The sequence below is a fragment of the Streptomyces bicolor genome, from assembly GCF_000719285.1.
Classification (GTDB): Bacteria; Actinomycetota; Actinomycetes; order Streptomycetales; family Streptomycetaceae; genus Streptomyces; species Streptomyces bicolor.
Genome location: NZ_JOFS01000035.1, coordinates 1 through 56,323 on the forward strand (window position 1 = coordinate 1; position 56,323 = coordinate 56,323).

The 56,323-nt window shown below is 69.3% G+C and carries 51 protein-coding genes and 11 pseudogenes (1 of these 62 cut by a window edge); 37 read left to right on the top strand and 25 right to left on the bottom strand.

Annotated features, from left to right (window positions below):
* Positions 1-327: 327 nt before the first annotated feature.
* Positions 328-477, bottom strand: a complete 150-nt coding sequence (locus IF78_RS46795) for a hypothetical protein (protein ID WP_234439927.1) — start codon at positions 475-477, stop codon at positions 328-330.
* 168 nt (positions 478-645) lie between these two features.
* Positions 646-1,064 (bottom strand): annotated as a pseudogene (locus IF78_RS44140) (transposase); the annotation flags it as partial.
* A gap of 460 nt (positions 1,065-1,524) precedes the next feature.
* On the opposite strand from IF78_RS44140, the gene IF78_RS0134885 reads away from it, so the two are divergent.
* The 4 genes and pseudogenes from IF78_RS0134885 to IF78_RS47975 form a co-directional block, all read left to right on the top strand.
* Positions 1,525-1,956: an effector-associated constant component EACC1 gene (locus IF78_RS0134885; RefSeq protein WP_051828389.1), complete on the top strand. Its 432-nt coding sequence runs from the start codon at positions 1,525-1,527 to the stop codon at positions 1,954-1,956.
* A complete protein-coding gene (locus IF78_RS0134890) occupies positions 1,953-6,635 on the top strand; it encodes a caspase, EACC1-associated type (protein ID WP_158751567.1) in 4,683 nt (1,560 codons plus the stop codon). The genes IF78_RS0134885 and IF78_RS0134890 overlap by 4 nt, the downstream gene beginning before the upstream one ends.
* 320 nt (positions 6,636-6,955) lie before the next feature.
* Positions 6,956-7,789, top strand: a complete 834-nt coding sequence (locus IF78_RS0134895) for a PIG-L family deacetylase (RefSeq protein ID WP_031486576.1) — start codon at positions 6,956-6,958, stop codon at positions 7,787-7,789.
* Between the two features lie 7 nt (positions 7,790-7,796).
* A pseudogene (locus IF78_RS47975) lies at positions 7,797-7,937 on the top strand (nickel-binding protein); the annotation flags it as partial.
* Here the strand turns inward: IF78_RS47975 and IF78_RS47980 are convergent.
* Positions 7,938-8,062: pseudogene (locus tag IF78_RS47980) on the bottom strand (IS5/IS1182 family transposase); the annotation flags it as partial.
* Positions 8,063-8,146: 84 nt separating this feature from the next.
* Here IF78_RS47980 and IF78_RS46810 point away from each other — a divergent pair.
* A pseudogene (locus tag IF78_RS46810) lies at positions 8,147-8,344 on the top strand (transposase); the annotation flags it as partial.
* A gap of 339 nt (positions 8,345-8,683) precedes the next feature.
* On the opposite strand, the gene IF78_RS0134905 reads toward IF78_RS46810, so the two are convergent.
* From IF78_RS0134905 to IF78_RS0134915, 3 genes are all read right to left on the bottom strand, one after another.
* Positions 8,684-10,297 (bottom strand): IS1182 family transposase, encoded by a 1,614-nt coding sequence (locus IF78_RS0134905; protein ID WP_031486578.1) that lies wholly within the window; start codon positions 10,295-10,297, stop codon positions 8,684-8,686.
* A gap of 456 nt (positions 10,298-10,753) precedes the next feature.
* Positions 10,754-11,224 carry a hypothetical protein gene (locus IF78_RS0134910; RefSeq protein ID WP_031486579.1) on the bottom strand — a complete coding sequence of 157 codons (471 nt, stop codon included), beginning with the start codon at positions 11,222-11,224 and terminating at the stop codon, positions 10,754-10,756.
* Positions 11,225-11,829: 605 nt separating this feature from the next.
* Positions 11,830-12,273 (bottom strand): class I SAM-dependent methyltransferase, encoded by a 444-nt coding sequence (locus IF78_RS0134915; RefSeq protein WP_158751569.1) that lies wholly within the window; start codon positions 12,271-12,273, stop codon positions 11,830-11,832.
* A gap of 218 nt (positions 12,274-12,491) precedes the next feature.
* Here IF78_RS0134915 and IF78_RS49930 point away from each other — a divergent pair, with 218 nt between their 5' ends.
* From IF78_RS49930 to IF78_RS49940, 3 genes are all read left to right on the top strand, one after another.
* A complete protein-coding gene (locus IF78_RS49930) occupies positions 12,492-12,638 on the top strand; it encodes a hypothetical protein (RefSeq protein ID WP_244889803.1) in 147 nt (48 codons plus the stop codon).
* Between the two features lie 83 nt (positions 12,639-12,721).
* The gene (locus IF78_RS49935) at positions 12,722-13,069 is read left to right on the top strand and encodes a hypothetical protein (RefSeq protein WP_234439928.1); all 348 of its coding nucleotides are present in this window, start codon (positions 12,722-12,724) and stop codon (positions 13,067-13,069) included.
* On the top strand, positions 13,047-14,018 hold the full coding sequence (locus IF78_RS49940; protein WP_037641941.1) for a transposase: 972 nt from the start codon (positions 13,047-13,049) through the stop codon (positions 14,016-14,018). Before IF78_RS49935 ends, IF78_RS49940 begins: the two co-directional genes overlap by 23 nt.
* 58 nt (positions 14,019-14,076) lie before the next feature.
* Here the strand turns inward: IF78_RS49940 and IF78_RS0134930 are convergent, their stop codons facing one another.
* Positions 14,077-15,075: a helix-turn-helix transcriptional regulator gene (locus IF78_RS0134930; protein WP_031486581.1), complete on the bottom strand. Its 999-nt coding sequence runs from the start codon at positions 15,073-15,075 to the stop codon at positions 14,077-14,079.
* A gap of 137 nt (positions 15,076-15,212) precedes the next feature.
* Here IF78_RS0134930 and IF78_RS0134935 point away from each other — a divergent pair, with 137 nt between their 5' ends.
* From IF78_RS0134935 to cyaB, 6 genes and pseudogenes are all read left to right on the top strand, one after another.
* Positions 15,213-15,608, top strand: coding sequence for a RidA family protein (locus IF78_RS0134935; RefSeq protein ID WP_031486582.1), 396 nt, complete (start codon positions 15,213-15,215; stop codon positions 15,606-15,608).
* 804 nt (positions 15,609-16,412) lie between these two features.
* On the top strand, positions 16,413-16,892 hold the full coding sequence (locus tag IF78_RS0134940; protein WP_031486583.1) for an SRPBCC family protein: 480 nt from the start codon (positions 16,413-16,415) through the stop codon (positions 16,890-16,892).
* A 514-nt stretch (positions 16,893-17,406) separates the two neighbouring features.
* Positions 17,407-18,177 (top strand): methyltransferase domain-containing protein, encoded by a 771-nt coding sequence (locus IF78_RS0134945; protein WP_031486584.1) that lies wholly within the window; start codon positions 17,407-17,409, stop codon positions 18,175-18,177.
* Positions 18,178-18,308: 131 nt separating this feature from the next.
* A pseudogene (locus IF78_RS49945) lies at positions 18,309-18,494 on the top strand (hypothetical protein); the annotation flags it as partial.
* Positions 18,495-18,676: 182 nt separating this feature from the next.
* Positions 18,677-19,372 carry a hypothetical protein gene (locus tag IF78_RS0134955; protein WP_037641944.1) on the top strand — a complete coding sequence of 232 codons (696 nt, stop codon included), beginning with the start codon at positions 18,677-18,679 and terminating at the stop codon, positions 19,370-19,372.
* Between the two features lie 17 nt (positions 19,373-19,389).
* A complete protein-coding gene (cyaB, locus tag IF78_RS0134960; RefSeq protein ID WP_031486587.1) occupies positions 19,390-19,944 on the top strand; it encodes a class IV adenylate cyclase in 555 nt (184 codons plus the stop codon).
* 548 nt (positions 19,945-20,492) lie between these two features.
* On the opposite strand, the gene IF78_RS48635 is transcribed toward cyaB, so the two are convergent.
* From IF78_RS48635 to IF78_RS0134975, 3 genes and pseudogenes are all read right to left on the bottom strand, one after another.
* Positions 20,493-20,669, bottom strand: coding sequence for a hypothetical protein (locus IF78_RS48635; RefSeq protein WP_158751571.1), 177 nt, complete (start codon positions 20,667-20,669; stop codon positions 20,493-20,495).
* Between the two features lie 309 nt (positions 20,670-20,978).
* A pseudogene (locus tag IF78_RS47985) lies at positions 20,979-21,116 on the bottom strand (IS110 family transposase); the annotation flags it as partial.
* Between the two features lie 386 nt (positions 21,117-21,502).
* On the bottom strand, positions 21,503-22,300 hold the full coding sequence (locus IF78_RS0134975) for a helix-turn-helix domain-containing protein (protein ID WP_031486588.1): 798 nt from the start codon (positions 22,298-22,300) through the stop codon (positions 21,503-21,505).
* Positions 22,301-22,387: 87 nt separating this feature from the next.
* Between IF78_RS0134975 and IF78_RS0134980 the strand changes: the two genes are divergently transcribed.
* Positions 22,388-23,245: an NAD(P)H-binding protein gene (locus IF78_RS0134980; protein WP_107050076.1), complete on the top strand. Its 858-nt coding sequence runs from the start codon at positions 22,388-22,390 to the stop codon at positions 23,243-23,245.
* Positions 23,246-23,345: 100 nt separating this feature from the next.
* Here the strand turns inward: IF78_RS0134980 and IF78_RS48640 are convergent, their stop codons facing one another.
* From IF78_RS48640 to IF78_RS0134995, 4 genes are all read right to left on the bottom strand, one after another.
* A complete protein-coding gene (locus IF78_RS48640; protein WP_051828391.1) occupies positions 23,346-23,591 on the bottom strand; it encodes a hypothetical protein in 246 nt (81 codons plus the stop codon).
* Positions 23,584-23,751, bottom strand: coding sequence for a DNA ligase-like domain-containing protein (locus IF78_RS48645; RefSeq protein WP_158751573.1), 168 nt, complete (start codon positions 23,749-23,751; stop codon positions 23,584-23,586). The genes IF78_RS48640 and IF78_RS48645 overlap by 8 nt, the downstream gene beginning before the upstream one ends.
* 371 nt (positions 23,752-24,122) lie before the next feature.
* The gene (locus IF78_RS0134990; RefSeq protein WP_031486590.1) at positions 24,123-25,241 is read right to left on the bottom strand and encodes a fatty acid desaturase family protein; all 1,119 of its coding nucleotides are present in this window, start codon (positions 25,239-25,241) and stop codon (positions 24,123-24,125) included.
* 7 nt (positions 25,242-25,248) lie between these two features.
* Positions 25,249-26,304, bottom strand: coding sequence for a ferredoxin reductase (locus IF78_RS0134995; RefSeq protein ID WP_031486591.1), 1,056 nt, complete (start codon positions 26,302-26,304; stop codon positions 25,249-25,251).
* 87 nt (positions 26,305-26,391) lie between these two features.
* Between IF78_RS0134995 and IF78_RS0135000 the strand changes: the two genes are divergently transcribed.
* The 3 genes from IF78_RS0135000 to IF78_RS0135010 all read left to right on the top strand — a co-directional run bounded on the left by IF78_RS0135000 (position 26,392) and on the right by IF78_RS0135010 (position 28,971).
* Positions 26,392-27,531: a PucR family transcriptional regulator gene (locus IF78_RS0135000; protein WP_031486592.1), complete on the top strand. Its 1,140-nt coding sequence runs from the start codon at positions 26,392-26,394 to the stop codon at positions 27,529-27,531.
* A gap of 558 nt (positions 27,532-28,089) precedes the next feature.
* On the top strand, positions 28,090-28,428 hold the full coding sequence (locus IF78_RS0135005; RefSeq protein WP_031486593.1) for a thioredoxin family protein: 339 nt from the start codon (positions 28,090-28,092) through the stop codon (positions 28,426-28,428).
* A 312-nt stretch (positions 28,429-28,740) separates the two neighbouring features.
* Positions 28,741-28,971 (top strand): Tn3 family transposase, encoded by a 231-nt coding sequence (locus IF78_RS0135010; RefSeq protein WP_031486594.1) that lies wholly within the window; start codon positions 28,741-28,743, stop codon positions 28,969-28,971.
* On the opposite strand, the gene IF78_RS0135015 is transcribed toward IF78_RS0135010, so the two are convergent.
* A complete protein-coding gene (locus IF78_RS0135015) occupies positions 28,959-29,636 on the bottom strand; it encodes a TetR/AcrR family transcriptional regulator (RefSeq protein WP_158751575.1) in 678 nt (225 codons plus the stop codon). The two genes, IF78_RS0135010 and IF78_RS0135015, sit on opposite strands and share 13 nt — an antisense overlap.
* Positions 29,629-30,033: a PaaI family thioesterase gene (locus IF78_RS0135020; protein ID WP_031486596.1), complete on the bottom strand. Its 405-nt coding sequence runs from the start codon at positions 30,031-30,033 to the stop codon at positions 29,629-29,631. The genes IF78_RS0135015 and IF78_RS0135020 overlap by 8 nt, the downstream gene beginning before the upstream one ends.
* Positions 30,034-30,550: 517 nt before the next feature.
* Here IF78_RS0135020 and IF78_RS0135025 point away from each other — a divergent pair.
* On the top strand, positions 30,551-31,393 hold the full coding sequence (locus IF78_RS0135025; RefSeq protein ID WP_158751577.1) for an ISL3 family transposase: 843 nt from the start codon (positions 30,551-30,553) through the stop codon (positions 31,391-31,393).
* On the opposite strand, the gene IF78_RS0135030 is transcribed toward IF78_RS0135025, so the two are convergent.
* The 3 genes from IF78_RS0135030 to IF78_RS0135040 are packed head-to-tail and all read right to left on the bottom strand — an operon-like array spanning position 31,328 to position 35,507.
* Positions 31,328-33,178 (bottom strand): peroxidase family protein, encoded by a 1,851-nt coding sequence (locus IF78_RS0135030; RefSeq protein ID WP_031486598.1) that lies wholly within the window; start codon positions 33,176-33,178, stop codon positions 31,328-31,330. The genes IF78_RS0135025 and IF78_RS0135030 overlap by 66 nt on opposite strands.
* Entirely contained in the window at positions 33,175-35,112 is a 1,938-nt protein-coding gene (locus tag IF78_RS0135035) for a GMC family oxidoreductase (protein ID WP_031486599.1), read from the bottom strand. Before IF78_RS0135035 ends, IF78_RS0135030 begins: the two co-directional genes overlap by 4 nt.
* Positions 35,109-35,507 (bottom strand): hypothetical protein, encoded by a 399-nt coding sequence (locus IF78_RS0135040; RefSeq protein ID WP_031486600.1) that lies wholly within the window; start codon positions 35,505-35,507, stop codon positions 35,109-35,111. Before IF78_RS0135040 ends, IF78_RS0135035 begins: the two co-directional genes overlap by 4 nt.
* 589 nt (positions 35,508-36,096) lie before the next feature.
* Here IF78_RS0135040 and IF78_RS0135045 point away from each other — a divergent pair.
* The 3 genes from IF78_RS0135045 (at position 36,097) to chrA (ending at position 38,343) form a co-directional block, all read left to right on the top strand.
* The gene (locus tag IF78_RS0135045; protein WP_031486601.1) at positions 36,097-36,762 is read left to right on the top strand and encodes a class I SAM-dependent methyltransferase; all 666 of its coding nucleotides are present in this window, start codon (positions 36,097-36,099) and stop codon (positions 36,760-36,762) included.
* Complete coding sequence (locus IF78_RS0135050; RefSeq protein WP_031486602.1) at positions 36,759-37,055, top strand: sulfurtransferase TusA family protein; 297 nt, start codon at positions 36,759-36,761, stop codon at positions 37,053-37,055. The genes IF78_RS0135045 and IF78_RS0135050 overlap by 4 nt, the downstream gene beginning before the upstream one ends.
* Positions 37,056-37,146: 91 nt before the next feature.
* On the top strand, positions 37,147-38,343 hold the full coding sequence (chrA, locus tag IF78_RS0135055) for a chromate efflux transporter (RefSeq protein WP_051828393.1): 1,197 nt from the start codon (positions 37,147-37,149) through the stop codon (positions 38,341-38,343).
* Between the two features lie 156 nt (positions 38,344-38,499).
* Here the strand turns inward: chrA and IF78_RS0135060 are convergent.
* Together IF78_RS0135060 and IF78_RS46845 are read right to left on the bottom strand one after the other, a co-directional pair.
* Positions 38,500-38,991, bottom strand: a pseudogene (locus IF78_RS0135060) (cation efflux transmembrane domain-containing protein); the annotation flags it as partial.
* Positions 38,936-39,646: pseudogene (locus IF78_RS46845) on the bottom strand (IS256 family transposase); the annotation flags it as partial. The pseudogenes IF78_RS0135060 and IF78_RS46845, both read right to left, overlap by 56 nt.
* Positions 39,647-39,917: 271 nt before the next feature.
* On the opposite strand from IF78_RS46845, the gene IF78_RS0135070 reads away from it, so the two are divergent.
* Positions 39,918-40,436 carry a hypothetical protein gene (locus IF78_RS0135070; RefSeq protein ID WP_031486606.1) on the top strand — a complete coding sequence of 173 codons (519 nt, stop codon included), beginning with the start codon at positions 39,918-39,920 and terminating at the stop codon, positions 40,434-40,436.
* 213 nt (positions 40,437-40,649) lie between these two features.
* Here IF78_RS0135070 and IF78_RS44165 read toward each other — a convergent pair whose 3' ends face one another.
* Positions 40,650-40,898, bottom strand: a complete 249-nt coding sequence (locus tag IF78_RS44165; RefSeq protein WP_063762217.1) for a DUF6207 family protein — start codon at positions 40,896-40,898, stop codon at positions 40,650-40,652.
* A gap of 233 nt (positions 40,899-41,131) precedes the next feature.
* On the opposite strand from IF78_RS44165, the pseudogene IF78_RS50690 reads away from it, so the two are divergent.
* Positions 41,132-41,200, top strand: a pseudogene (locus IF78_RS50690) (hypothetical protein); the annotation flags it as partial.
* A 203-nt stretch (positions 41,201-41,403) separates the two neighbouring features.
* The gene (locus tag IF78_RS45180) at positions 41,404-42,057 is read left to right on the top strand and encodes a tetratricopeptide repeat protein (protein ID WP_051828399.1); all 654 of its coding nucleotides are present in this window, start codon (positions 41,404-41,406) and stop codon (positions 42,055-42,057) included.
* Between the two features lie 93 nt (positions 42,058-42,150).
* On the opposite strand, the pseudogene IF78_RS49955 reads toward IF78_RS45180, so the two are convergent.
* Positions 42,151-42,354: pseudogene (locus tag IF78_RS49955) on the bottom strand (hypothetical protein); the annotation flags it as partial.
* Between IF78_RS49955 and IF78_RS0135085 the strand changes: the two are divergent.
* Both IF78_RS0135085 and IF78_RS47995 read left to right on the top strand, forming a co-directional pair.
* On the top strand, positions 42,328-42,606 hold the full coding sequence (locus IF78_RS0135085; protein WP_031486607.1) for a helix-turn-helix domain-containing protein: 279 nt from the start codon (positions 42,328-42,330) through the stop codon (positions 42,604-42,606). The pseudogene IF78_RS49955 and the gene IF78_RS0135085 overlap by 27 nt on opposite strands.
* Positions 42,607-42,618: 12 nt before the next feature.
* Positions 42,619-42,975: a hypothetical protein gene (locus IF78_RS47995; protein WP_107050077.1), complete on the top strand. Its 357-nt coding sequence runs from the start codon at positions 42,619-42,621 to the stop codon at positions 42,973-42,975.
* Positions 42,976-43,021: 46 nt separating this feature from the next.
* On the opposite strand, the gene IF78_RS48000 is transcribed toward IF78_RS47995, so the two are convergent.
* A complete protein-coding gene (locus tag IF78_RS48000) occupies positions 43,022-43,933 on the bottom strand; it encodes a 2'-5' RNA ligase family protein (RefSeq protein WP_234439929.1) in 912 nt (303 codons plus the stop codon).
* Between IF78_RS48000 and IF78_RS0135095 the strand changes: the two genes are divergently transcribed.
* The 10 genes and pseudogenes from IF78_RS0135095 to dapE all read left to right on the top strand — a co-directional run bounded on the left by IF78_RS0135095 (position 43,909) and on the right by dapE (position 55,835).
* On the top strand, positions 43,909-45,519 hold the full coding sequence (locus IF78_RS0135095) for a DUF3289 family protein (protein ID WP_031486609.1): 1,611 nt from the start codon (positions 43,909-43,911) through the stop codon (positions 45,517-45,519). The genes IF78_RS48000 and IF78_RS0135095 overlap by 25 nt on opposite strands.
* A gap of 13 nt (positions 45,520-45,532) precedes the next feature.
* Complete coding sequence (locus IF78_RS0135100) at positions 45,533-46,105, top strand: hypothetical protein (protein ID WP_199921447.1); 573 nt, start codon at positions 45,533-45,535, stop codon at positions 46,103-46,105.
* Between the two features lie 55 nt (positions 46,106-46,160).
* A pseudogene (locus IF78_RS49235) lies at positions 46,161-46,307 on the top strand (IS5/IS1182 family transposase); the annotation flags it as partial.
* Entirely contained in the window at positions 46,277-46,462 is a 186-nt protein-coding gene (locus tag IF78_RS48650; protein ID WP_031486611.1) for a hypothetical protein, read from the top strand. The pseudogene IF78_RS49235 and the gene IF78_RS48650, both read left to right, overlap by 31 nt.
* 249 nt (positions 46,463-46,711) lie before the next feature.
* On the top strand, positions 46,712-49,249 hold the full coding sequence (locus tag IF78_RS0135110; RefSeq protein ID WP_234439930.1) for a DnaB-like helicase C-terminal domain-containing protein: 2,538 nt from the start codon (positions 46,712-46,714) through the stop codon (positions 49,247-49,249).
* Positions 49,249-49,821 carry a hypothetical protein gene (locus tag IF78_RS0135115; protein WP_031486613.1) on the top strand — a complete coding sequence of 191 codons (573 nt, stop codon included), beginning with the start codon at positions 49,249-49,251 and terminating at the stop codon, positions 49,819-49,821. Before IF78_RS0135110 ends, IF78_RS0135115 begins: the two co-directional genes overlap by 1 nt.
* 423 nt (positions 49,822-50,244) lie before the next feature.
* Positions 50,245-50,676: a phosphotransferase gene (locus IF78_RS50695; protein WP_031498611.1), complete on the top strand. Its 432-nt coding sequence runs from the start codon at positions 50,245-50,247 to the stop codon at positions 50,674-50,676.
* Between the two features lie 1,388 nt (positions 50,677-52,064).
* A complete protein-coding gene (locus tag IF78_RS0135130) occupies positions 52,065-52,262 on the top strand; it encodes a hypothetical protein (RefSeq protein WP_234439931.1) in 198 nt (65 codons plus the stop codon).
* Between the two features lie 1,045 nt (positions 52,263-53,307).
* Positions 53,308-54,786 (top strand): amino acid permease, encoded by a 1,479-nt coding sequence (locus IF78_RS0135150; RefSeq protein ID WP_031486618.1) that lies wholly within the window; start codon positions 53,308-53,310, stop codon positions 54,784-54,786.
* Positions 54,774-55,835, top strand: coding sequence for a succinyl-diaminopimelate desuccinylase (gene dapE / locus IF78_RS0135155; RefSeq protein ID WP_031486619.1), 1,062 nt, complete (start codon positions 54,774-54,776; stop codon positions 55,833-55,835). Before IF78_RS0135150 ends, dapE begins: the two co-directional genes overlap by 13 nt.
* Before the next feature lie 45 nt (positions 55,836-55,880).
* Here the strand turns inward: dapE and IF78_RS0135160 are convergent, their stop codons facing one another.
* Positions 55,881-56,323, bottom strand: partial view of a PucR family transcriptional regulator gene (locus tag IF78_RS0135160; RefSeq protein ID WP_031486620.1) — the final stretch only. The gene runs 1,138 nt beyond the window's last position; only the last 443 of its 1,581 coding nucleotides appear in the window; its start codon lies off the right edge, out of view; it ends in the stop codon at positions 55,881-55,883.

A 56,323-nucleotide genomic window follows, 5' to 3' on the forward strand; every position in this document is an offset into this window, starting at 1 on the left:
GGCGCGACGAACGTCCTCAACAGGGCCGGGCTGGTCCTCTGCACGGCGGCTTAGCCACCGACGCAGGAAGCCCGCGCGTTTACGCGTGGGTGGAGTCACGACGACCGCTGCCGTACGCGCCGTAGCTCACCAGCCCTGCGCAACGCCCTTGACGAACAGATGCCGTCGATGGCCGTCAGGTGGGCCGGATCCGAGCGGGGCGTAGCCGCACCGGGGGACAGGCGGGGTGCGACGCGGTGCACCTGCGGACGCCGCCGCGGGGCTCTGGCCGTTCCTCCGGCGTCCACTGCTGCGGGGAGGCCAGACCCGCGGGGCACCCGCCGTCCTCTATCCGAGCGTGAGCATCGCCTCGGCGACCTCGCCGACCGCCGCCTCGGGGATCGCGGTGGCGGCCTCCTCGAGGACAAGCAGCCGTGCCCCGGGGAGCTCGCGCGCGATCTCCTCGCGATCGCGCCGACGTGGAGCGGATGGTCCCACCCCGCCCGCTGGAAGCGGTGGAAATCGGTGTGCTCGTCGACCGAGACCGTGAGGCCCTTGCCATGGAGGCGGTCACGCCAGGCGCTGAGTTCTGCGGCACGTGCGGCCGCCTCAGCCACCGGGAGATCCAGCCACCCGTGTGGCCCGTCGACGCCGTACTGCGCGGTGCCGCTTGCGTCCTTTGGTCTTCTTGCCGGCGTCGATGCCCTGGTTGGTCTCGGGGACGTTTGTCGAGGTCTTCACGCTCTGCGCGTCCACTACGGCCGCGGTTGGCTGCGTGCTGCGGCCGTGAGCTCGGCGCCTCTTGTCGCCTAACAGGTCGTGAATCCGCTGCGTGGTGCCGTCGGCTTCCCACTTGGCGTAGTAGTCATACACGGTCTTGTGGGGCGGGAAGTCGTGCGGCAGGTACTCCCATGGGATGCCGGTGCGGTTGACGCAGAGGATCGCGTTGACGATCTCACGCAGGTCGTGCACCCGGGCCGCCGTACCGGGCCCAGTTCGTTTCGCCGCCAGGCGGTAAGGACCGGCTCGATCAGAGCCCAGCGGGCATCGGAGACATCACTGCGGTACGGACGGCGAGCACTCACACACACCGTGCAACGACCGCCAACGCCACCAGCCACCAAAGCATCCCGAAAGTATCCAGGTCCTCGAGCTGCCCGGGGGGCCGGGACAGCGCCCGCGGTTCCGGATTCGGGATCGCTGCGGCCCACAGCATGACCGGCTCGGCAGACCAGTCATGACAGCACAGCAGCACCTGTGTTCAGACTCGCCCCTGGTAAGCCGTACGGAAGACCAGCAACGCCCAGAAAGCAGTGCCTTCGTAGGCCGAGGAAGAAGCCGGATACGCACGCGCGGTGTCGTTCGACGCGAAAACGGACCGTTTGGACGTCCTGGGCTGATCACTCTCTGGCCCTCCTGCGTGCCGGGTGCGATCACCCGCGACTCCGGTTCGTTCAACGGCCGTTCTGTTGTGGAACATTCTTCCCGCGCCTGGGCCTCGCTGGCTACGATGTGTATTCGGCCGGTCACAGGTGCGGGGGAAGTATGTGGATCACCATAACCGTGCGGGACGACAACGCGCGGCGCGGCGGAGCGGCCCCGTGCGAGCTGCTGCGGCAATGGCTGGACGAGCAGCCCGAGTTGCGCGGCCGGACCCGTCGGCAGACGACCGCGACGCCCCCTCCGGGTGAGATGGGAGTGGCCACCGACGCCCTTCTCGCGCTCCTCGAACCCGGTGGCGTGGCGGCGGCGTTCGCCGGGGCGGTGGTGGCCTGGGCTCAGACCCGCAGGGGGAGCCAGACGATCACCGTCCGGCAGGCCGATGGCCGGGAGGTTACCATCGTCTCTACCCACGTCAAGGGCATGGACGCCGACCAAACCGCAGATCTGGCACGGCGGTTGACCGCCGACCTGATGTCGCCGCCGCCGGAGGAGCCGACCAGCATTCCCGGCACTGGCCTCCACCCTCCTGAGTGACCGTGAATCGGCCCGCGGACAGGGAGCCGCCGGGGCTCGGGCTTGCTTCGCCGGGCGCGTACGCCGTACTGGTCGGCACCGGGCACCACGTCGAAGGCTCCCAGCTGTCCAGACTGCCCGGAGTCGACACCACGCTCGACGACCTCCAGTCGCTCCTGGAGGACGCCTGCCGGATGGCACCGGAGCGCATCCTCCGGCTGCCGGCCGACGCCTCACCGCCGGATGTCGTGACGGTGCTGGAGAACACTGTCGAACACGCCGACGGCCCCGTCCTGTTCTACTACGTCGGCCATGGTCTGCTCGGCCCGAAGGACGATCTCTACCTGGCCTCGCACGGCAGCCGCCACGCGGAGAGCATCTCCCACGCCGTGCCCTACCGAACTGTCCAGGACCTGCTCGGCAGGGCGGCCGGCGGCAGCGCCGTCATCCTCGACTGCTGCTTCTCCGGTCGCGCCGGCGCGCCGCGGGGCCGGCGCACCGCGGACCCCTTTGCCTCAGCCCGACCCGACGGCAGCTTCCTGTTGACCTCCTCCTCCCACTTCTCCGCGTCCTTCGCGCCCCTGGGCGCACGGCACACCCTCTTCAGCGGCCGGCTGTTGGAACTGCTGCGTGACGGCGATCCCGGCGGGCCACCCGTACTCACCCTCGACGACCTGCACGGCGCCCTCCTGCGGGCCTTCGCGGACGGGCCGGTGACCCCCCGCCAGTGGAGCGAGGGCACGCTCGGCCGCCTCGTCGTCGCCGCGAACCGTGCCTATCACGTAGCCGCCGAGCCCCAGCGGACGCCGCCCGCGGACGTGCCGTGTCCCTATCCCGGTATGAAGCCCTTCGCTGCCGAAGACCACATTCACTTCACCGGCCGCGACGACGCGGTCGCGGAGCTGGTGACACGGGTGTGCCGGGCCCGCTCCGCCGATCCCGTGGTTTTGGTCGGCCCGTCGGGTGTCGGGAAGTCCTCACTCCTGCGGGCCGGGCTGCTGGCCGAGTTGCAGCTGCGGCACGAAGCCGGATCCACCTCCGCACCCTGGCCAGTTCTTCTGCTCCCCGCGCCCGGTGCGAAGCCGCTGCAGGCGTTGGCACGGCTGTGGTCGGAGGCCGTCGACCGTCCCTTCGATGACGTGCTCGCCGACCTCACCGAGGGGTGTTTCCCTCCGCCTCGGGACGACCGGCCGCCGTGCGGGCTCCTCGTGGTCGACCAGTTCGAGGAGATCTTCGCCCGAGCCTCCGATCCCGAGGAACGCCGGCGGTTCATCCGTTTGCTCTGCGGCCCGGGCCAGGAATCCGAGACGACCGCACGACTCCGAAGCCCCCGTGTCGTCATCGGCGTCCGTGCCGATCACTACGGCAGCTGTCTCACCGAGGCTCCGCTCGCCCAGGCCCTCGCCCGCGGCCAGATCTCCCTCACCCCCATGTCCAACGAGTCCCTGCGCACGGCGATCGAAGAGCCCGCCCGCCGTGCCGGCCTCATCCTTGAGCCCGGCCTGGTCCAACGGCTCCTGCACGATCTTCGGGAGCGGGACACCGCGGGCAGGGGGCACGGCGCCGTGTCACCGGAGACCGCGCCCGACACGGCCCTTCCCTTTCTGGCCCACGCCCTGCGCGAGACCTGGCTCGCCCGGGACGGCGCCGTCCTCACCCTCGCCGGCTACCAGGCCACCGGCGGCATCTGGCAGTCCGTGGCCACGGCCACGGAACGGTTGTACGCCGACCTGGACGAACCGGAGAGGGCGGCGCTGCGCCACCTGCTCCTGCGGATGGTGGAGATCACCAGCGGCGGCGAGGTGGTACGGCGTCCGCTGCGCACCACCGAGGTGGGCGGCACAGTGCAGGAGGAGCCACCCGGGCGCACGCCAGGACAGCAGGACGGCGACGAGAGTGACGCCGTACCCGAAGCAGGATCCGGGGCGGACGTGCCACCGCGCCGACCCGCCCCCGATGCCCGAGTCCTGGACCGTCTGGCCCGTGCCCGCCTCGTCACCGTGGACCGCGACAGCGCCCAGATCTCCCACGAGGCCCTGCTGCACACCTGGCCGCGACTGAACACATGGATCCGGGACGCGCAACACGAACTCCCCGTTCACCAGCAGCTCACTGAGGACGCCGCCCTCTGGCTGCGCCATGGACGCGGCGCCGCCTATCTGTACACGGGAGACCGGCTGGCCGGCGTCCGGCCGTGGCTGACGTCCGACACTCCTCCAGCCATCCCCCTCGACACCACCGCCCGCGCGTTCCTCGAAGCAAGCGTGTCGGCCCGCCATCGGAGAACGCAACGAACGCGCGTGTACCTCAGCATCGTGCTGTGCGTACTGCTGGCCGCTTCGGCCACGTTCGCCACCCTCTGGAACAGCGCGACGCAGCAGCGTGAACGAGCCCAGGACCAGCAGCGCAGGTCGGTCGCCCGCAGTCTCGTCCTGCAGGCGGACGCCCTGCGCTACACACAGGCGGACGACGCCCTGCGGTTCGGCGCGGCCGCCCAGCGGCTCTTTCCCACCCCCGAGGGACGGACCGGGCTGGTCTCCACGCTGGTGGAGCGCCATCGCGTCACCTTCCTCACCGGCCACACGGGTCCGGTGAAATCGATCGCGTACCGGCCGGACGGACGCGTCCTCGCCACGGCGAGCACCGATCGCACGGTCATCCTGTGGAACGCGCCCAGAACGGTCGGAGCCAGGGCTGCGGCAGACCGAGCCCGCCCCCACCGGATCGCCGGACTCCCGCGGCAGCAGGCCGCGTTGACAGCCGTGGGATTCAGCCCCGACGGACGCATCCTCGCCGTCGGGAGCCAGGACCGCTCCGTCACACTGTGGAATGTGGCCGATGCCGGCCGTCCGCGCCGCGTCGCCGAACTCCGGGGATTCACCCGCGGGGTGGAAGCCGTCGTCTTCAGCCCGGACCGCCGTTCGCTGCTCACCGGTGGGGCGGGGACCGACGCGGTGTTGTGGGACGTGACGAAGCCGCGGTCGCCGCGTCGGCTGAGCGTGCTGAAGGGCGGCAGCAGCGGCCCGGTCCACGGGGTGGCGTTCAGCCCGGACGGCCACACCGCCGTGGTGGACGGCGCGGGCCCGGCGCCGACGATCTGGTCTCTCACCGACCGCTCGGAGCCCGTCAACGTGGGCTTCGTACCGATCCGCGGGGCCGCGCAGACCGAGGTGTTCTCGGTCTCGATCGCCGCCGATGGAGACACCCTCGCGGCCGCCACCAGCGACAACGGCGTGAGCCTGTGGAGCATCACGCAGCTCGTCGACACTAGGGACCAGCAGCCCCTGGCCACGCTTTCCGAGCACGCCGGGCCCGCGCGGGGTGTGGCGTTCAGCCGGGACGGCCGGCGGCTGGCCACGGTCGGCCATGACGGAACGGCCCAGTTGTGGGACGTCCGCAAGCCGCTCTCCCCCCGCCTCATGACCCGCTTCACCGATCACAGGGACGCGGTCACTTCGGTCGCCTTCGCGTCGGACAGCCGTACGATCGCCACAGCCTCCGACGACGGTCGGGCCGCGGTGTGGGAGCTCGCCGACAGCCTCGCTCTGCGCCGGGACGCGTCGACGTCCGCACCGAACACCCGAGTGCCGGCTGCAGCATTCACCCCCGACCGGCGCCTGCTGACACTCACGCAGGCGTACGACGAGAACAACCTGGACGGCCCGAAGCTGCCGGCCGAACTCTGGGACGCGACACGGCCGACGGCTCCCCGGCGGTTGTCGGCTCTTGACGCCGGGGACATCTCCACGGCCGCCTTCAGCCGTGACGTACGCCTATTAGCTACCGGGTCCTCAACGGGAACAATCCGGCTGTGGGACATCGCCGATACCGATGACCCGCGCCTACTCGACACAGCCACGACCAAGGGCGACGTCCTCACCCTCGCGTTCAGTGCCGATGGCCGCGCACTGGCGGTGGCGAGCGACGACTTCGAGGGGCGCTACGAGGAGATGGAGCTCTGGGACGTCGGCCGTCGCGGTGCTCTGCGCCGACTGGCCCGGCTTCCCCTCAGCCAGGTCAACGCCATGACGTTCAGCCCGGCCGGCCCCACTCTGGCTGTGGCGACGGAGAAGCAGGGCACGTCGTTGTGGGACATCAGCAGCCCCTCCCGCCCCCGGCGCCTCGGTGCCCTCGGCGCCAGCGAAGTCCCCGGTGTGACAGTGGAGTTCAGCCCCGACGGTCGCCGCCTCGCGCTGGCGGATGCGAGCGAGCAGATCACCTTGTACGGGATCACCGAGCCGACGCTTGCCACTGCCCGGCCCCGGCTGCTGGGCTCGGTCGGCGGGAACATCGGCAAGGCGGCCGCGGTCGCCTTCGACTCCACCGGCACGATGCTCGCCGCATCCACGTGGGGTGAGAGCGACAGAACCCTGCTATGGGACTGCACCGACGCCGCTCGCCCGCTCACCCTCGCCTCGGTGGCGGGCGACTGGGAGACGATGGGGGAACTCGTACTCTTCACCCCCGACCGTCGCAGGCTGATCACCGCAGGTGAAGCGACGACCGAGCTCGACTCGTCCGGGGCAGGGGAGAAGGTGCGCCCGGCGCAGCTCGTCCACTGGGGCATACGGCAGGCCGTGGCCGTCGTCGACGACCCGATCAGGGCGGCCTGCGCAGTGACGGGGCAGGGGCTCACCGACGCGGAATGGGACCGGTACGCGGACGGCTTGCCGCAGGAGCGGACCTGCCCCGGGGAATGAAGCGGCACCGCGGCCGATCGTCCACGACGTCCGGTCCGTTGAGCTGGCCCAGGACGGGCTGGGACTCGAACAAGCGATTTTGGCGGTGCTCCATCCATCGTGAACGAGACTTCCGTGAAACGCCGACGCCTGGAAGGCCAAGCGGCCGCGCCGGGAACAGCCGGCCCTGCCAGCACGGTTGCATCGACTGAGGGACCGGCGCCGCACGGGCGGGGAATTTCGGAGGCCAGAAGGTCGTCCGCCTCACCAGGATCCGGGCCCAGGAGCGGTACCCCGCCGCGCAGTCGGACCAAGACGCATTTCTGCAGGAGGACTGTTTCATGACTGACCGGCCCTTGACGCTCATGGCCGTACACGCCCACCCCGATGACGAGGCCACCGGAACCGGCGGGATCCTCGCGCGGTACGCGGCGGAAGGCATCCGCACGGTACTCGTGACGTGTACCGACGGCGGTTGCGGAGACGGGCCGGGGGGTGTCAAGCCGGGCGATCCCGGGCACGATCCGGCGGCGGTCGCCCTGATGCGCCGTCAAGAACTCGAGGCGAGCTGTGACGTCCTGAAGGTCAGCCATCTGGAGATGCTGGACTATGCCGACTCCGGGATGATGGGCTGGCCGAGCAACGACGCCCCCGGCTCCTTCTGGCAGACCCCCGTGGAGGAAGGCGCGGCCCGACTCGCGGAACTCATGCGGCACTACCGACCTGATGTGGTCGTCACCTACGACGAGAACGGTTTCTACGGCCATCCCGATCACATCCAGGCCCACCGCATCACGATGGCGGCGCTGGAAATGACTGCGCTGACACCAAAGGTGTACTGGACCACGATGCCCCGCTCGGGGATGCAGCGGTTCGGGGAGATCATGCGCGAGTTTCATCCGGACATGCCGGAGCCGGATCCTGCCGAGGCCGCCGCGATGGCCGAGATCGGCCTCCCCGACGATGAGATCACCACGTGGGTGGACACCACCGCGTTCAGCGGTCAGAAGTTCGACGCGCTGGCCGCCCATGCCAGTCAGAGCGAGAACATCTTCTTCCTCAAGATGGGCAAGGAGAGGTTCGGCGAGTTGATGGGCATGGAGACCTTCGTACGTGTCCAGGACGCTACCGGCGCGGCCGTACCCGAGAACGATCTCTTTGCCGGACTGCGCTGATCCACCCATCCGGAGCGGAGCTCGGGAACGTTCATCGGCCGCACGCGCGATCGAGCGCGTGCACTTCGAGCGGGCATGGGCCGACCTCGAGTCGGGCGTGGTCTACTGCCTCTCCGAGGCCCCCTCGGCCGACGCGGTCCAGCGCATCCTCGCGGTCACCTCGCCGGCGCCGTCCCCCGCCCTGCGGTCGTTCCGACGCCGGCGTGAAACCACCCGCTGAAACAGCTCCCACAGGTCCTCCGGCGCCATCCGCTCGACAAGCGCAGCAGTCATCGCCCCAGACTGCCGCAAGATCACACCAACTGAAGTGGCGCCTAAGACCGCGTCCTACGTGGTGAGGCGGACGTTGACTCCGTGGTGGGGCGGGGAACATGGAGTTGGATCGTTCCGGACGGGCTGTGGCAGATCGCGAGGCCGCTCATCCCACCATCGTGGGTGCGCCCGCAGGGCGGCGGGACGCAGGACACGCCTGATGAGACGCTGTTCGCGGCGATTGTCTACGTGGTGGTCAGTGGTTGGGCCTGGCGGGCTGTGCCGCCGTGCTTCGGGATATCGATTCGCCCCAGACTGCCGCAGCGGCATCTCGGTTCGTACCGACAACTGTTCGGTGCCGGTCCGTTACAGCGGCCGCCGGGTGCGAGCCGTGCTGCATGATCTCGCCGTCTACGACGGCAGCACGGAGATTGCCCGGCACGAACGCTGATCGCCAAAGGCTTGGGGAATGGCTGGCTCCGGACTACTGCCTGGAGGCACTGGTGCGCAAGCCGGGCGGCCTGCCGGGTGCGACCGCGCTCGAACAGGCCAAAGCCGCAGGGATGTTCACCCCGGTCCACGATGTGTGGTGGGCTGCGGCCTGCTAGCTTGACTCTGTCGGGGATCTTGGAGTTGCCGAGGTCAGGTGCCCAGGGTTCGCCAGGACTTCGGCCGGGGGATCTCGCGCTGGTCGAGGTAGTTCTGGAAGGCAGTCGATCGGCGGGGCGTGGGTGCTTCCTCGGTCGGTGGTAGTCCGCTGAGGCGCTCGATGTTGATGGCGATGGCCGTCAGAACGTGCTGGATGTGGGCCTTGCCCTGTCCCCGGTAGCGGCAGCGGCGCATGCCGTGTCCGTGGGCGAACTCGTTGACGGTGCCCTCTACTCCGGATCGGACCGCGTAGCGGGTTTTCCACTCGGGTGTCTGTTGCTCGGTGCGGATGCGGAGTTGCAGGTCGCGGAGTTCTCGTCGGGGAAATCCCACGGTGCGGTGGCTTTCGCGGGAGGTGGTGCACTGTGTGCGGGCGGGGCAGGGCTGGCACTGACTCTTGGTGAATCGGGCCACGATCAGCGGGGCCGCGGTGGGCGAGGAGGTCGGGTAGGGGCCGTGCCAGCCTGCGCTGACCTGGCCTTGTGGACAGGTCACCTGCTCGCGGTCGAAGTCGATGTGGAAGTCATCCCGGCCATAACCCTCGCCTCGGCGGTGCTGGCGGGTGGAGTTGACCCGGAGCGGCCCGGAGACAGTGACCTGGTGCTCGCGGGTGGCTTGTTCCAGGCGGGGCAGGGACGTGTAGCCAGCGTCGACCAGATGCTCGGCGGGCAGCAGCTCGCGACGCGCGAGACGGGTGTGAATGCCGGGGAGAACCTGACTGTCATGCGTGGTCGCCGCGGTAGTGGCCACGTCCGTGATCACGTTGGGGCCGTCGGGAGCACAGGTCTCGGTCAGATGAGCGGCGAACCCCTTCCAGCTGATGATGTGTCCGTGCCGTGCGTAGCGGGCCGAGGTGTCGTAGGGCGAGACGATCGCCCGGGACGAGGGCGGCAGTCCGGGGCCGTCTTCCGTCTCGGCGGTGCGCCAGCGCAGGTGTCCTGCGGCGTCACGGTGATAGTTCTGCACCATGATCCGGCGCAGGGCCTGGACACGAGGGCCAAACGTGCGGTCTGCTCCGTGCCGGTAGAGGTGTTCCAGGAGCCGGACGGCGTCGTTTCCGGTGGCGAGGATCCTGGTCATGGGCTTGGTGGGGTTCTTGCCCAGGCGGACCGGTCGGCCGTAGCGGCGCCCCCAGTCCTCATCGACCAGTTCGTCCAGCAGGTGGGGAGAGGTGCTGGCGACTTCTTCCAGTGCGGCGCGGACCGCTTCGGTGATCAGCTCCAGGCGGGTCAGGTCCCGCACCGCGGCCAGGACATGGGTGGAGTCGGTGCGCTGTGTGGTGCGTTCCCGCACGAGGCCGGCCTCCTTGAGGCGTGCAAGCGCGAGGTCGAGGAGGCGATCCGCACGGTCCCCCTCAGCGAGACGGTCGCGGAAGTCGGCCAGCACGCTGTGGTGGAAGCCAGGGTCGTCCAGCTCCATAGCCATGGCGTACTTGAAGTCGATGCGGCAGCGGACCGCCTCGGCGGCCTGCCGGTCCGACAGGCCGAGCAGGAACTGCAGCACACAGACGGTGGCCAGTTGAGCAGGCGAGAGGCCCGGACGTCCGTCACGCGGGTACCAGTCGGCGAAGTCCTCGTCGCGCCACAGCCCGGCCAGCCGGTCGCGCACCCATATCGCCGTCGTGCCGCCCGGATTGCTCGCCGCACGCGGCAGAGGCCGTTTCCGGATTCCGTACTGTCCGGGCCTGCTGGAAGGGCTCCGTGTCCGTGAGGGGCGACCGGTAGTGACGTTGTTGTGGCAGGGGTGGCAGGAGTCGAACCTAATGGGAAGCGAAGAGGCGATGCGTCAGCCCTTTCTCCACCCAGCGTCATGAGCGCTAGCAATAGAGCGGGCCCGCACCGCCCCGGGACGCAGGGCCGAGGTCTTGAGTCGAACTGAGCCTTGAGCTCACCACGTAGGACACGGTCTTAGGCCTCGTGGGACTCTCGGACCTCTTTGCCTGTTCGACGCTCTGGTCGGCCGCCTCAGCCTGGGCGAACTGTTTTATCTGGCATTCGAGGCGGCCGCCTCACGTCCACACGGAGCGCAAACCGCACGCTGTCCGTCGTCCGGCTGCTGCTGACGTCAGCCGTTGCCGTTGTACGGGCTGGGCTTGAAGCAGAAGTCGATGCGGATGAGGTCTTCGTACTGACTGCCGTCCGGCCCCTGGCCAAGCGGGGCGTGGAGCTGTGCGTCCGCCGCAATGCCGCCGGGGAAGCCGGTGGTGGCGTTGTACATGTACACGTTGGCATTCGTCCCACCGACTGCCGTGACCTGGGTGGCGGCGATGTCACCCTCGATGGAGAAACTGAAGATTTCCCCCTGCGCGGTGTCGGTGACGTCGACGGTGACCACTCCGGATCCGTCGTTCGGAATGTTCACGGGGAACGTCAGGTCCTCAGGGGGCACGCTCAGCCCTGTCACCATCTCGCCCGGAGGGCAGACGAGGTCGGGAGTGCCGAGAAATTCCAAGGGCTGCACCCCCGCTTCGCTCGGGGGACCCGCCTGGGCTGACGCGGGGCCGGCGGCCAGGCCGACGGCCAGCGCCGTGGTCAAGCCGAGTCCGACGAACCGTGCCCCCAGTCTCGCGCGTGGCGACTTCGTCCCTGCTCGGTTGGCTACTCGCATGACGAGTACTCCTTTCGTTGTGGGGTGATCTTGCCCTCGACGGGCCTCGGTGCTTGCTCCATCGATTCCACAACCGGACCTGCGTCGCTCCGCATACCGGCTCTCTCCTCGGCCATCCGGGCTCGAATCAGCCCCTGAAGGGCGAAGGCACCGTCGTAGCGCAGAGGGCAGGTGCGACAACGGTGAGTCGTGACCACGAGTCAGACGAGATGTGGGGTCACCAAGAGTTGTCGTCAAAGCGGAGTACGGACAGGCCCACGCGATCGATGGCGTCCAAGGGGGCAGGGAGTGGCTCGTCCCCGCGGATGACGTACAGCGCGCGTAGCGCTCCTATGCTGACCCTCCCCGGCGCGATGCCCGGTGGGCTCATGTGCGTACGTTGACGTTGATTTTTACCACACTAGGCACATGACACCTCTGGAACGACGGGGGCCAGGCTGGGCTGAGCTTGTTCCGCTTTATCGAGGGGGCGTTGTCCGGCACCGGGAGTTGCGGCCCGCGTCGCGCCGTCGGCGGGGCGAAGCGGGACGTGATCAGCTGTAGCCGCGCAGTACTACTGCCCTCTGACTCCGGCTCAGTGAGTACGTCCGGCGGAATGCCCATCCGGAACTCAGAGTTTGGAGTTCCTGTTCGGTGAGGCCTCGGTGGAACGGATCGGTGTCTGGCTTCCTGCTCTCGCCGGGCTGGTCGACGTACACGAGTGCGTAGAAGGTGCCGGAGGGGCGCAGCCAGCGTCCGATGTCCGTCAGCAGCCGCTCGTACTGGAGGTACGGCAGCGCGTAGCGGCAGGTCACGAGGTCGGCGCTGCCCGGTTGCAGGCTGTGGTGAATGGGATCGCCGTCGATGTCCCAGTGCGCGTACGTCACGTCGGCCGCACCGGCCGCCGTGGCCTGCCGGAGGGCTTCAGCGGAGAAATCGAGGCCGGTGGCGTTCAGCCCCAGGCGGCAAGTTGCCGGGTCCACTGGCCGTTGCCGCACGCCAGGTCCACGGCGGACATCCCGGGCCTCGGGGCGACGTGGTCGTAGAAGAGCTGGGCTTCTTTGTGGCTGACCACGGTGGGTCGTCCGGTCTGGAACCAGTGGTCCCACTGCTCAGCTTGACTCTGTCGGGGATCTTGGAGTTTCGCGGTGCGGCAGTATGGTCAACGGGCATGCTCGGGTAGTTCCGATGACCGATGCAGCTGTCGAGGTGCCTGTTGTCCCTCCGCCCACGTTCCGGTGAGCAGGTCCCGCCTCTGACTGCGCAGGTCGCGCGGGCGAGCAATCCGGGCGGCACGACGGCGATATGGGTGCGCGACCGGCTGGCCGGGCTGTGGCGCGACGAGGACTTCGCCGACTGGTAGATTTTCGCGATCGTCTCGCCGAAGGCGACCGTGCTGACCGCCTCCTCGACCTCGCGCTGGCCCGTCTCAAGGAGGCTGGCCTGGTGCGCGAGCGCACCACACAGCGCACCGATTCCACCCATGTCCTGGCCGCGGTGCGGGACCTGACCCGCCTGGAGCTGATCACCGAGGCGGTCCGCGCCGCACTGGAAGAAGTCGCCGGCACCTCCCCTCACCTGCTGGACGAGCTGGTCGATGAGGACTGGGGGCGCCGCTACGGCCGACCGGTCCGCCTGGGCAAGAACCCCACCAAGCCCATGACCAGGGTCCTTGCCACCGGAAACGACGCCGTCCGGCTTCTGGAACACCTCTACCGGCACGGAGCGGACCTGCACATCCGGCCCTCGTGTCCAGGCCCTGCGCCGGATCATGGTGCAGAACTACCACCGTGACGCCGCAGGACACCTGCGCTGGCGCACCGCCGAGAAGGAAGGCGGGCCCGGGCTGCCGCCCTCGTCCCGGGCGGTCGTCTCTCCCTACGACACCTCGGCCCGCTACGCACGGCACGGACACATCATCAGCTGGAAGGGGTTCTCCGCTCACCTGACCGAGACCTGTGCTCCCGACGGCCCCAACGTGATCACGGACGTGGCCACCACCGCGGCCACCACCCACGACAGCCAGGTCCTGCCCGGCATCCACACCCGCCTGTCACGCCGCGGACTGCTGCCGGCCGAGCACTTGGTCGACGCCGGCTACACCTCCCTGCCCCGCCTGGAACAAGCCACCCGTGTACACCAGGTCACTGTCTCCGGACCACTCCGGAGCAACCCCACCCGGCAACACCGCCGGGACGAAGGCTTCGCCCGGGACGACTTCCACATCGACTACGACCGCCAGCAGGTCACCTGCCCCCAGGGCCAGGTCAGCCAGGGCTGGCACGGCCCCTACCCAACCTCCTCACCCACCGCGGCCCCGCTCATCGTGGCCAGGTTCACCAAAAGCCAGTGCCAGCCCTGCCCGGCCCGCACCCAGTGCACCACCTCCCGCGAAAGCACCCGCACCGTGGGCTTTCCCCCACGAGAACTCCGCGACCTGCAACTTCGCGTCCGCACCGAGCAACAGACACCCGAGTGGAAGACCCGCTACGCGGTCCGCTCCGGAGTGGAGGGCACGGTTAACGAGTTCGCCCACGGATACGGCATGCGGCGCTGCCGCTACCGCGGACAGGGAAAAGCCCACATCCAGCACGTCCTGACGGCCATCGCCGTCAACATCGAGCGCCTCAGCGGACTGCCTCCAACCGAAGACCCCACGCCCCGCCGACCGACTGCCTTCCAGAACTACCTCGACCAGCGCGAGATACCCCGGCCGAAGTCCTGGCGAACTCTGGGCAGCTGACCTCGGCGCTCCAAGATCCCCGACGGAGTCAAGCTAGGGCGTGTTTCGGATGAGCTTGTCACAGCGACTCGTTGATGGTCGTGTCGAGGTTTGTGGCTTCGTAGCGGGTGGCGATCGTGGCGGCGCGGTTGCGAAGGGCAGTGCGCAGTGACGCCGGGGTCAGGGCTTCCGCGTCCGTGCTGAGTTGCCACAGCGCCCATTCGGCGTGTCGCAGGTCCTGGAATGTCACCTCCAGCCGCAGCCAGCCGTCCGTGTCGGGTTCTGCGGCGCGGACGGCCACCACGGTGCTCAGCAGGTCCTCCCGCCGCTCGGGGTTCACCCGTACCAGGACGGCGATGTGGTCGCTGGACAGGAACTGCGTGCAGCGTTCTCGCCAGATCCGGTCCAGATCAAGCGTGTTCGGTCGCTGTGCCGGTTCGGGGAGTTCCTCGGCGGCGAGCACCCGTGACAGCCGGTAGGTGCGGTCCGCGCCGGATCTCGTGGCGAGCAGGTAGCCCCGGTCGCGTACCGTGACCAGGCCGATGGGGTCCACCGTGCGCCATTGCGGTGCCTGGTCCGTGGCTGCGTAGTGGATGCGCAGTTTGTGTCCGGCGAGCACTGAGCGCCGGATTTCGATCATTGTCGTGCGGGGCACTTCCTCGGTGACCGGCCGGCGTGAGAGCAGGTCGGTCTCGGGCTCGACGAGGAATCGCTGGGCCGCGTCGCTCGCCGTGGCCTGATGGCTTTCGGGTAGCGCGTCAACCACCTTGCGCATGGCCGAAGCGAGCGCCGAGCCGAGGCCGAATGCCTGCTCGCTACGGCCCGATCCGGCGGTCAGCAAGGCAAGGGCCTCGTCTTGGTTCAGTCCGGTGAGCTCGGTGCGGAATCCGGGCATCAGCGCGAACCCGCCGTGCCGGCCGCGTTCGGCGTAGACCGGGACGCCGGCTGCGGACAGCGCTTCGATGTCGCGCAGCACGGTACGGGTGGACACCTCAAGCTCGCGGGCCAGCGTGTTAGCGGTCAGCCGACCGCGCTGACGGAGCAGCAGCACCAGCGAGACCAGCCGATCGGCGCGCATACGAGGACCTTATCGAATACATGACCAAGGGTGTCATCTTTTCTTGGGAGGCTCGTGGGCATCGGCGTCATCGATGGTGACTGACGCGCCGATGGACGTCCGTAACTCCCAACCAACCGCATGGAGCTGATGTGGCAGTGGAACGAACGGCAGTCAACCCGGTGTCCTGGTCCGTGGAGATGGGATTCAACCAGGGTGAGATCGTCTCGGGGCACACCCGGATCCTGTACTGCTCCGGACAGACCGCGATGAGCGGCGAAGGCAAGCCGCAGCATGACGGTGACATGGCCGCACAGCTGGCGCTGAGCCTCGACAACCTGGAGGCTGTGCTAGGCGAGGCCGGCATGTCCCTCGCGAACCTCGTCCGGCTCAACGTCTACACCACAGACGTCGATCTACTCTTCCCGCACTACGGCGTGCTGGCGTCGCGGTTGGGTGCCGCCGGAGTGGCACCGGCCACCACGATGCTCGGGGTGACACGGCTGGCGATCCCCGGTCAGATGGTTGAGCTCGAGGGGACCGCCGTCGCCTGACGCGACCTTGCTGCCTCTGCCGCTCGGGTGATTGCCGGTGCCGAGCGCGACCCGCAAGCATGCCACCGCTCGCTGACCGTCCAGCACTCGGCCGAGCAGCACCGCGTCACGCCCCAGGAAGTGGATCTATATTCTGTAATGATCTTGCTTCGTGTCACGCGGAGATCTGACGGACGAACAGTGGGCGGTGCTGGAACCGCTGTTGCCCATGGGCAACAAGCCCGGCCGGCCGCCAATATGGACGCGTCGGCGGGCTGACCGGCGGCATACGCTTGCGGGTCCGCAATCGGCATCCCCTGGCAGGACATGCCCGAGAAAGGTTCGCGCCGAGGATGCGCTCAAACGCCCTGTTCCGACGCTGGCAGCGGGACGGCACCTGGCATCGGATCGTCACCGCGCTGCAGGCCCGAGCGGACGCCGAGAGTTTGATCACCTGGGACATCAACGTCGACACCACCGTCTGCCGGGCCCACCAGCACGCCGTCGGCGCGAGGAAACAGGGGGGATCTCCAGAAGGAGCCGCCCGCTGGGGTCGCCGTCGAGTCGGCCAGCCACGCACTCGGACCCTCGCGCGGCGGGCTGACCGCCAAGCTGCATCTGGCGGACGAGTAGCGGCAGAAGCCGATGGCCATCGTGAGCACGGCTGGGCATCGCGGCGACTCCCCGCAGGCAGATCGCCGACTCGACACCTGCGGGCGCCGAGCCCGGCAGCGTCGAGTGACACGTCACATGCCCGTGGATCGAGGTCGGCTACCCTACTCGCCGGTAAGGTCCTCGCGTGCAGTGACAGGGAGGTCACCGACGGTGCGTCAGCGCAGCCTTGAGGAGTCCGTCGTGGTGGACGCCGTGCCGGAGGCCGTCTATCAGCTGGTGGCGCACCTGCCCGACATGGGCCGCTGGAGTCCCGAGTGCCGCCGGGTCTGGGTGCTGCGCCCGCCCGTGCGCACCGGCACGCGCTTCGTCGGCTTCAACCGGCGCGGGCCCTTCGTCTGGTTCACAACGGGCCGGGTCTCGGCGGCGCGGGTGGGTGAGCAGTTCACGTTCGACGTCGGGGTCTTCGGGCTGCCGATCGCCCGCTGGGGCTATCGCTTCGCCGCCGAAGGGACGGGCACCCGCGTGACCGAGACCTGGCAGGACCTGCGCACTGGTCCCGGCGCGCGCCTTGCCGACCTCCTCGGCGTCGTCTTCGCCGGCACCACCCCGGAGCGCCGCATCGCCGTGAACCGCCACGGCATGCGCACAACCCTCACCCGGATCGCGTGGGCAGCAACGCCATCGCCCTGACCTGTAGGCCGACGTCCACCAGGAGATCGGTTGCATCATCGGCCGGACAGGCCCCGACCCCGTCAGCCCGGGGGCCCCAAATCGAGGCTCGATCACGGATCTTGGGGAGTCGTTACGGAGCGTCAACAGGGAACGGCTTCGGCTTCGGCTGGGCTGTCGAGACAAGCGTTTTGGTGGTCACCAGGCGTCATCGCGAGTAGACGACGAACATGGCAGCAACCCTCTTCGTCCCAGCGCAGGGCCGCGAACTCCGGTAGCCGTCCGACTCGTTCATGAGGAGGTCGCGCGGCTGCACGAGGTGGCCGAGCGGGTGCACGCGGTACTGGTCGCGGGGGAGGGCGGAGGGCGTGGTTGGAGGGGGCGCGGGTCGGTGGCCGACTTGCCGGCCAGGGCCCTGGCGCCGGGCGGTTTGGATCGACATGCGGACTTATTGGGGGCGGATTCGGTGTCTGCCTGCGCGTCAGTGGCCGTGATCCTATGCTGAGGTTGGAGACGACCTGGGGGGGTATGTCTGATGAGGGCAGTAGGCAGGGGAACGTCCTTGTTTAAGTCGGGTGTCAAGGGGCTCTTGGGGCGTGCTGGGTTCGACATCGTGCGCAGCACCAACAACCTGGGTGGCGTCGATGACTTCCTGCCGTTCGAGGCGACGATGCGGGCTGCACGGGCGGCCGGTAAGTCGGTCGGTGACTACATCGACGAGGTCATGAACGGGACGCCTGGCGCAACTCAGTTCACCATCGATGAGCTAGGTGCTCTCGGGGTGTTCGCGGCCGAACCGGACAGGGTGCTGGAGATCGGGCCCGGGTCGGGCCGGTATCTGGAGAAGACGCTGACGGAGTGTTCACCAGAGCGCTACGAGGTCTACGAGACGGCAGCGTCCTGGGCTGACTATCTGGTGGACACATTCGGCGTGGTCGCCCGACCGACTGCAGGAAGCAGTCTCGCCCCGACACCCGACGGCAGCATCGACCTCGTCCAGGCCCATAAGGTCTTCAACACCGTGACCTTCCTGTGTGCCTGCCGCTACTTCTTCGAGATGGCGCGGGTCACGCGCCCCGGTGGCCGGATTGTCTTCGACGTGATGACTGAGGCCTGCCTGGATCCGGCCGCGGTACGCGCCTGGGCGACGCAGGGTGGGGCGGGGCACGACTCCTACCCGGCCGCCATGCCTCGCCGGACATGCGTGGACCTCTTCGCGACCTTCGGCTGCAGCCTTGAGGCCAGCTTCCTCGCGCCCATGGGTGTCGCCTTCACGGAGGTGCTTGTCTTCGCAAAGGCGGCTTGACCCTCAGAAGGCTTCCGCTTGCCAATCGGCGGGCTGGGGGTCGCACCGATCTCACACCATGGTGCCGGGAGGGTTGGTTCGCCGACCTCGACGACCACTTGATCGAGTCGTTTGGCGCATGGCCGCCCGGGTTGTTCGACGCGCTGGTCGCGTCCCGCTCGCCGCTGCCGGAGGAGCGCAAGCGGCTGCGGCAGGCACACGGCCTGACGCTGGACGACGTGACCGGCGCACTGCAGGTGCGCCGGGCCAGGGTGTGCGGCTGGGAGTCGGTCAAGAAGCCGACCGAGCCGCGCGGCCCGGAGGGCGAGGCTCAAGCAGCGGCTGCGCGACGTCGGCGACCGCCGCCTGGCCGACATGGACGATCAAGGCGTGGACGACGCGGTGCTGTCGCTGGCCACACCCGGCGTGCAGAATCTGACTGCGGCGGACGCCGTGAGCGTGGCGCGCGAGGCGAACGACGCACTCGCCGAAGTCGTCGACGTCCACCCCGACCGATTCCATGACGCGAGCCCGCGTCTCCGAGATCATCAGTGGCCGCCGCGAAATGTCCCGTCTGGACGTGGACGAACGCATCGCCGACGGACTGCACATGCCCGACGACGCCCGCCACCTCCTTGGCCTCGCCGCCGGCCGCGAGCGCCGCACGGGCGGGGCCGCGTTCGACCTGGCGGCGTTTCCCGAAGTCGTGCGGGTGTACGCGACGCAGAACTCCGCGGCCGAGGAGATCCAGCAGCAGGCCCGCGAAGCCACGGAGTTGAACGTGCTCGCCGTGCGCGGCCTCAGCCTGATCGGCCTCAACGATTCGCTGCTGCGGGCCTGCCTCCCGCGCGAACAGGGCGGCAAGGGCCTCCGCATCCGGGTCGCTCTCCTCGACCCCGACAGCGACGCCCTGGCCCGACGCGCTGCCGAGATCGGGGAGTCCGCCGAGTCCCTCGCTGGCGGCGTGCGGCTCGCCGAGGCGCGGCTCAGGGAGCTCGCAGAGGCGGGCGACGTCGGCGTGTGGCGGTACCGGATGCTGCCGACGTGGCGGCTCATCCGCACCGACGGGACCATGTTCGTCGGCGCTTTCGACGCCGGGTGGGAAGGCCACGAGTCGGCGCTGTACAAGGTGATGGAGACCCCGCACGGCCCGCTGTACCGGGGGTTTAGGCGGATGTTCGAGGCGGTCATCGACGGCGCACAGCGCACGGTCTGACGAGGAGGGAACCGCACGTGATCGAGGCGGAGTTGAAGGCGCGCGTCCATGCACCCGAGCAGGTAATGCGCCAGCTGGACGAGCGGGCCACCGCGCGGGTCGAGGTGTACCGAGACACGTACTACGACCGGCCGGACGGCTCGCTGGAGAAGGCAGGCGAGGAACTGCGGGTATGCACGGTCCACGGTGTGGACGGCACGCGCACGGTGCTGACGTACAAGGGCGCGGCGGTCGACGAGGAGTCCGGATCCAAGCCAGAGCACGAGACCCGCGTGGAGGACGCCGACCAGGCGCGCGCCATCCTGCGGGGACTCGGCCATGTGGAGCTGATCGCCTTCGAGAAGCGGTGCCGGAACTACGACTTCACCGCGCGGGGCCGGCACATGCTTGCCACCCTCGTGCGCGTTCCGGAGATCGACGGCACGTTCTTGGAGGTCGAGACCCTCGTCGACGAGGACAAGGTGCAGGCGGCCCTCGATGACATCCGCAGCGTGCTCGCCGAGCTCGGCATCGGCGCCGAGGATCTGACGCGGGAGACGTACACGGGTGCCGTTGCGGCGCAGCGCCGTTGACCCAGCGCCCGGGCATGCCGGAGCCCCCACGCGGCCGTCAGAGCTGCGCTGGGGGCTTTTCCGGTTACGCCTTCGGCACGGTCCACTGCACCGGCTCCTCCAAATCCTCCGGCGAGCACAACACCCGCTCAGCTCGCCCCGACTTTGGCACCTCGAACGGCACATTGCCCCGCACGCAGTCACCGCCCCACACCTTCGCGTCCACCGGATACTCCAGCGCCGGCAGCTCCGCGCCGCTCACCCCCCCCGTCGCCTGCGCACGCGCATCAAGTCCTGGCGCCTGCTCCGACGGGCCCGCTTTTCAACCAACTGCCTCTGCCGCATCGTAAGGAGCTGTATCTCTATCGATCACGAGGCGGTTGTGATCGGACCCGGTCCCTAGTCCGATGATCCCAACAGGGTGGATGCATGAGTACAGGGCCCATTGGTAGTTCGGAGTTGCGACGCCCCCGAGCGTCAGGAGGCTCTGTTGATCCCAGTCTTCAGCCTGTCGTCACTGCGGTGTGGACCGCACCGCAGTGACGATGACGAGTGCGGGAAGCACAAGCTCACAGCGGGAGCACGAGGCACTGTAGTCCGGTGTTGACCTCTTCGTCGTTGACGCTCACTTGCGCCTCGACACACGCGACCTCGTCTGCGCTCGCCGCGGTCGCACTCACGGTCAACGCGACTACCGACACGACAACCGCACCGGCGATGCGGAAGATTTGCCGAAGGAACATCATGCACCTTCCCTGCCATGCCAAATGAACTCTCGGATGGTTGGCCACAAGCGGCGTTCAGTTTGAACTGCGGAACTGTGGCACGTGATGAGAAGAGTTATGTGCTTTCACCGTCTGACAGTGGCTGCCGGACGATGCCTGTGAACCGTTCCGGCATTCCTGACTATGCGCCAGCAGAAGGATTCCGGCCAGTCCCGTGACCGGGGCGCGCGGCAGTGCACCCACGGCTCAGTAGTGCCATGCACGCCTTCCAGATGCGTCAGTGCATCACTGATCTTCTTCGAGCTGGCCACTGATTCCTAATGCTGTCTGTCAAGCCGCAAGTGGCGGTGGAGGTGTCAGTTCGTAGCACCGTCCGTCGCGTAGGAGGGCCCACAGGACGTTGACGCGGCGGCGGGCGAGGGCGAGGACGGCCTGGATGTGGCGCTTGCCTTCGGCGCGTTTGCGGTCGACCCAACCGGCGTCCGAGGACCAGCGTAGGGCCACAGATGGCGCGGATCGTGCCAGGTCTGCCGGGGCGGGGTGCGGGCGGGCATCGGGTGGGGGTCCTGGGGGGCGCCACTGGTCTCGACCGGCGCGGAGAGCTCAGATGCGGGCTGCGCCGGAACATCCAGCGGGCCGGCTCGGCCGCGGTCATGGCCCGGGTGAGCCAGGCACGGTCCAGCAGATGCCGCTCGTCCGCTTCGGTGACCAGGTTCTCCGACTGGTTGTAGGCCCCGTCGGCGGCCTGCACAGCCCACAGATGGACGGTTACGCCGTGTTCCTGGGCCGTCATCACACCCAGGCAGGGGGTCAGCGTCGTCAGTGATCAGAACGATGTCACTGGTGGCCTTCCGTCAGCGGCGGGCGACGGCCCGGCAGGGCTGCGGGGCCGGGAGGCGGCCGGTGAAGAACGACCGGGGTGGTACGCCCATCAGCGTGCGGAAATCGGACGTCATGTGGGACTGGTCGTAGTAGCCGGTGGCGACGGCGAGTTCGGCCCAGGGGTAGGTGACGGCGTGGGACAGCACCGTGCGCACCCGATCGATGCGGGCGTAGTGCTTGGGGGACAGGCCGACCCCCTCGGCGAACAGGTTGCGCAACTGCCGCTCGCTGACGGCGAGTTCGCGGGCCACATCGCCCACCGGCCGGGGGAGCCGGCCAGTTCTGACCGACATCGCGTCGACACCGGCGCGCACGAGTTCCGTGCGCGAACGGTCGGCGGCGGACGCGAGCCGCTCGGGAAGCACGTCCGCGAGGTGCGCCACCGTCTCCTCCGGGCCCAGCCGCCCCAGTTCGGCGGCCAGCCGGCCCGCGGTGCCGCCGGGCAGGTCGCCCAAGGGAACCGCACGGCCCGCCAGCTCGACCGCCGGCACGCCGAGCAGGGGCCGGGTTCCACCGGGCGCCAGCCGCATCTCGAGGCAGGAGACGAACCGTTTGCCCCGGTGGTACGAGGCACGGGTGCGCGGACCGACGACCAGGGTGCTGCGGCGGCCATCCTCCCCGAGGCGGAAGATCAGCTTCGTGGTGGCGTCCGGCAGGTGGACGTACGGCTCCGCCGGTTCCGCGCCCACGGACACGGGACCGATACCCGTGACCCACGGGCGCAGTGCCTCGGGTGTGCGCAGGACCTGCCGGGACATGGTGTTCGTCACCGCTCCACCGTAAGCTGGGCGCACACCCGTCCGGGCCCGTGAACCGTGCCGGAATTTCCAAGAGTCCGGCGCCGTCCGGCGCCCACCGTGGTGGACATGATTCTTGTGACGGGTGCTACCGGCACCATCGGCAGTGAAGTCGTACGGCAGCTCGCGGCGCGCGGCGAGAAGGTGCGCGCCCTGACCCGGGATCCGGCGAAGGCTCGCGTGCCCTCGGGCGTGGAGGTGGTACGCGGGGACTACCTCGACCCCGGTTCCCTGGAGGGGGCGATGTCCGGGGTGACGGCCGCGTTCCTGCTGGGCGCACCCGGCCCGGGCTCGCGGCACGACCAGGCACTGGTGGCGGCGGCCCGCGCGGCGGGCGTTCACCGGCTGGTCAAGCTCTCCGCGATCGCGACGGGCGATCCGGACGTCGGCCCGTCCGGCGAGTGGCATGTGCCCGGTGAGCGGGCGGTGCGGGACAGCGGGGCCGAGTGGACGATCCTGAGGCCCTCGTCGTTCGCCTCGAACACGCTGAGCTGGGCGCAGGCGATCCGGCAGGGCGAGCCGGTGCCGAACATGACCGCTGACGGACTGTCGGGGGTGATCGATCCGCGTGACGTGTCGGAGGTCGCGGCAAGGGTCCTCGTCGACGGCGGCCACGCGGGGCGGACGTACACGCTGACCGGGCCGGAGACGATCAGCGTTCCGAGACAGGCCGCCGACCTCGCCTCGGTCCTCGGCCGGCCGGTCGCCACGCGGGAGCTCTCCCCGGAGGAGACACGCGACCATCTGCTCACCGTGTGGGGCTTCGACGACGCACAGGCGGAGGGCATCCTCTCCGGTACCGCCTTCGTGCGCGGAGGCGGCAATGCGGTCGTCACCGAGGACGTCCCGGAGGTGCTGGGGAAGCCGGCACGGACCTACCGGGAGTGGGCGGCGGACCACCGGCAGGCGTTCATCTGACACCGGGAAACCGCACAGGGGGCGGCGGGTATCGGCCCTGCCGCCCCGTCCCGGCGTCCGGTTCAGGACCGCCGCTCGCGCAGGGCGGCCGCCGCCAGGGCTAGTTGACGTTCAAGGTCTCCTTCGATCCCCACCCTGCCGTGAACGTCCAGCCCGTCCACGGGTGCTCGCTGGTGGCCGGGGAGACCGGACCGGCGAGGGTGGCTCCAGCCGCCCCGGGCAGGGTGGTGCTGCGGCCGACGTACCGCAGACGCCCCTCGGCATCGAGACGCCCCAGCAGCAGACTGCGGGGCACGGTGAGGGAGCCGGTGACGGCATCGACGATCGCGTCCTGGCCCTCACGCATCTTGTACTTCCGCCACCCGCACAGACGGCTGATACGGGCTGTCGTGCCGTTTGAAGAGCAGCCCTTCCAGGCCGACCGCGGTCCAGGTCAGCCACTCGGTGACCGTGTCATGGTCGGTGCTCGAGGGGCACAGCGCCCACGGCGCCGCTGGTACGGCCACGCGGTGGTGTCCTGGCCCGCCAGCCGCAGTACGTCGAAGGCCACGAAGTGGGCGGGCCACTGCCCGGCGAGCCGGCCGCTGTGGCAGCACGCCGCTGCAGCCGCTCCTGCAGGCGCTCGAACGCCAGCCGCCCGGCCTCCCACACCACCAGCTCCCCGACTACCGGCCCGACCACGGCAGGTCAGCGCATTACAACTCCTCGCCGGGGGCTGTGTGCTGAGCTCCTGGGCGCACGTCAGGCAGCGCAGCCGGGGCTGCCCGGAACCCGTGGCGTACGGTCTGATGTCGCGGCCGTCCACCGTCCGCAACGGATCTCACCGAACCCGGCGGTGCCGCCGGTACGGCCGAAAGAACTGAACCAATACCGGGAATCAGGCCGCGACGAGCTCCTGCTCGCGGTCCGGCGTCTTGACCTTGGGCTTCTTGTTCGGCAGCGAGAGCCGGAAGACCTTGCGCCACGCGGAGAACACCTGCTTGGGCAGCGGCCCGGTGACGTACTCCAGCTCGTACTTTTCGAACAGCGCGCGCACCTTCACCGCGACCTCGGCGTACCGGTTGCTCGGCAGGTCGGGGAACAGGTGGTGCTCGATCTGGTGGGAGAGGTTGCCGGTCATGAAGTGCATGGCCTTGCTGCCGCTGATGTTCGCCGAGCCCATCATCTGGCGCAGGTACCACTGGCCGCGCGTCTCGCCCTTGATCGACCGGCGCTCGAAGACCTGCACGCCCTCGGGGAAGTGCCCGCACATGATCACCGAGTGGGACCAGAGGTTGCGGACCAGGTTCGCGGTGAACGTGGCGGCGAGCGTGGGGAGGAACGAGGGGCCCGACAGCAGCGGGTGGATCACGTAGTCCTTGAGGACCTGCTTGCGGATCTTGCGGCCCACGGCCTTGGCCCGCGCGCGGAACTCCGGGTTCTTGCGGCGGCGCTTGTGCAGGTTCTTGCCGAGCTCCAGGTCGTACGCTGCGATGCCGTACTCGAAGAAGCAGGCGTTGATGAAGTTCCACAGCGGCTGGCCGAGGTGGAACGGGTGCCACTTCTGGTCCTCGTCGACGCGCATGATGCCGTAGCCGAGGTCGTTGTCCTTGCCGATCACGTTGGTGTACGTGTGGTGCAGCTCATTGTGCGAGTGCTTCCACTGGTCAGCCGGCGAGACGTGATCCCATTCCCAGGTGGTGGAGTGGATCTTCGGGTCGCGCATCCAGTCCCACTGGCCGTGCAGGATGTTGTGGCCGATCTCCATGTTGTCCATGATCTTCGCCACGGACAGCCCGGCGGTGCCGATCAGCCACGCGGGCGGGAAGATCGAGAACAGCAGCACGCCCCTGCTGGCCAGCTCGAGCTTGCGCTGCGCCGAGATGACCTTGCGGATGTAGGCGGCGTCCTTCTCGCCGCGGCCGGCGATCACCTCGTCGCGGATCGCGTCCAGTTCGCGGCCCAGCTCCTCGATCTGCTCCGCGGTCAGGTGGGCGGTGGGGTCGATGGCGGTCAAGGTGCTCCTACCGTTCGATGTCGCAGGGGCCCGCCGCGGCGGACACGCAGGTCTGGATGAGGACGCCCGGCTCGGCATCGGTGATCTCGCCGGTGCGCAGGTCGCGGACGGCGCCCGCCTTGAGCGGCGTGACGCAGCCGAAGCAGATGCCCATGCGGCACCCGGAGGGCATGAGCACGCCGGCCTCCTCGCCGACGTCCAGCAACGGCGTGGCGCCGTCCGCGTCGACGGTCTTGCCGGTGGCGCTGAACGTGACCTCGCCGCCGTCGCCGGCGACGACGATGCCGGGGCGGAAGCGTTCGGTGTGCAGGCGCTCTTGGACGCCGTGCTCGCTCCAGTGCTTCTCGGCGGCGTCGAGCAGGCCCGCGGGCCCGCAGGCCCAGGTCTCGCGCTCGGCCCAGTCGGGCACGAGTTCGTCGAGACGGGCGATGTCGAGCATGCCGTCCGTGTCGGTGTGCACCTCGGTGAGCCGCAGTTTCTTGTCCGCGACCAGGTCGTGCAGTTCGCTGCGGAAGATCACGTCTTGTGGCTGTGGCGCGCAGTGGACCATGACGACGTCGTCGAACTCGGTGTCGCGCAGCATGCCCATCACGGGCGTGATGCCGCTGCCGGCCGTCAGATAGAGGACCTTGGCGGGCTTGGCGTACGGCAGCACGAAGTCACCGGTCGCCTGGTCGAGCTGGATCAGCGTGCCCGGTTTCGCCCTGCGGATCAGGTGGTTGCTGACCTTGCCGTCCGGGATCGCCTTCACGGTGATCGTGACGCGGCCGTCCTGGCGGTGTGTCGGCGAGGTGATGGAGTAGGCACGCCATAGGCGCACCCCGTCGACGTCGACCCCGATCCGCACGTACTGACCGGCTCTGTGGCCGCGCCAGCCTCGTCCCGGCCTGATCACGATGGTCGCGGCGTCAGCCGTCTCGGGGTGCACGGCCTCGATGCGCCCCCGCAGGTCAGCGCCCGCACGCAGCGGGCTGACCAGGTCGAGGTAGTCCGACGGCAGCAGCGGCGTCGTGACCATCTCCAGCAGTTTCCACGCCCTGCTGCGGAGCGCTGCACTCGTCATGACTCCAGCTTGCTGCGCCTCAAGGCGTAAAGTCCTGACCACAGGACGTAAATCTGGCTGGCTGAATTGTTCGCAGGGAACAAAAACTTGAACCATGCAATCCGGAGGGCCAGCGAACTGGCCCTGGATGAGACGACGGTCACCGCCCTTCGGGCCGCGCTGAAGACCACCGCCGACGAGGTCGTCCAGGCGATCATCGACGAGGTCCCTCCCTACGCAGGCGCCCTTTCGGGCCACATGGGCGCCACCATCCGCCGAGCCGTCCGCACCGCCCTGGGGCACTACCTCGACCTCGCGAGCGGGAACGCCACAGGCGGCGACGCCGGGGATGCAGCCTACGAGCTGGGCCGCGGCGAGGTACGCGACGGCCGTTCGATGGACGCCCTGCTCAGCGCCTACCGCGTCGGCGCCCGCGTGGCCTGGCGATGCCTGGCAGCGGGTGCCGTACCCGCAGGCCTGCCCGCCGCCGAGGTCGCCAAGTTCGCCGAGCTGACCTTCGCCTACATCGACGAGCTCTCTGCCGCGAGCGCCGCGGGCCACGCTGACGAACTGGCCGCCCGGGGCAGGGCCCACGAGCGTCACCTGGAACACCTGGCCCGCGACCTCCTCGCCGGCGCGAGCCCGGACGTACTGCTGGCCTCTGCTCAACGGGCCGGGTGGCAGCCTCCGGTCTCCCTGACCGCGGTCCTGCTGCCCGCCGCCCAGGCCCGGCCTGCCTACCGCGCGCTCGACCCGAGCACCCTCGTCCTCGACGATCTGCCGGACGCCACCGGTGTGCTGCTCGTCCCCGACGCCGACCGAACACATCTCCTGCGGCAGCTGACCGACCGCACCGCCGTGGTCGGCCCGCCCCGGCCATGGACTCGTGCGTCCGCCTCCTACGCACGAGCCGTACGCGCGCGCTCCCTCTCCTCCGATATCCGCGACACTGAGGACCACCTGCCCGAGCTGGTGCTGAGCGCCGACGCGGACGCGTTCGCAGACCTGCGTGCCCGAGCCCTCGCACCGTTGCGGACCTTGCCTGACGCGACCGCACGGCGGCTGGAGGAGACGTTGCGGGCGTGGCTGCTGCACCAGGGCAGGCGGGACGAGGTGGCGGCGGCGTTGTTCGTCCACCCCCAGACAGTCCGGTACCGGATGTCGCAGCTGCGGGAGCTGTTTCCGGATCTCGCATCGCCACACCGGGTCCTTGAACTGACGATGGCGGTCGGTCTTCGGGTCAGCTGACGCATACTTCGACCGTCCACGACCGCGTCCGCGAGCGGTCCAGGAATCGTGCCTCGTTCTCGGGCCCATCAGCTGGCTCATACAGCCCGGGAAAAGCGGTATCAGCCAGCTGAGACCGAGGGTTGATGTGACGACCAGACAAGGCCTCGGGCAGCCCCTCGGGGGCGCTGTCTCTGAGAAGCGCGGAGGCGGATACCGGTCGACTGGATCCGGTGGACGATGCGCACCGGCCCGCTCGTCGACGCGCTCATCGAGCATCTGGTCAGTGATCTGGGCCACTATGCCCTGGAAAAATGGCTTTCATGTCGTCGTGGAGGGCGCTGTCCCGGCACGAGCTGACCCATGGGCGTGCGGCGGGCTGCGGCTCGGTGACCGGCGGGGCGGCCAGGCCGGGTCACCAGGGGGGCCGGGCCGCTCGCGCCGGGGACCACCGTGGTTCTGCGACGGCCCCCTGCCTCCCTTCCCGACAGGTCAGCTGGACGACCGACCGGGCCGGCCTGGCACACCGCGTGAGGGATGATGGGGATGGAATGACGGAACGTGAGGTCAGGAGCTTGCATGGCGAAGCGGGTTCACCGACCCCGTGAGGATGCGGAGTTCGATTTCATCCTCGGGATGAGCGGAGTTCCGGTCCTCGCATACTTCACCGGGACATGGCCCAAGGCAATCGAGCCCTGCCGGGTGATGGACCTCGTCGTGGGTCGCATCGCCGAGGACTACGCGGGCCGCCTGACGGCCGTCCGCGCCGACATCACGCGTTGTCCGGCCGCAACCGAGCGATACGGCATCACCGGAGCCCCGTCCTACGTCCTGCTGAAGGGGGGAGAGGCGGTGGCGCACGGCACGGGGCCTATGACCATCGCCGAGGTACGGAAGTTCCTGGACGGCCACCTCTGAGCGGCCGCTGCGGCATGTGGCTGCGAGGCCCGTCACGTCTCGTCTATGGGAGCTGCGCCGCCTGAGACACCTTGGGGCTGAGACACCCCCACAGGTCACATAAGCGCCATCCAGCGCCGTCGCGTCCGGCAGCTGTGCACTTGCGGCGGCCACGATCTCCGGGAACGCCGGCGCCATGTCCGTGCGGCGCCGGGAACGCAGCACCACTCGCCCAGCGTCCAGGGAGAACAGAGCCCGAAACCCGTCGTTCTCCAGACTTTGATATGTTCATGAGACATCAGCTCGCTGTCTGGGCCACTTCAGAACCGGCGCATGATCGGCAAGCAGCTCAACATCGCCGAGGCCCGCCACCGCCTGGCCCGGCGGATCTTCTTCGGTCAGCGCGGCGAACTGCGCCAGCACGACCGCAAGGGCATGGAGGACCAGCCCTTTTTCCGCCCCGCGCAGGCCGGCCGCCGACCGCTGCGCCAACCGTCGGCCGATGAGAACGCCAGCGAGGCGAAGCGGAGCGTTGCCGAGGGCAGAACAGTTCACGTTTCGTAGCGGCCATGGTGCGCGCGTGAGAGGGCGGCGGCGCCCTGGCAGGCGAGGGTGGCGGCATCGTCTGCGTACTGGGGGATGTCGTCGGGCCATTTCGAGGTCGGCTGGAGGATCAGCAGCGAGACGGCACCGTGCAGGCACGCGCAGATGGCCCGGGTCAGTGCCGTCACATCGCCGTGGAGCACGCCGGCGTCGGCGCATCGCTGCACCGTTTCCCGCAGGAATCGGAAGCAGGCGTCGGCGACCTGCTCAGTGGCGGCCGTCGCGGGTCCGGTCGCGACCAGGCGGTAGCGCAGGGGATGGTCGAGCCCGAACCTGATGTAGGCGACACTGCGCTGGTGGAGTTCGGCGAACGGGTCGGTGGTCTGGGCGCTGATGCTCAGCATCCGTCGGCCGAGCTCGTCCCAGACGCCGAGGCACACGGTGTGCAGCAGTTCCAGTCGGTTGTCGAAGTGCAGATATACCGAGGGGGTGCTGACCCCGACAGCCTGTGCCACCGCACGGATGGTCACGCCGTCCTCGCCGGCGTCGTCGAGCAGCGTGCCGGCCGCTTCGATGAGCTCGTCCCTCAGTCGGCCGCCGTGGCCTCGCTTGGCGCGACTGCGCCGACGGCCTTCGGTTGTGCTGGCGCGGCCGTCGGCTGTGGTCTGGCCGGGTCCCTCAGTCATGGCGCCTCCGCAGGGCGACGAGTTGAGTGACGCGGACGCAGAGCCGGTCCTTGTCATCCCTGATGTCGATTTCCACGGCGACTGTTGACTTGCCGACGTGCAGCGGGCGGGAGGTCGCGAAGGCGCCGGTGCCGTGTACGGGCCGCAGGAAGTGGGTGGTGGATTCCATGGTCGCAGGGACGGTGTCGGCGGTCCCGTTCAGCGTGGCGCACACGGCGCCGGCTACATCGGCCAGCCCCATCAGTGCCCCGCCGTGCATCGCGGCGCCGATGGTGGACTGCTCGGGCGTGTAGGCGAGTTGCGCGGTGACAGCGTCGGCCTTGAAAGATCCGAAGTGTATCCCGAGCGTCCTGGCGAACGGCGCCAAGGTGTAGACGTCTTGCGCGGTGATGGTCATCGCGGCCCCTCAGGTTGTCGCCGTTAAGTTAACGGCGACATGTTATGTGGATGTCGCGGTTCGCGTCCACGCATGTGGCGCGAGGCTGCAGGGCTGTGCGGTCTTCTGGTGCCGATCGGAGGCGTGATGAGAGACGCCGAGTTGTCACTCGGATGAGACAACTTCAAGTGTCTGGAGAACCGTCCCACTTGGGCCCGCTGGCCCATCCCGGCAGCAGGACAGCATCATGCACAGAGGTGGCCGGCATCGGCTCCGGCAGCGTCCACATCACAACCCATGCCTTCCACCCACACGATCCGCCGCCCCAGTGTCGGTAACGGCTGAATCGTGGTTCTGGATCACTTTCAGTGCCGGAGCCACGGAGGGTCACCACAAGCGCGATCATGAACGGCCGTGGATGATGTGCTCCTCCGGGACCTGCGGTTCCACAAGGCCGAAGGCGTCCTGACCGAAGGCGTCGTAGTTGAGGACGAGTTGGTGGTCGTACGGGCCACCGTGTCAGCTGAGGGGGCGGCGTGTGCTGCCTGCGGAAAACTTCTCGACTCGGGTGCACAGCCGGTATGTACGCCGACTCGCCGACACCGCGATCGGCGGGCGTCCAGTCGTGATCGAGTTACAGGTCCGGCGGTTCCGCTGCCGCGAACGCACCTGCGCGCAGGCGACTTTTGCTGAGCAGGTCGACGGGCTGACCTTCCGCCACGGGCGGCGCAGTGCTGGACTGCAGACGGTCCCGCAGCAGCTGGCGGTGATGCTGGTCGGCCGTGCCGGCGCCCGCCTGGCCAACGCGCTCGCCGTACGGGCGAGTCGGTCAACGCTCCTGCGGCTGATACGCCGCCTGCCGGAGCCTTCAACCCCGACGCCGCGTGTGCTCGGGGTGGACGACTTCGCGCTGCGCAAGGGGCACAACTACGGCACGATTCTGATCGACATCGAGTCGCGCTGCCCGGTGGATCTGTTACCCGACCGGACCACCGCGAGGGTGGCCAAGTGGCTTGCCGACCACCCCGGCATCGAGGTGATCTGCCGTGATCGCTCCACCGCCTGTGCCGAGGCCGGACGGCTCGGCGCCCCTGACGCCATTCATGTCGCGGACCGCTGGCACTGTCGCGTCGTCGGCCGCGGCCCGCAGGTGCCAGCCCCGCCTTCCGAACAGTGCTACGCCCTCGCTGAGCACGAGCAGGCCGGGCAACAGATGGTCCGGGACCCGGGTCAGGTCCAGGCGGCCCAGGCCACGAACCTCTCGCCCTCCAGGACGAGGTCGGCTCTGAGACGTTCTGCCATCCCGGCTTCCTCATCACTTCCGCCCGGCGACGTTCCAGGGTTGGAAGGCGTTCTTCACTCCGGCCAGTGCGGTCCGTAGCTCCGGGTGGTGGCGTAGCAGTACGGTCCCCATGGTGTTTTCGTCGATCCAGCGCAGCCCAGCCTTCGAATAGACCTCGGGCGTGTAGTACTCGGTGAAGAACCGATCGCTGTTGAGGCGACGCGAGGCCATGAGGATGAAGATGCGGAACGCGGTGTCGCTGAAGGCGAATCCGGCGGGGAGTTTCTCCGCGTACAGGCCCACGGTCAGGTCCACCTTCTCGATGTCGCCGCCGTAGACCCGCTTGATCTGCTCGGCCCAGTCCCGGTTCTCGGTGAGCTCCTCGAAACTCGCGGCGGGCTTCAGGCGCAGCAGTCGGCGGAACTCGTTGTAGCGGGGAACACCGAGTTCCCTGCTGCGCAGGATGTCCGTGGCCGCGAGGTCCTGCAGGTGACCGTCCGGCCGCTCGAACTCTTGCAGGAACTTCGGGAAGTTGTGCATGGTGACCAGGCCCGGGTGCAGCGTGCCGAAGCTGTAGAGCAGGTCACGCATGGGGACGGTGTCCATGACCTTCAGTGCCTCGGGACCGGCGAGATCGCGGAAGGTGGCCTCCCGCAGCGTCGCGTCGTCGGCCGCGGCCCGCAGGTGCCAGTCGTCGCGGACCAACGGGTGCATGCGGTAGACGGCGACGAACTCCTCGGTGAGCGTGTACGGAACGCTGTAGTGGTCGGTCTCGGCACCGGGGATGCCGCTGATCACCTCGGAGCTGCTGATCCGCCCGAAGAGGTTGTGCGCGCGCTCGCCGGCGAGTCCCCACCAGTTGGTGCGCAGCGCGGTGACGGTGGTCGGGTGGCTGATGACTGCCGGCGTCCACTCCACTGTGTGGATCTTGGCGAGGAGGGCGGCGTTGACCAGCCTGGCGCGCTGGAAGAGCTCCTCGTCGTCCCAGCCGGGGTACTGCGCGTGGAGGTGGTCACAGATGGCGTTGTGCTCCTTGGCGAACAGCGTCTGCATCATCGCGAGCCCCAGCCAGAAGCCGGGCACCCGGGACGGGTCGTGGTCCGGGTCGGACGGCAAGGGTGTCCCATGGTCGCCCCACAGACGCAGCTTGCCGTTTTCCCCGGTGCGCAGGACACGCTGCTCCTCCTCGCTCGACCCGTAGATCTGGGAGGCGTCCCACCAGTGCGAGGAGACGTTGACGCGCGTGTCAGGGGTGCCCGCCGGTGCGTGGGGGTCGCGCGTGGGGTCGTCGGGGGTGCGCATGATCTGCATGGGGCGCTCGGGCCAGGGGTCGTCGTCGCGTAGCGGGACGGTCCACGGCCGGTCCGTGGGGCTTGTGCCGTGGCTGAACCAGTCGCGCACCATGAACTGCAGCCATGCCGCCACGAGGGAGTTCACCGTCTCGGCAGGGATGAACTCGTCCCGGGTGAGCAGTTCGCGGCTGACCACCCGCGGGTTGGGCGAGGAGAGCACGTCTGCGGCCGAGACCGGGGGAATCTGATCCAGCGGGATGTTACGGCCGAAGCGGGTGCCGGCCATGCCCATCCGCGGCTGGTCGAGGTCGTTGTAACTGCCGTCGGCCGTCCGGTTGACCAGGAATGCCTTGCCGTTCCGAGGTGCCGGCTCCGGTACGTTCACCGCGGGGATCCGGTTGGTGTCGTGCAGGTTCTCCTGCCGCAGCTTCACCCGCAGCCCGAGCAGGGTACCGAGTCCGAGCGGGACGGGCAGTTTGTCCCAGCCGATCCTGCGGTCCAGGAATTCGGCGACGCCGGTGACGACACGCCAGGGCAGTGTGCGTCGGTAGCCGGACCTCGCGTCGCGGGTGGACGGTAGCTGGTCAGTCATCGGATCCTCCTGGCGGACGGTTCGACGGTGCTTGGTTGGTTGGGTGGCAGGGCTTCGGCGAGGATCACGTAACTGGCCTTCTCACTGATCATGTAGGTCGGAGTGGCGACGAAGAATCCGGGAATTCGGGGGAAGACGGAGGCGTCCACGACACGCAACCGCTGCACGCCGCAGACCCGGAACCGGCTGTCGACGACGGAGGCGGGATCGTCGGGACGCCCCATCGGGCAGGTGCAGGACGCATGGTGGCCCCACGCCTCGTCCTGCACCCAGCGGCGGATGTGCTCGCGGGTGCGGACACCCTCGCCGGGCCACAGCTCCTTCTTGATCACGTCTTCGGCTCGGCGGTTCATGCCGCGCACGAATTCGACGGCGTCGACCATCGCGTCGAGGTCCGCGCCGGTCTTGTCGGTGCCCTCCGTGAAGTAGTGGAAGTTCACCTGCGGGGTGTCCCGGGGATCGGCCGACCTCAGGCGCACTCGCCCTGCTGTGTTCCGTGTCCCGGCCTTGAGGACCGCCCAGGTGAAACGGTCCTTGCGCAGCAGCCCGTCCCGGGAGTAGCCGGGGTAGTAGCCGCGGAAGTCGGCGGGCAGCCCGAAGACGAACAGGTCCGGTGCGTCCAGATCGGCACGGGACTTGCGGGTGATGCCGACGACGGCTCCGTTCGTGGTGTAGGGCCCTTTGCCGCGCTGCCAGTCGCGATAGCAGCGGTCGGGTGGCGTGTTGGGCTCGGGCGCGTGGAAGGAGCAGCCTTTGATGATCGGGAACTCCCGGGCCATCTGGCTGACCACGCCGACCTCGTAGCGGTCCTGGAGGTTCCGGCCGACGCCCTGTCGGTCGACGCGCACCGTGATGCCATGGCGCTCCAACTCGTCACGCGGGCCGATCCCGGACAGCATCAGCAGCTGCGGTGTGTTGAAGGCACCAGCGGCCAAGATCACCTCGCGCCGGGCCAGCACCAGCTGCGGCGACGCGAGGGGGGAGTCCCCGTCGGCGGCGGGATCGGCTCGGTAGGCGTGCTCGCGGGCGAGGTACTCGACGCCGACCGCCGCGTCGTTTTCGTCCAGCACGACGCGCGTCACCAGCACGTGCGGCCGTACGACGAGCCGGTCGGGGTACTTCTCGCGTACGGCCGCGACCCGCTCGCGTACGGCACTGCGCCGCCCGTCGGCAGTGACGGACATGGGGATCTGCCACAGTCCTTCGAGCGCATCGGTCTGCACGCGCCAGTCATTGGGGTCAACCAGGGCGCGCAGGCCCTCCAGAGGCGACAGCGGCCGGCCGAGGAAGTCGGCGAGCTCGCCCTCCGCCGCGTTCAGTACGACCTTCAGCAGCTGCTTGTCCTGGATGATCAGCCCGGGGTCGGCCAGCCGTGTGGGCAGCCAGCCGTCGAATCCGTGCCGCGACCTGTTGACGTACCGCCCGGAGACGAACGGCAGCGCCCGCAGCAGCGCTGCCAGCAGCCGGTTGGACGGTAGTGTCCTGGGGCGCGGCCGGTATTCGCAGCGCTCGAGCCGCTCGAAGTAGGCGCGCATCGACGCGCTGCTCCAGGAGTCATCCCCGGTCGCCCGGGCGATCCGGTCCCAGTCCGCGTTGTACGGGTAGACGGTGATCAGCGCGTGGTGGGCGGAGCAGCCGCCGATCGCCCCGGCACGCGGGTAGAGGATTCCCTTGCCGGGGACGGCCTTGGTGTCGCGCTGGTGCTGTTCCTCGTCCGCGTAGTGGCGCACGAAGTAGTCCCAGCGCTGTGCGGGGTCCTCGGTGGCGTCGGGGTGGAAGGCGGGAACAAGGTAGTTGTCGTTGGTGTGTTCGCCGCCCGCGTCGAGGAGCAGGACCCGCATGCCGGCTTCGGCGAGGCGGGCGGCGAGCGGGCCGCCGCCGGCCCCCGCCCCCACTACGACGTAGTCGAACCCTTCCGCGGCGGTCGCCGTCACGTCTTCTCCTGGCCGCCGGTCAGGGCACTGACGGCCAGCGCGGTGTTGACGGCGGAGATCAGGGTCGTCAGGGCGGCGGTGCGGGGTGCCAGATGGCCGCGCAGCCCGAGCATCGCCGCAGTCACCGTGTCGCTGCCATGGATGAGCACACCCTCCCGCAGGTCCTGGGTGAGGCGCTCGTCGCGGCTGGTGAGCAGGTCGAGGCCGAGCAGGATGGTGCGGATGCCGAAGAGCCGGAAGGCGTAGACGGCGGCGGGGTTGGGTTCGCAGTCCCGGTCGAGTCTGTGGATGAGGAGCGTGGGGGCGAGCAGGCCGGCGGCCCCGTTGAAGAGCCGGATGCCGGCCAGCCCGAGAACCGCCGCGGAACGAATTCCGGCAACACGCTGTCCTGTCATGGTGTCTCCTTGAAAGGGACTGCGGGGCGGGCGCAGCTCACCCAGGTAGTTGTCCCTGCCGGACGCGTCTCGACCCAGGCCACCCGTGAGATCCACCCGCTCGGCCCTCGGACCGGCAACGCGAAGTGACGTCGCTACGGAGGGTTCGTTCGGGTGGTCCGCTCCCGAGGCGATCAGCTCCGGCCGAGCCGGCGCGCGCTGCTACCGGTGGTTTGTTCACGGTGTGGTCTGTGCCGGAGCAGGCCGTGAGTGAAGGGTTCAGCAGCCGCCACGTCCCCTCGACCGTGTATCCCGGGCCACGGTCCACCGCTGGTCGACCCAGCCGTGGACCAGTGGGCCCCGTTCCCCTCGTACAGGTTGTAACCATCCCGGTGCGCCATGGGGGCTCGCTCCCTCGCTGGCGCCCAGTGGCTCAGCTGAGCCGGCCGTTCGGCGGGCCTCGGTCGGTGACTCTCTGCAACAACCGCCGCGGCGCAGCAGCCTCGACGAAGCCGCCCACTTCCCAGGGATCAGCACCCCGGACAAAGTGCTCGCATCTAGGCTGATCACACCGGCCCTGGCAGGGCCTTTGCGGGAAGGAAAGCAGCGGATGCCGCGCAGTGAGCACGAACTGGCCGACCTCCAGCGCGAGCACTGGCAGCAGACCTACGGGACTCATCCGGGCATGTACGGGGAGCGTCCCTCGGAGCCTGCCGTGCACGCCGCCCATGTGTTCCGGGCGGCCGGGGCGCGGGAGGTGCTGGAGCTGGGGGCCGGGCACGGCCGCGATGCGCTGTACTTCGCCCGCGAGGGCTTCACTGTGCTGGCCACCGACTTCAGCCCGGTCGGCCTGGAGCAGCTGCAAGCCGCCGCCGACGCTCAAGGGGTGGCCGGGCGGGTCACCACGGCGGTGCACGACGTCCGTGAGCCGCTGCCGGTCGCCGACGCCTCGGTGGACGCGGTGTTCGCGCACATGCTGCTGTGCATGGCCCTGTCCACGAAGGAGATCGGTGCCCTGGTCGCCGAGGTCGGCCGGGTGCTGCGGCCGGGCGGCACCTTCGTCTACACCGTGCGGCACACCGGCGACGCCCACTACGGGGCTGGCACCGGCCACGGGGACGACATCTGGGAGCACGGCGGCTTCGCCGTCCACTTCTTCCCCCGAGGCCTGGTTGACGCCCTCGCTGACGGCTGGGCCCTTGAGGAAGTCCACCCGTTCGAGGAGGGTGACCTGCCCCGGCGGCTGTGGCGTATCACCCAGGCCCGGCCGCGATGACCCCGCCGTCAGGCCCGGACCTGGTTGTCGACGGCGTCGGCCTGCTGTGCGTTCAGCTGCTGCTGCGGCTGCGCGGGCAGATCGCCGGTCTGCGGGCCAGCGCCGTGGTCCACATCGTCGCCACCGATCCGGCGGCCCCGCTCGACCTGCCCGCCTGGTGTCACCTGACCGGCCACACCTACCTCGGGCGCGTTCCCGCAGACTGCGACGACCGCGACGTGTACGCGGTGAGGCTCACCGCCGACGCCACCCCGACCCGTCCCGGCGCGCCCTGGCATCTGGGCGCTTCCTGACCCGCGCGACTCGCGGCCACACCGTGTTCACACCCGCCCGGTACCCTCCCCCAGCCCGGCCACGGGCGCGGACGCAGAGAGGAAGCCGCAGGTGGGAGACGAGCACGAGAAGGGGGCCGAGCCGGTGAGGGTTGGGCTGGGCACGATCGCCCGGGAGTGGGGGCGGATCGGCTGCATCGGCTTCGGCGGTCCGCCCACCCACATAGCCCTGCTGCGGCAGCTGTGCGTGGATCGGCGCGGCTGGATCGGCGCGGCAGAGTTCGAGGACGGCATCGCCGCGACCAACCTGCTGCCCGGTCCGGCCTCGACCCAGCTGGCGATCTTCACGGCGTGGCGGCTGCGTGGCCTGCCTGGCGCCCTGGTGGGCGGGTCCTGCTTCATCGTCCCTGGCCTGGTCCTCATCCTCGCGCTGGCGGTGCTGTTCCTGGCCGGCAGCCCGCCGCTGTGGGTGCGCGGCGCCGCCGCCGGAGCCGGATCGGCGGTGGCCGCGGTCGCGGTGCAGGCCGCCGCCGCCCTGATCCCCGGCAGCTGGCAGCGCGCCGGCACCGCCCGCCCGGCCCGGGCACGGTGGCTCGCCTACGCGCTCGCCGGCGGCACCGCGGCCGCGCTGACCGGGCCGTGGCTGGTCCTGGTCCTCATCACCTGCGGTGTGATCGAGATGGCGATCCGCACCCGCCCCGCCCCCGAAGCCGAACCCGGCCGCGCCCGCGCGGGTTCCTGGCCGCTGCCCCTGGCGCTGGCCGCCCCGGCCGCCACCGGCGGTCTGCTCGCGCTGGCTTGGGTGGCGCTCAAGGTCGGCGCCCTGTCCTACGGCGGCGGGTTCGTCATCATCCCGCTCATGCAGGCCGACGCCGTCGACCACTACCACTGGATGACCGACGCTCAGTTCCTCAACGCCGTCGCCCTCGGCCAGATCACTCCCGGGCCGGTCGTTCAGACCGTCGCAGTCGTCGGCTACGCAGCCGCCGGCATCCCCGGCGGCCTGCTCGCCGCCGCGGTCGCCTTCGCGCCGTCGTTCCTGTTCGTCATCCTCGGCGGGCCACGGTTCGACGCGATCCGCACCAACGCCCGGGTGCAGGGCTTCTTCACCGGCGCGGGCCCCGCGGTGATCGGCGCCATCGCCGGCTCCGCGATCCCGCTCGCCCTGGCCCTGCAGCACCCGTGGCAGTACGCCGTCCTCGCCGCCGCCGCGCTCTGGCTCCTCGCCGCCAAGCGTGGTGTGGTCAGCGCCCTCCTCTGCGCGGGCGCCCTCGGCATCCTCGCCGCGCTGGCCACCCTGCCCGTCTGACAAGCCGGGCCACGGCATGCGCCTGGGGCCCCGCCACCACGCGGGCACCTACGGCCTGGGTGAACAGCGGAGCAGCGTGGGCACTCAGAGCATGATCTTTGAATCTGAAGCGGGCCCCGGCGTGATGTCGGGGCCCGCTTCGCGCTGTGTGGGTGATCAGTTGCAGCAGTCGCAGCCGGGGCTGCAGCTGCAGGCGTCCGTCTCGGTGTCGGCGCTCGGGATCGCCACGGCTGTCGGGGTCGCGCAGCAGCCCTTGCCTTGCCAGGCGTCGCGCCCTTCCTTGACGGCGATGGCGGCGATGACGAGGGCGGCGATGGGGTCGGCCCAGGACCAGTCGAGGGTGGCGTTGAGGACCAGGCCGAGCAGGAGCACGGCGGACAGGTACGTGCACAGCAGGGTCTGCTTGGAGTCGGCGACCGCGGAGGCGGAGCCGAGTTCGCGGCCGGCGCGGCGCTGGGCGGCGGACAGGAACGGCATGACCGCGAGCGACAGAGCGGCGATGACGATGCCCGGGATCGACCGCTCGGCTTCCCCGGTGCCGGTGAGCGCGCGGACGGCGTCGACGGTGACGTACGCGGCAAGCGCGAAGAACGACACCGCGATGATCTGCAGGGTGCGCTGCTCGCGCGCCTCGCGGACCGCGGGCTCGTAAGGAGCGCAGGAACTTCGTCCAGAACGGCTTCGACTCGCTGTCGCCGACCATCAGCCCGAGGATCTCGCGGTGCCCGGTGGTGGAGATCCCGGTCGCGATGACCACGGCCTGGGAGACGATCCGGTGATTGACCCGGGCCTTGCAGTAGGTGGCGTCCAGGAAGACGTAGGGGAAGACGGTGTGGTCCAGCGGCCGCTCCTTGAGCGCGGTCAGTTCCTCGTCCAGCTCGCCGCAGATGCGGGAGACCTCGGACTTGGAGATCCCGCTGTCCGCCCCGAGTGCTTTGACCAGGTCATCAACGCTGCGGGTGGAGACTCCGTGCACGTATGCCTCCATCACCACGGCGAACAACGCCCGGTCGATCCGCCGCCGGCGCTCCAGCAGAGAGGGGAAGAACGATCCGGTCCGTACTTTCGGGATCTTCAGGTCCAGGTCGCCGGCCTGCGTGGTCAGCAGCCGGCCGCGGTGTCCGTTGCGCCAGGTCGTGCGCTTGTCGGAGTGCTCGCCCGGGGCGGCGCCGATCACGTCGGTGGCCTCGGCCTCGATGAGCTCCTGCAGGATGCGCTCGCACACCACCCTGATTGCCTCAACTCCGTCGGCCCGAAGTAGTGACTCCAGCAGCCGCATCAGCTCAGACTGGGACAGGGCCATCGCGTGCTCCTCCGGTTGAACTGCCCGTTTACCAGGGAGACTTGCGCGATGGCCTGCCCTTGTTCAGGGAGCATGCACTGCCAGCGGATGCACGCCCCGGGCAGACACCCGCGCGTTCCGGGACGCGGCCCGGCTACACCACTTCATGGGACGCGACCGCATGCTGGACACCTGTCCTTCCTGCGGTCACGGCCAGTGCGGCACGGCCGATAGCCTTGGTGAAGTTCGGGCGGCCGGCTGGAGGAAGACCGCGAAGACGAGTGAGGGGATCATGGCGAACTTCCTGCGACGGCGGGCCGACAAGCGGCCCCTGGGCGAGCAGAACCACACCTACAACGCTGCCAAGGCCTTCCAGGACGCGATGTACACCCTTGGCGCCGCCATGGTTCAGGACTACCGGGCGGGCAAGAGCGAGGAGGAGATCGTCAAGCAGGCCGCCTTCACCCTCGCCGAACCCGACGGCCGCGCACTGTTGCACTCCTCCCGGCTGATCCACGGCGCCCTGGACGCATTGGCGCCGTGGATGCGCGAACCGGACGGCCTGATCGTCGTCGTCCCTCACGGCACCCGAGCGGCAACGATTTCCGCAGGCTGGGACAACGAGGGCGAGGCCACACGTCGGCAGCGGCTCAGCGGCCTGGACGAAGCTCTGCAAGCCGCCGGGATCGGATACCGAGACCTTGAGACGAAGGCGCCGCTGACCGCGCAGGACCTGATCGTGGACGAGCGGAGCTCCCCCGAGCTCTACCTTCTCGACGCTCCCGACCTTGTGGAGTCCGTGCCGGCCTGACATGTGGCCAGTTCGCGTTCGGCCGTCACAGTGATGCGCTGCAGGAATGTCCGCCTGCGAACCCTGGACCGGGGAGACGAGCGCGGAAGGGACGGCTGGGAGCGCGTAAACAAGGCCGAAGGCGAGCCATAACTCCCGCGGTTCCAGACACTTCACCCCGGAGATCGCGCAAGCCGAGGGCCAGTGTGACACCGTGGATTCAGGCCTGGTCCGTCACTCCCCCCGTGGTGGCGGACCAGGCCTCTTGCGTGCCAGGGACCAGCGCATCGTGCGAGGAGGCCTGGGCGACGACCTGCCGCAGATCGGCGTACAAACGCAGCCGTACGCCAGGCTGGCCGGATCCCGGAAGGTGCTCTCAGAGATCGCCGTCGCCCACGTCCGGGCGATCGCCTTCTGGAAGGCGAACACGGTGTCGTCGTCCAGGCCCGCCACCTCGATGACGACCTGGCCCGGCTCAGCCACATGTGCTTCTTGGATCGGCTCCACGTCTGTCAGTACGCGTTCGTACAAGCCGAGGTTCTCTGCAGGCTCGGGATTCACCCGACCGTGAACTTGTCCGTGTCGCCGCCGACGCCCTGGCCTCTGGCTGGCCTGTCCCTGAGCGGGATCCCAGCCACGCCCAGGCATTGCGCGCCAGTACAGATACCCTCATCAGCCACGCAGGAGAGGCCCTCTTTCGGCCGGGCGCGCACATCGTGCTCTACCGCGCAGGTACCAGTCTCGGCCAAACCGGCCAGGTCACCGCCGCCCGCGACTATTACTGTCGCCTCTCGCGAACTACCCGCCGCCACCTCGGCCCCGATCACCCCGACACCCTCCGCACCCGAAGCCACTTCGCCTGGTGGCGGGGTGAGGCGGGGGATGCTGCTGGCGCAGTTGCCGCCTTCGCGGAGCTGCTACTGGACCAGCTCCGTGCGCTGGGGTGCGATCACCCCGACACCTTGCGCACCCGGCACAATCTCGCCTGGTGGCGTGGGCGGGTGGGGGATGCCGCCGGCGCTGCTCCGAGTTCGCGGGGCTGCTGGAGGACCAGCTGCGCGTGCTGGGCCCCGATCACCCCGACACCTTGCGCACCCGGCACAATCTCGCCGAATGGCGGGGGCGGCTGGGTGATGCGGCCGGCGCCGCCGCCGAGTTCGCCGACATCTTGCACGACCGGCTCCGCGTGCTGGGACCCGACCACCCCGACACCTTGCGCACCCGGCACAATCTCGCCGAATGGCGGGGGCGGCTGGGTGATGCGGCCGGCGCCGCCGCCGAGTTCGCCGACACCTTGCACGACCGGCTCCGCGTGCTGGGACCCTGCCACCCCGACACCCTGCGCACCCGGGGTCACCTCGCCTGGTGGCAGGGGGAACTGGGAGACTCGGTCAGCGCTGCCTCGGCAACTGCAGGGCTGCTGCAGGACCAGCTTCGCGTGCTGGGACCCGATCACCCCCATACTCTGCGCACGCGGGGTCAGCTCGCCCGGTGGCGGGGAGAACTGGGGGACGTGGTCGGCGCCGTAACGGCGCTTGCGGGGCTGCTGCAGGACCAACTGCGCGTGATGGGACCCAATCACGCGGACCCTCTTGCCACCGGTCGAGACCTCACCCGCTGGGAGAGGGAAGCCTGCAGCTAGATCGTTCCCGTTGCGACGACCTGGCGATCGCCGGACCGGCGGTTGAGGCCCCGCGGGTGTTGGTGTGTCTCGTGAGACACAAATCAGCCTGGGACCGGGACTCCGGTGACCGAGTCGACGCAAGTCTGCGGAACGGGTGCCAGCTGGCTGGAGGTCGGCGTAGGGGTGGAGGCGGGCGCCGGCGGTGCCGTCGGCGAGTGTGCGCTGCGGCGTCGCCGGCTGGGCCGGGGTGGGGGCGGGGGCGTTGCGGCCGAGGAGGTCGAGTGCGGCTTGGGGGCCGTGGTCGCGTCGGGCGGCACCCCCTCCCTGAGCAAGGTCGCGGCCCTGTGGTCTGGCAAGCCGGTCACGGTCCGGCTGGAGGACCTGGACAAGATCTGCGCGGCCCTGGACTGCACGGTCGCCGACTTGATGGTGGCCGAGCCTCAGCAGCACCTGGCCCAGCGTGAGCAGCCGCAGCAGCGGGCCGTCGGCGAACAGCGGGAGGGCGGACCGGTCCGGCCGGTTCCGCGTCGCGGCGGCGGGCCCCGCCGCGGCCTGCCGCCCAACTGAGGCGGCGAGACCATGGTGATCAGCGAATGCGTCCGCTGCCACGGCTGGGGACCGGTCCGTCCGCTAGGCAGCTGCCAGACCTGCCTCAACTGGACGCCCCGCGGCGGTTACAAGGGCCTATGTCACCGGCGCCGGCACGAGGGCAAGGTCAACCGCGACGGGCTGTGCCGGCTCTGCATGCTGGAGATCCGCATGGTCCCCGATCATGAGTGGGCCGATGCGGCGGCCAGGCGGACGCTGGGCCCCGTCCGGGATCTGCAGCTGCCGCTACTGCTGGAGGGTGTCCGGCTGCCCGTGGTCCTTGCGCGCCACCATGACCGGCCGCTGGTGCGCGAGCGGCTGCGGACCGAGCGCTCGGTAGGCGCTTGAACCTGGGCCAAGAAGGGCGATGACCTGCAGGTCTGCCCTCCGCAAGTCACCGGCCAGCTTCCGCTGCTGCCCCGCCTGCCCAGGACATGCACCCGCCAGCACGGATACCGGATCGCCGCCCGCGACTTCCCCGAGTGGGCGGACGTCCTCCAGGCCGTAGAACGGGTCCGCGTCCGGCGCGATCTGTCCGCGGGGTGGAGCGAGAGCGTGGTGCAGATAATGCGCCTGGCGCTGGCCTCCCGGGAGGCCAGCGAGCAGCTGGTTGACGAGTACGTCGTCGCCGAACTGCCCCGGATGAGGCCTGCCGTCGCCGAGGTCCTGCGGGAGACCGGGCTGCTGCGGCGTCGACTCGGCTCCGGACTCGCCCAAAACGGCTACCGGCGTGAGCGCCGGCGCATGGTCTCCTGCGAGCACTGCCTGGCCTGGAGCGGCGATGCCAGGCCGCTGTGTGACTCGCGGGAGTGGGCTCGTCAACCGGACCGGGCGATTGGCCCCTGCCTGCTTGTGCGGCCGCACCTGACCCCTGAAGGACGGACAGTGCCGGTTCTGCCACCTGGTGCTGAACGAACACGTCGGAGACGGCCCGGCGGTCGAGCAACTCGAGCGCGAACGACGCCCCTTCCTGCCACTTCGTACCGTCGTGAACCATGAGTTCAACCGACGAGACGTGGGAGGTGAACGGTGGCCTGCCAGCTAGGTCGGTCTCGATCTCCTCCAGGACGGCGTCTCCCTGGCCTTGCGCGATGGTCAGGTGCGGCACAATCTCGGCGAATCGGCCGCCATACGGCGGAGCCTCAGGCCAACGATCAGCGATCGCCTCTGTGAGCTGTCGCAACTGCGTGTCAGGCTCGGGGACGAGATAGAGAACTTCCCGGGATTGTTCCGCATCTCTCGAATCGCAGGTCAAAGGCTGGGTGACTGCCCAGCACGTCCGTGAGTGCGGAGTGGACGGACGCATTCGCCGAGCTCGGCTACCGCTTCAGCACCCCGCTCAAGGCCGACACAGACGGCGACGGCACCAAGGACGGCGCCGAGGACCCCGACAAGGACGGCCTCACGGCCGCCCGCGAGCTCAAGCTCCGCACCACGCCCACCCGCGCCGACACCGACCAGGACGGCCTCGCGGACGGCCGCGAGCTGAAGCTCCGCACGGAGCCCACCGAGGCCGACACCGACGGCGACGGCGTCCAGGACGGCGAGGAGACGAGGCTCAACGCCTCCCCCCGCGCCAAGAGCTCCACCTTCGACGTGACCCGCCGCGCGGTCGGCGGCGCCACCGCCGCCGAGGCCACGCTCAAGGGCCTGCGCGCCAAGCAGGTCGGCGGCTTCCAGGTCACCCGGCTCCCTGCCAAGCAGCGGGAGTTCCCGGAGTCCACTCCGGGCTACCTCGGCAACGGCTTCCAGGTCTCCGCCCCCGCGGACGGAGCCGCAAGGCTCATCTTCCGCCTCGACCCCGACCGTACGGAGGGCACCGCACCCGCCCTCTACCGCTACGACGAGAAGGCCCGCCACCTCGTCAAGCAGTCGGGCCAGCAGCGCAGCGGCAGCACGATCACGGCCACCGCCACGGCGGGCTCCGCCAAGTACGTCGTCCTCGACAGCCACGCCTTCGACAAGGCAGGCCCCAAGGCCCCTGGCAAGCGAATCCTCTCCGACGGCCCCGGCGACGGCGGAGACCCGGGTGACCCGGGCGACCCGCCCCCGACCGATATGCTGATCCACCAGTCGTCCTTCCGCGAGGGCCGCCGCAAGGCCCCTGACCCCCAGCGCCCACCGGTCCCGGCCGACCCGCGCGTCGCCGACGACCTCACCTTCAACGACTACAACTTCGACGAACTCACCGACCTCGGCTGGGAGTTCTGGGTCGCCCGCATCACGCCCGAGTTCTTGATGTGGGCCGAGTTCAACGACATCATGAACTTCGGCAAGCTCGGCGCCGACGCCGACTACGCCCAGTCCGTCGACGACCTCCGCAACGCCTTCCGCTACGGCCGCGGCGGTCAGAGCGCGGGCACGGTCACCGTCGACGACAACTTCGACCCCGGCCGCTACCTCTACCGCGGCTCCGGCACGGCCCTCTCCCGCGCCGTCGGCGCCTCACCGCAGGAGAAGACGTACACCGACAAGGCCGTCCAGATCATCAAGCAGTCCCTCATCGACAACCAGGGCCGCACCGATCAGCTCAAGGTCCAGGAGGACCTCTCCAAGAACTTCCTCTTCCAGGAGTTCCTGCGCCAGGACGTGAAGTACCCGGTGTACGACTTCTCGCTCTGGGACGCCAACCAGCGCGCCCTGTCCATCGCGATCCACCAGTTCCACGGCCACACGATCGCGCTGAAGGACTACAAGGTTGAGGGCAACTCCTTCTCCGGCAGGCTCGTCTTCCACTCCTACGACCACTTCGGTCTCGACCCGGACGACGAGATCACGGAGTACGGCTTCATCGACTGGTTTACGCTCCAGCACTATGACCGGTTCGACGGGAAGTACCCCCCGCCGATCGCGCAGGCGGACATCGAGATCCCCATCAGCGGCACGTTCTGACCTCGCCGACCTGATGCCCCACAGGCGCTCGCCGGTCCGGGTCCTGGTCGTCACGCTGCTCGTCGTGATGGCCGGGTACCTGGCCTGGCGGGTCGCCGTCCTCGCGGGCCTGGAGGCCCACTTCGGCAGTGGCTTCGACGAGCAGCGCTTCAACCGGCTGCAGCAGGAGTACGACCGCCGCGAGGACGCCTTCGCCCGGGCCGACGCCCGGATGCGGAAGCTGATCGCGGAACACCCCCGCGCCGAACGCATCGACTGGAGCCGGTACCGGACCTGCGTCCGCGAGCCCGGCCGCCCCTCCGACACGTGCACGACGACGCCCCCGCGTGATCAGAAGGTGTACGACGCCCTCTGGGGCGTCAGCGTGATCCTCTACCAGTCCAAGGACGAGGGCCGCACGTTCTACCGCTTCTACCACGAGGACCCCCCGCGCTACACGATCATGCGCGCCCCGGAGGACACCGCGGGGGAGGCCGAGGAGTACGCGGATGCCCACGGCTTCCGCTCCACCCGCCCCCTCGGGGCCGGCTGGACGATCCTCGGCCCGATCGACGACATCGGCCGCGAGGAGAAGCAGTTCCCGTAGGTGGGCTCGCGGAACGCTTCGCCGGGGTACGTGGAGCTGGTTTGTTCCGGACGGGCTGTGGGAGATCGCGAAGCCGCTGATCCCGCCGTCGAGGGTGCGGCCGCAGGGCGGCGGAACGCAGGACACCCCTGATGAGACGCTGTTCGCGGCCTCCACGACAGGGGACCCCTGGTGCCCGATTGCCGGGGCGAGCCGCTCGACGAGGTGCTCGAGCGCTTCACCGAGTCGTCCGGCCGGGCTCGGGACTTCGCGGGTGGCCTGCACGGCAACCTGAGCACGGCCCACTCCGCGGTCGGGCATCTCGCGTATAACGAGGCATCCGAAGCGCCGGACCAGGAGCCGAATTCGCGGAGCTGAGGCCGTGCCGGGCGCGGTGTGACCGCCTGCGGGCGGCCTGAGTGGAAGGCCGGGGCCGGCTGTTGAGGTCCCGGCCTTCCGTCTGCGGCGCCTAGGCCGCGGTCCCGGGCAGCTCCGCATTCGCGGCAGTCAACTCGCACCAAAAATCATCACCTATGAGTGAGATTCATAAAAATTGGTGTGACTTTGAGGCGTCCAATGTGTGGATACGGCTATTCTCGGGGTTAGTTGCTAGGCATGGGAGGGTGAGTGAGTCAGTCGGCACACGAAGAGGCCGCGATGAACGCGACCGAGGCACGCAACGCCCTCTACACCCTCGTGAAGCGCGCCGAGGAAGACGCGCGCACGACCCTGATCTACAAGGGCCAGAAGCGGCAGGAACGCGTCCTGCTGGCACCCCTCGACCGCCTCCCCGCAGCACGGAAGACCGAGGCCCTGCCGTCCCACGTTCTCAGTGCGGCGCAGAAGGACTTCGGTGACCTCATCACGCGAGCTGCCCAGGGACAGCCGCAAGTGCTCCTGCGGAACACCACACCGGTCGCGGTACTGCTGCCCGCCGACGTCGTCGCCGGTACCCACTCAGCCGATCCGGCCGCAGCCGCAGCCGCGGCGCCCGCAGGAGGTGCGGTGAACAGCCAAGGCCACCCGGAACGCAAGAGCGCACCGCGCAGGCTCACCACGCTGGGCGACGCCATCGGCGCTGCACTGACCTCAGGCCCAGTCGGCAGCACGACGTTCGGGCTGCCCGGTCTGGACGCGGCGACAGGCGGTCTCCAGTCAGGCCGCCTGACGCTCGTAGCTGCCGCTCCGAACGTCGGTGGAAGCCTGCTGGGACTGGCCGCCGCACGGCAGACCGCGCTCGTCGACAACCACAAGGTCCTCTACGCGGCGTCAGGGCCGAACCAGGCCGACATCATGCGCCGGATCATCTCCGCCGAGACCAGTGGCGACTACCCCCGCCTGAAGCAGGGCCGCCTCACGGAGCAAGAGCAGCAAGTCGCCCGGAAGCTGGTCCAAGCACCGCTACTGATCGACGACGGCAGCGACCTGACCGCCGAGGCGATCGCAGAAACCGCCCCGTACGTCGAGGACCTCGCCCTCGTGGTCGTGGACCGGCTCCAGGCCGCCCGCAACGCCCGCCTCCCGCTGTCGGGTGACCGTCTCCCAGACGCCTCCCAGGTCCTGGCCTCCCTCGCGCGTACCCTGCACGTGCCGGTGCTCGCCATCGTGGACAGCACCGATCCCACGCTCCTGGGCCTCCTGGACGCCGACGTCCTGGTGACGCTCACTCCGACCGAGGACCCTGCCAAGGTCCAGGTGACGGTCGCGGAACGCGACTTCGGCACGATCGGCTCGGCGTACCTGCGCCCCGACCTGCTGCACGCCCGCTTCCTCGACGCCGGCGCCACCCCCGTCGGCCGCGCGGGTGGCGAAGGATCCGCGCAGATCCTGGGCAATGCGGTGGAGCAGGAGCTCGCTGCAGCAGCGCTTCCCTACACGTCCGGTGCCCAGCAGGGCCTGCCGGCCTCCGTCACCCACGTGTTGGCGGCACTGCGCACCGCACTGACCAACGGCGACCCCGAAGCCCTCGCGGAACTCGGGCCCTGCCTCGCTGAGACGGCTGCGGCGCCGCCGCAGCTGCCGGACACCGCCGAGGGCCGCCGACTCGCCGCCGCGCTGCAGGCGTACGGCACCGCCGCGTCCGCGGGCACCACCGGGCAGCCTGCCGCTGCCGGAATCCAGCCCACCGCCGACCGTGGGCAAATCCCCGACGCCGACGAAGAAGAGGAGGACGGGGACGGTCTGGTACCGGGGGATGAGGAGGACGAGCCCGAAGGAGCGGTCTTCCCCGCCCTGAGGATCCTCAAAGACGCGGTCGCCCGCTCGAAGATGCACCCGATCCCGGTCATCCGCACCGAGGAACGCGACAGCGGCCCGTGGCCGCTGATCAGTGAGGACATGGACGGCGAGCCTCGCTGGGTCCACCCCAGCGTCACCCTCGCCCGCGTTCCGCACATCAAGGCGAACGGCAAGCGCGTCCGGCGCGAGCAGCTCGACGTGCCCGACTCGTTCGGCGAGGGCGTGCTGTGCCTGATCGACCGTAACGGCAGCTACCCGTCCGCCTGTTCGGCCGTTCCCCTCGCCCCGAACAAGCTGCTGCACACCGGCCCCCTGGACGCTTTCGACAAGACCCAGGCCGGGATCTACCTCATCGACATCCCGCAGTGGAGCCGTACCGACATGCCGCACCCCCTGGGGCGGATGATCGAACGGCCCGACGACCAGGGCCGCGTGTGGGTAACTACCCCGCACATCAAACAGCTCGAGAAACTCGTCCGCGAAGGCCACCTCGCCGCCGCCCCGGCCATTCACGACTCCTGGACCGGGAAGGCCAACGAGTCTCTCTTCAAGCCGTTCTACGAGGCCACCCGGAAGGCACGCACTGAGCTCGTCCAGGTCGGCGGTGACCCCTACAAGGCGTACAAGACCCGGCTGTCCATCGCGCTGCGCCTGCTGTGGCCCAAGCGCGCGGAACAGCGGTCCCCGTTCTGGCGGCCCGACTGGCGCATGAGCATGGTCGCCGAGGCATCCGTCCGTCACTGGTCGGTAGCCTTCAGGGCCGTCCAGGACGGGCACAAGCTCATCGCCCTGCGTAACGTCGACGCGGCCGTCTTCTGGACGCCCCGCGGCACGCCGCCCCCCACGTACCGGATCGGGACCGGCTTCGGCGAAGTGAAGGCCAAGTTCATCCAGCCCGGCGAGATCATTCCCGAGGGTGACGACTGATGGCCGGGCCCACAGGCCGCGGAGGCTCCCTGGGCGCCGCCCTCAACGATCTCCTGCGCTCCCAAGTCACCCCCCGCCACCGGCTTTCGTCGTACACGGCCAAGCACTGGCACGCCCAGCTCAGCCACCTCACCACGACCCACCGCGGCTACCAGGCCCTGGAGGACGCCGGCCTCCACGTGACCACGACGACCCTCATCAACTGGCTGTCTGATCCCGAGTACAACATCCGCCGCAGCTACATCGACATCATCCACACCGCGTACGAGAACGCCGCCGTCGTCCCCGCCGTTGCGATCCCCGACCACGTCAAGAGGGGCCAGTACGAGATCAGCGGCGTCGTCAAGACGGGCGACGACGAGCGCGAACGCGGCAACCGCCGGGCGGCGCCCCTGCGCATCGACGGCAGCCGGGGCGACTGGGCCGAGATCGAGGAACTCTGGCTGGCCGGCGAGCTCACCGACGACGAGTTCGAAGACCACTTTATCGACGACATCATCGTGGCGGACATCGGCGAAGGCACCGACGGATGGGAGTTTCCCGGCGCCTCATACTCCGTCGAACTCAGGTGAGGACGAGGCCATGGCACAGCGGAAGATCGCAGACATGTACGAACTCCTGCGTCAGGCCCCCAGACGGCGAGACCTTGAGCAGGATGGGATCCGGCTCGTGTGCGACGGCACCGTCCTGCACATGTCCACGGCCGACGTACAGGAATTCCCGGCGAGAATGATCTTGCTCGAGTTCACCCAAGACCTGGGGCGTTCAACAACCTCACATGGGAACATCGGCCTAGCGGCCGTGACGCGCTCAAGCTCTTCAACGAGGACATCACCGCATGGGACGTGGTCAGGCGATGACCCTGAGGAGCAGGATCTGGTCATGGGCCTGGCGGTCGCACCGTGTTCGCCCCCGACGCGCACCGTCGACGAGGTGCTCGCCCACTTCGGCGAGTCCGACGGTGGGGCCTGGCGCTCCGGCTGCTCCGGGACGCCATGGAGCGCCGAGACCCCGACGACGTCGAGATGGCGTTGATCGTCCATGGCGCCGCCGACGCCTCGGTCGAGGAGTTCTACGCGATCTATCGCCTCGGTGACGACCTGGTGGTCCGCTTGCCTCGCATTGCGGACGCGGTCGAGCAGGTTGAGTTCGAGGATCTCTGGCTCCCGCGGCTGGCTCCGCTGCTTCCCTCAGTCGTGCCCGAACCGATTGCGCTGGGGCAGCCAGAGGCCCGCTATACCCTCTTCCATCACGGCCGCGGCCAGATGATCGACCACATGCTCGTCACCCGCAACCTCCTCGCCCACTACCGCGGCTCAGAGATCCACAACGAGATCCTCCACGACGACACCATCGCCTTCGCCACCGACGACAAGTACCCCGAATCCGATCACGCCCCCGTCGTCGCCACCTTCGACTTCGACTGACCCCCACCGTCCTGGGACCGGACCGCGAGCAAGGCGCGCCGTGCTCTTCACCACCTTGACCCCGAAGAACACCTTCATCGGCCGGTTCACCCCGGAGGACGGCTCGAAGCTGCGTCGAACCTCCCACCCGGTAGCTGGCAGCAGCATGGCGTCACTATTACCGGCACAACTGTGACGCCCTCAGATCCTACCGACGCTTCACGGGCAGTTGTGAGAGTGCGTCAGGCAGCGGCCAGCGACCTGACGGGCGGGCCCAGCCGCGTTCCGCGTCCGGGCCCTGATGACGACTTGCGACGCAGCGTCAGCCTGGTGGACATGGTCGGTCCGGTGATCAGCGAGGTACCGACGGGCTCCCGGAAGAAGGTCAGAACCCCTGAAGTAGCCGTGTTTCTAGTGCTGGATTCATGACGGCCGGCCTGGAGGCGGTACCGCCGTTCAGTTCCGACCGCGGTCCGTCCGCACCGGGTCCTTCTTGAACACACAGGGCATCTCAGGGGGAATGACGGGTCCACTCATGGCAGGCGCACCAGCGAAGCGAGCAGCGCAGGACGCGTCCCCCCTGCCACTCATACGATGATGCGGCCGGGGGACTCCGCAGGGCATTCATCTCACCAGCCGTGCGCATGAGCCCGGGCCGGAAGCCTCCGTACAGCGATGACTGCCGAGAACGTGAGGCCGCCGAGCGCGGGGTGCGACGCGGTCAGCGCGGATCCTGCGACAACGGCGAGACAACAGAGTCCATGGCTTCTGCGTCCTGTCTCGACAGACTCCGAGTTGTCTTCGAGTACTCGTCGCCACAGCGTCACGCACCAGCCGAGGCGCGTGATGCCCTTGGCAGCGCTCGCCCGCCCGACGATCATTGGTGACGTGCCCTAGCTGCAGTCCAGTCGGTCACGGAAAGAATGACAGACCATGACAGAGAGACCGACTGGAGGAGGCGATGCCCCAAATCCGCCGTCACCGCAGCATGCTCCTCGGTGCGCTGCGCTCTCACTGGCCACGGCGTCAGGAACTCCTCGCCGGCAACGACCGTTGACCCCCATCGTCGGCTTTCCGGAAAGGCCAGAGCGGCGCACGCGACAGCGGGCAACGTCTGCGAAGAGCGAGCGACTGTGGTCAGCACATCAAGCGGCTCGGCGCACCGTCGTCTTTCGCCCACCCCTTGATGGTGCTCCGGCGCAGTGCGGTGGCGCGCGGACGTCCACCACCGCAGGCAAAGAACGTGCCGCGGGCCTACGGTGGTCGAAGAGAACTCGGCGAGCCGAACCGGCGTTGCGGAGGATGATGCGATGGAAGAGCACTTCGTCTGGGTGACGACGCGGCGCATTCGACCCGGCACCCTGGAGGACTTTGAGAAGGCCTGGCAGCCGGCTACCTTACCTCAGGGTATGCGTCGCGCTTTCGCGTACTGGTCCGAGGACGGACAGGAGATCACCGGGGTGTCGTTCTGGGACTCCCAGGAGGCCTGCGACTCGTGGCGGTCCTCCGAGCCGGAGGCGCAACGGCGTGCGGCCATGGCCCCCTACGTCGTCGAGGAACGGGAAGGCTTCTACCATGGCCGCGAGCTCACCATCCCCCAGCGGTAGGTTCGGCTTTGGGTACGATCTCGAAGCCTCCGGATCGTCCGGCCGTGGCCGTCGCATGCATCACAAGATCACTTCGCGCCTCGTCTGCCTACTCCGATCGGGTTGTCCCGGCACCGATTCGTGATGCGCTCTTACGGCGGAGTCCGCGCGGAGTCCGGTCAGGCAGCTGGCTGGAGCAGCAAGGCGTGGAGGTCGTGAATCCCCGGGCCGACTTCGACCTGCGGCACTGGATCGAGCGGGCGCAGCCGGCCGAGAGCGCCAAGTTCGACCCGCTGTTCGTCGCGGACGGCCCCGCCCTCAGCGGCACGGGCGAGTTCCGGTCGCCGGGCCGGCTCGAACCACTGACCCCGCTGACCGCGCTGTCCCAGGCGACCAGCAGGGTCGGCCTCATCGCAACCCTGTCGTCGACCCGCAACAAGCAGGGTCGCCAAGGCACCCTGGGAAGGCTGGGAGTCCGAGGCCGTCGTCGCGTCCAGGACCGAGCCGTCGGTCTTCGAACTCCACGCACGTCTACCGGACTTCATCCTCGCCAGGCCGAAGCTGGAAGGCTGGCAGAGCCGTTCCGGACTGATCATCGATCTCGCGGTGCCTAAGAAGCTGACGGTCCGGCAGATCATCTCCCGGCTCGGGGGCGGACGCGGCGCCCGTCCTACCGTCGGGCCTGGCGGCCCTCTTCGAGCACGCGCTGCCGATCCTGCGTGGCAAGGGGCTGTTCCATGAGGAGTAGGAGGGCACGACCCTGCGCGAGCATGACGGGCTCCCGGTCCCGGCGAACCAGTTCCATGCCTGACCCGCTCACGACTCCGCCGCCGGGCGTTCCAGCACGCGGACATGACCCCGCCGGGGTCCGACCACCGTATTGCCCGGTCCGAGACAGTTGATCACGCGGACGGCCGCAGCCTTCGGAATGCCGAACACATCCACCTCCGGCATTGGCCAGAAGGCCAAAGCACCTCTCACTGTCCTGGCCACCACGCACACCCCTCCCCACCCCGCCCTTCCGCATCATCAAGGGCCGGAACGGGAGCTATGAGAGGAGTGGCGCGTGGACACTGTGCAGACGAGACCGCAAACACCCGCGGGTGAGGTCGGGACTGCGAGCAGGTTGACGCGGCGGCGGGACGTCGCCGATCTGGTCGCCGAGGCCCGTGGTGGTGAGCTGCGGCGGACGATGGGGCTCACACAGCTCACGCTGCTCAGCGTGGGCGCCACCCTCGGCACCGGGATCTTCGTCGTCCTCGGCCAGGCGGTGCCCGAGGCAGGCCCCGCCGTCGTGATCTCCTTCGTGCTCGCCGGGATCACCGCACTGTTCTCCGCCCTGTCCTACGCCGAGCTGGCAGGCATGATCCCGGGCGCCGGATCCTCGTACAGCTATGCCTACGCCACGCTCGGCGAGCTGGTCGCGTGGGTCTGCGGCTGGTGTCTGGTGCTGGAATACGGCGTCTCGGTCGCCGCCGTCGCGGTCGGCTGGGGCCAGTACGTGAACGAACTCCTGGAGCTCACCGTCGGCTGGACGCTGCCGGAGTCGCTTGCCGCCCCGCCCGGCGCAGGCGGCGTGCTGAACGTTCCGGCCGCCGCGATCGTCGTCCTCGCCATGGTGGTGCTGCTGCGCGGCGCACGCGAGAGCGCCCTCGTCAACACGATCATGGTGGCGGTGAAGGTGGCCGCCCTGGTGATGTTCTGCGCCGTCGCCTTCACGGCGTTCCGCGCCGGGAACTTCCAGCCGCTGTTCCCGCTCGGCATGGCGGGTGTGAGCGCGGGCGCCGCCTCGCTGTTCTTCTCGTACATCGGCTTCGACGCCGCGTCCACGGCCGGCGAGGAGGCCAAGAACCCGCAGCGTGACCTGCCGCGCGCCATCCTCCTCTCCCTCGGGCTGATCACGGCGCTCTACTGCGCGGTGGCGATCGCGGCGGTCGGCGCCATGCCATGGCAGAAGTTCGCCGGTACCGAGGCCACTCTGAGCGAGGTGCTGGTCCGCTCGGTCGGCGGCGGTAACGTGTGGCCGATCCTGCTGTCCGTCGGCGCGGTCGTCGCCACCACGAGTGTTGTCCTCGCCGTGCAGTACGGGCAGACCCGCATCCTGTTCTCGATGGCGCGCGATGGGCTCGTGCCGCCAGTGTTCGCCAAGGTGCATTCGAAGACCGGAGTGCCCCGCGCCAACACGGTCATCGTGTCCGCGTTCGTCATGGTGCTCGCCGCACTGGTGCCGCTGGGCGCTCTCGCCGACGCCACCAGCATCGGCACCCTGTTCGCGTTCGCGCTGGTCAACTGTGCCGTGCTGATCCTGCGCCGGCGCAGCCCCGCAGCACCGCGCAGCTTTCGGGTACCGCTCGCGCCGGTGACGTGCCTGCTGGGCATGTTGTGCTGCGGCTATGTGATGTGGGGGCTCGGCACCGACACCTGGATCGCGTTCGGGCTGTGGATGGCGGTCGGGTTCGCGATCTACGCGCTCTACGGCATCAAGCACTCCCGGCTGAACCGGCCGGCAGCTCCGCAGGAGGAGACCGTCGTATGGCCTCGCTGAACCCGACCGGCGACCTGGTGGATCTTGCGCGGGCCCTGGTGGACATCCCTTCCGAGAGCGGGGACGAGACCGGTCTCGCGGACGCCATGGAGTCCGCCCTGCGCGGCTGCGTGCACCTGACGGTGGAACGCATCGGCAACTCCCTCGTGGCCCGCACCGACTCGGGCCGCGCCGAGCGGGTGGTCATCGGCGGCCACCTGGACACCGTCCCGGCCGCCGGGAACCTTCCTTCCCGGCTGGACGGTGAGCTGCTCCACGGGCTCGGAGCGTGCGACATGAAGGGCGGCGTCGCCGTCGCCCTGCGCCTCGCGGCCACCCTCACCGCACCGGTGCGCAACGTCACGTACGTCTTCTACGAGTGCGAGGAGGTGTCTGGTGACCGCAACGGCCTGAACCGCATCGCCGCCGAGCGCCCCGAGCTGCTCAAGGCGGACCTCGCGATCCTCATGGAGCCGTCCGACGCGGGCGTCGAGGCGGGCTGCCAGGGCGTCCTGAACGCGGACATCACGGTGCGCGGCGAGCGCGCGCACACCGCCCGCTCATGGAAGGGCGTCAACGCCGCGCACCGAGCGGCCGCCGTGCTCCGGCGCCTCGACGACCACGCCGCCGAGCGGATCGTCATCGACGGCCTGGAGTACCGCGAAGGGCTGAACGCGGTCGCCGTGCGCGCGGGCATCGCCGAGAACGTCGTCCCCGACACCTGTGTGATCACGGTCAACCTGCGCTTCGCGCCCAGCCGTTCGGCCGGGCAGGCCGAGGCCTATCTGCGCGGACTCTTCCCCGAGTACGACGTCGAGGTCACCGAGGTCGTGCCGGGCGCGCTGCCCGGGCTCGGACAGGGCCCGGTCGCCTCGCTCGTCGAGGTTCTGGGTGTCACCCCCCGCCCCAAGCTGGGCTGGACCGACGTCGCCCGCTTCGCCGCGCTGGGCACGCCCGCGCTCAACTACGGCCCCGGCGACCCGACGCTCGCGCACACCGCCGGGGAGTACGTGCCCGTGGGGCAGTTGCGGGAGTGCGAGGCCCGGCTGGCGGCCTGGCTGAGCGGCTGAACGCCAACCGGTGATTCCCGTCTACGGCCTGCCCGCAGGTGGGAATCACCGGTCGGTGCCCCGCAGGCCACCGAGCGTCCGCAGCTGCAACCACAGCACCAACCGCTCGTCCGGTTCGTCCAGATCGATGCCGAGGTGCTGCTGCGCCTGCCTGATGCGGTACCGGCAGGTGTTGGGGTGCACGGCGAGCAGCTTCGCCGCGCGCGCCATGTCGCATCCGGCGTCCAGCCAGCACACCAGGGTCCTGGCGTAGTCGGTGCCCTGCTCGGCGTCGTACGCCAGCACCTCCCGCCAGGCTCCTTCCGTCAACTCCCGCTGCTTGCCGATGAGTTCACGCAGCCGGAGGAGGGTGACGCGGGGGCGTACGTCGGTCACGGCAGCGACATCCTCGTCCGGCCCGAGCACCCGCAGGACGAGGTCGGCGTCGTCCCGTGAGCCGCGCACGGCCGCCAGGTCCGCGACCACGTCACCCAGCCCCGCCCGCACCG

Coding starts and splice junctions, on each gene's coding strand:
- IF78_RS50695 (WP_031498611.1), top strand. CDS start 50,245: ATGGAGCGCCGAGACCCCGACGACGTCGAGATGGCGTTGATCGTCCAT.
- dapE (WP_031486619.1), top strand. CDS start 54,774: ATGGCCTCGCTGAACCCGACCGGCGACCTGGTGGATCTTGCGCGGGCC.
- IF78_RS0135115 (WP_031486613.1), top strand. CDS start 49,249: ATGGCCGGGCCCACAGGCCGCGGAGGCTCCCTGGGCGCCGCCCTCAAC.
- IF78_RS0135040 (WP_031486600.1), bottom strand. CDS start 35,507: ATGACAGGACAGCGTGTTGCCGGAATTCGTTCCGCGGCGGTTCTCGGG.
- IF78_RS0135050 (WP_031486602.1), top strand. CDS start 36,759: ATGACCCCGCCGTCAGGCCCGGACCTGGTTGTCGACGGCGTCGGCCTG.
- IF78_RS0135130 (WP_234439931.1), top strand. CDS start 52,065: ATGCGTCGCGCTTTCGCGTACTGGTCCGAGGACGGACAGGAGATCACC.
- IF78_RS0135005 (WP_031486593.1), top strand. CDS start 28,090: ATGGCGAAGCGGGTTCACCGACCCCGTGAGGATGCGGAGTTCGATTTC.
- IF78_RS48000 (WP_234439929.1), bottom strand. CDS start 43,933: ATGCGTCCGTCCACTCCGCACTCACGGACGTGCTGGGCAGTCACCCAG.
- IF78_RS49940 (WP_037641941.1), top strand. CDS start 13,047: ATGGTGCAGAACTACCACCGTGACGCCGCAGGACACCTGCGCTGGCGC.
- IF78_RS0134895 (WP_031486576.1), top strand. CDS start 6,956: ATGACTGACCGGCCCTTGACGCTCATGGCCGTACACGCCCACCCCGAT.
- IF78_RS0134885 (WP_051828389.1), top strand. CDS start 1,525: ATGTGGATCACCATAACCGTGCGGGACGACAACGCGCGGCGCGGCGGA.
- IF78_RS48640 (WP_051828391.1), bottom strand. CDS start 23,591: ATGCGTGAGGGCCAGGACGCGATCGTCGATGCCGTCACCGGCTCCCTC.
- IF78_RS0135070 (WP_031486606.1), top strand. CDS start 39,918: ATGGCGAACTTCCTGCGACGGCGGGCCGACAAGCGGCCCCTGGGCGAG.
- IF78_RS0135020 (WP_031486596.1), bottom strand. CDS start 30,033: ATGACCATCACCGCGCAAGACGTCTACACCTTGGCGCCGTTCGCCAGG.
- IF78_RS47995 (WP_107050077.1), top strand. CDS start 42,619: ATGGTGATCAGCGAATGCGTCCGCTGCCACGGCTGGGGACCGGTCCGT.
- IF78_RS0134955 (WP_037641944.1), top strand. CDS start 18,677: ATGACGCGAGCCCGCGTCTCCGAGATCATCAGTGGCCGCCGCGAAATG.
- IF78_RS48635 (WP_158751571.1), bottom strand. CDS start 20,669: ATGATGTTCCTTCGGCAAATCTTCCGCATCGCCGGTGCGGTTGTCGTG.
- IF78_RS0135030 (WP_031486598.1), bottom strand. CDS start 33,178: ATGACTGACCAGCTACCGTCCACCCGCGACGCGAGGTCCGGCTACCGA.
- IF78_RS0135045 (WP_031486601.1), top strand. CDS start 36,097: ATGCCGCGCAGTGAGCACGAACTGGCCGACCTCCAGCGCGAGCACTGG.
- IF78_RS0135010 (WP_031486594.1), top strand. CDS start 28,741: ATGATCGGCAAGCAGCTCAACATCGCCGAGGCCCGCCACCGCCTGGCC.
- IF78_RS0134930 (WP_031486581.1), bottom strand. CDS start 15,075: ATGCGCGCCGATCGGCTGGTCTCGCTGGTGCTGCTGCTCCGTCAGCGC.
- IF78_RS0134945 (WP_031486584.1), top strand. CDS start 17,407: ATGAGGGCAGTAGGCAGGGGAACGTCCTTGTTTAAGTCGGGTGTCAAG.
- IF78_RS0135015 (WP_158751575.1), bottom strand. CDS start 29,636: ATGACTGAGGGACCCGGCCAGACCACAGCCGACGGCCGCGCCAGCACA.
- IF78_RS0135100 (WP_199921447.1), top strand. CDS start 45,533: ATGCCCCACAGGCGCTCGCCGGTCCGGGTCCTGGTCGTCACGCTGCTC.
- IF78_RS0134995 (WP_031486591.1), bottom strand. CDS start 26,304: ATGACGAGTGCAGCGCTCCGCAGCAGGGCGTGGAAACTGCTGGAGATG.